The 56465-nt window shown below is 72.6% G+C and carries 51 protein-coding genes, 3 tRNA genes and 1 pseudogene; 34 read left to right on the top strand and 21 right to left on the bottom strand.

Annotated elements, in window-relative coordinates; genetic code table 11:
- A complete protein-coding gene (locus ACIRFH_RS07100) occupies positions 1 to 726 on the bottom strand; it encodes an ANTAR domain-containing protein (RefSeq protein ID WP_403517684.1) in 726 nt (241 codons plus the stop codon).
- Between the two features lie 217 nt (positions 727 to 943).
- Between ACIRFH_RS07100 and ACIRFH_RS07095 the strand changes: the two genes are divergently transcribed.
- Together ACIRFH_RS07095 and ACIRFH_RS07090 are read left to right on the top strand one after the other, a co-directional pair.
- Positions 944 to 1315, top strand: coding sequence for an STAS domain-containing protein (locus tag ACIRFH_RS07095; protein ID WP_403517682.1), 372 nt, complete (start codon positions 944 to 946; stop codon positions 1313 to 1315).
- A gap of 9 nt (positions 1316 to 1324) precedes the next feature.
- Entirely contained in the window at positions 1325 to 1795 is a 471-nt protein-coding gene (locus ACIRFH_RS07090) for a PPOX class F420-dependent oxidoreductase (protein WP_403517680.1), read from the top strand.
- 14 nt (positions 1796 to 1809) lie between these two features.
- Here ACIRFH_RS07090 and ACIRFH_RS07085 read toward each other — a convergent pair whose 3' ends face one another.
- The 10 genes from ACIRFH_RS07085 to ACIRFH_RS07040 all read right to left on the bottom strand — a co-directional run bounded on the left by ACIRFH_RS07085 (position 1810) and on the right by ACIRFH_RS07040 (position 13581).
- Entirely contained in the window at positions 1810 to 2568 is a 759-nt protein-coding gene (locus ACIRFH_RS07085) for a TetR/AcrR family transcriptional regulator (RefSeq protein WP_403517678.1), read from the bottom strand.
- Positions 2569 to 2712: 144 nt separating this feature from the next.
- On the bottom strand, positions 2713 to 4224 hold the full coding sequence (locus tag ACIRFH_RS07080; protein WP_403517676.1) for an MFS transporter: 1512 nt from the start codon (positions 4222 to 4224) through the stop codon (positions 2713 to 2715).
- Between the two features lie 56 nt (positions 4225 to 4280).
- Complete coding sequence (locus tag ACIRFH_RS07075) at positions 4281 to 6473, bottom strand: ArnT family glycosyltransferase (RefSeq protein ID WP_403517674.1); 2193 nt, start codon at positions 6471 to 6473, stop codon at positions 4281 to 4283.
- Complete coding sequence (locus ACIRFH_RS07070; RefSeq protein ID WP_403517672.1) at positions 6470 to 7909, bottom strand: glycosyltransferase; 1440 nt, start codon at positions 7907 to 7909, stop codon at positions 6470 to 6472. Before ACIRFH_RS07070 ends, ACIRFH_RS07075 begins: the two co-directional genes overlap by 4 nt.
- A gap of 14 nt (positions 7910 to 7923) precedes the next feature.
- Positions 7924 to 9471, bottom strand: a complete 1548-nt coding sequence (locus ACIRFH_RS07065; protein WP_403517670.1) for an ATP-binding protein — start codon at positions 9469 to 9471, stop codon at positions 7924 to 7926.
- A complete protein-coding gene (locus tag ACIRFH_RS07060) occupies positions 9468 to 10208 on the bottom strand; it encodes a response regulator transcription factor (RefSeq protein WP_030188895.1) in 741 nt (246 codons plus the stop codon). The genes ACIRFH_RS07065 and ACIRFH_RS07060 overlap by 4 nt, the downstream gene beginning before the upstream one ends.
- A gap of 153 nt (positions 10209 to 10361) precedes the next feature.
- The gene (locus ACIRFH_RS07055; protein ID WP_403517668.1) at positions 10362 to 11252 is read right to left on the bottom strand and encodes a DUF2797 domain-containing protein; all 891 of its coding nucleotides are present in this window, start codon (positions 11250 to 11252) and stop codon (positions 10362 to 10364) included.
- A gap of 295 nt (positions 11253 to 11547) precedes the next feature.
- Positions 11548 to 12183, bottom strand: a complete 636-nt coding sequence (locus ACIRFH_RS07050; protein ID WP_403517666.1) for a hypothetical protein — start codon at positions 12181 to 12183, stop codon at positions 11548 to 11550.
- Positions 12184 to 12250: 67 nt separating this feature from the next.
- Positions 12251 to 12811, bottom strand: a complete 561-nt coding sequence (locus ACIRFH_RS07045) for a GNAT family N-acetyltransferase (RefSeq protein WP_403517664.1) — start codon at positions 12809 to 12811, stop codon at positions 12251 to 12253.
- Positions 12808 to 13581: a GntR family transcriptional regulator gene (locus ACIRFH_RS07040; protein ID WP_403517662.1), complete on the bottom strand. Its 774-nt coding sequence runs from the start codon at positions 13579 to 13581 to the stop codon at positions 12808 to 12810. The genes ACIRFH_RS07045 and ACIRFH_RS07040 overlap by 4 nt, the downstream gene beginning before the upstream one ends.
- A 581-nt stretch (positions 13582 to 14162) precedes the next feature.
- On the opposite strand from ACIRFH_RS07040, the gene ACIRFH_RS07035 reads away from it, so the two are divergent.
- The 15 genes from ACIRFH_RS07035 (at position 14163) to ACIRFH_RS06965 (ending at position 25346) form a co-directional block, all read left to right on the top strand.
- Complete coding sequence (locus tag ACIRFH_RS07035) at positions 14163 to 14435, top strand: DUF6284 family protein (protein WP_403517660.1); 273 nt, start codon at positions 14163 to 14165, stop codon at positions 14433 to 14435.
- Positions 14432 to 14875, top strand: a complete 444-nt coding sequence (locus ACIRFH_RS07030; RefSeq protein ID WP_403517658.1) for a Pycsar system effector family protein — start codon at positions 14432 to 14434, stop codon at positions 14873 to 14875. The genes ACIRFH_RS07035 and ACIRFH_RS07030 overlap by 4 nt, the downstream gene beginning before the upstream one ends.
- Entirely contained in the window at positions 14872 to 15066 is a 195-nt protein-coding gene (locus tag ACIRFH_RS07025; protein ID WP_403517656.1) for a hypothetical protein, read from the top strand. Before ACIRFH_RS07030 ends, ACIRFH_RS07025 begins: the two co-directional genes overlap by 4 nt.
- A complete protein-coding gene (locus tag ACIRFH_RS07020; protein WP_403517654.1) occupies positions 15063 to 15971 on the top strand; it encodes a DUF2637 domain-containing protein in 909 nt (302 codons plus the stop codon). The genes ACIRFH_RS07025 and ACIRFH_RS07020 overlap by 4 nt, the downstream gene beginning before the upstream one ends.
- Positions 15971 to 16318 carry an RRQRL motif-containing zinc-binding protein gene (locus ACIRFH_RS07015; RefSeq protein ID WP_403517652.1) on the top strand — a complete coding sequence of 116 codons (348 nt, stop codon included), beginning with the start codon at positions 15971 to 15973 and terminating at the stop codon, positions 16316 to 16318. The genes ACIRFH_RS07020 and ACIRFH_RS07015 overlap by 1 nt, the downstream gene beginning before the upstream one ends.
- A gap of 1 nt (position 16319) precedes the next feature.
- Entirely contained in the window at positions 16320 to 16637 is a 318-nt protein-coding gene (locus tag ACIRFH_RS07010) for a hypothetical protein (RefSeq protein ID WP_403517650.1), read from the top strand.
- On the top strand, positions 16634 to 16816 hold the full coding sequence (locus tag ACIRFH_RS07005) for a pRL2-8 (protein ID WP_403517786.1): 183 nt from the start codon (positions 16634 to 16636) through the stop codon (positions 16814 to 16816). The genes ACIRFH_RS07010 and ACIRFH_RS07005 overlap by 4 nt, the downstream gene beginning before the upstream one ends.
- 126 nt (positions 16817 to 16942) lie before the next feature.
- Positions 16943 to 19072, top strand: a complete 2130-nt coding sequence (locus ACIRFH_RS07000; protein ID WP_403517648.1) for an FtsK/SpoIIIE domain-containing protein — start codon at positions 16943 to 16945, stop codon at positions 19070 to 19072.
- Positions 19073 to 19275: 203 nt separating this feature from the next.
- On the top strand, positions 19276 to 19743 hold the full coding sequence (locus tag ACIRFH_RS06995) for a hypothetical protein (RefSeq protein ID WP_403517646.1): 468 nt from the start codon (positions 19276 to 19278) through the stop codon (positions 19741 to 19743).
- 24 nt (positions 19744 to 19767) lie between these two features.
- A complete protein-coding gene (locus tag ACIRFH_RS06990; protein WP_403517645.1) occupies positions 19768 to 20091 on the top strand; it encodes a hypothetical protein in 324 nt (107 codons plus the stop codon).
- An 87-nt stretch (positions 20092 to 20178) separates the two neighbouring features.
- Positions 20179 to 21339, top strand: a complete 1161-nt coding sequence (locus tag ACIRFH_RS06985; RefSeq protein ID WP_403517643.1) for a DNA cytosine methyltransferase — start codon at positions 20179 to 20181, stop codon at positions 21337 to 21339.
- Positions 21336 to 22232, top strand: a complete 897-nt coding sequence (locus ACIRFH_RS06980; RefSeq protein ID WP_403517641.1) for a bifunctional DNA primase/polymerase — start codon at positions 21336 to 21338, stop codon at positions 22230 to 22232. Before ACIRFH_RS06985 ends, ACIRFH_RS06980 begins: the two co-directional genes overlap by 4 nt.
- A 334-nt stretch (positions 22233 to 22566) precedes the next feature.
- Positions 22567 to 23712 (top strand): DUF3631 domain-containing protein, encoded by a 1146-nt coding sequence (locus tag ACIRFH_RS06975; protein ID WP_403517639.1) that lies wholly within the window; start codon positions 22567 to 22569, stop codon positions 23710 to 23712.
- 183 nt (positions 23713 to 23895) lie between these two features.
- Positions 23896 to 24093, top strand: coding sequence for a helix-turn-helix domain-containing protein (locus tag ACIRFH_RS06970; protein ID WP_040251532.1), 198 nt, complete (start codon positions 23896 to 23898; stop codon positions 24091 to 24093).
- The gene (locus tag ACIRFH_RS06965; RefSeq protein WP_403517637.1) at positions 24093 to 25346 is read left to right on the top strand and encodes a tyrosine-type recombinase/integrase; all 1254 of its coding nucleotides are present in this window, start codon (positions 24093 to 24095) and stop codon (positions 25344 to 25346) included. Before ACIRFH_RS06970 ends, ACIRFH_RS06965 begins: the two co-directional genes overlap by 1 nt.
- Before the next feature lie 104 nt (positions 25347 to 25450).
- Here ACIRFH_RS06965 and ACIRFH_RS06960 read toward each other — a convergent pair.
- Together ACIRFH_RS06960 and ACIRFH_RS06955 are read right to left on the bottom strand one after the other, a co-directional pair.
- Positions 25451 to 25523, bottom strand: a tRNA-Arg gene (locus tag ACIRFH_RS06960).
- Between the two features lie 211 nt (positions 25524 to 25734).
- Positions 25735 to 25825: transfer RNA gene (locus tag ACIRFH_RS06955), tRNA-Ser, on the bottom strand.
- Positions 25826 to 25994: 169 nt separating this feature from the next.
- Between ACIRFH_RS06955 and ACIRFH_RS06950 the strand changes: the two genes are divergently transcribed.
- Positions 25995 to 26507 (top strand): SSI family serine proteinase inhibitor, encoded by a 513-nt coding sequence (locus ACIRFH_RS06950; protein WP_403517635.1) that lies wholly within the window; start codon positions 25995 to 25997, stop codon positions 26505 to 26507.
- A gap of 261 nt (positions 26508 to 26768) precedes the next feature.
- A complete protein-coding gene (locus tag ACIRFH_RS06945) occupies positions 26769 to 31262 on the top strand; it encodes a PAS domain-containing protein (protein ID WP_403517633.1) in 4494 nt (1497 codons plus the stop codon).
- 80 nt (positions 31263 to 31342) lie between these two features.
- On the opposite strand, the gene ACIRFH_RS06940 is transcribed toward ACIRFH_RS06945, so the two are convergent.
- From ACIRFH_RS06940 to ACIRFH_RS06930, 3 genes are all read right to left on the bottom strand, one after another.
- Positions 31343 to 33019, bottom strand: a complete 1677-nt coding sequence (locus tag ACIRFH_RS06940) for a long-chain fatty acid--CoA ligase (RefSeq protein WP_403517631.1) — start codon at positions 33017 to 33019, stop codon at positions 31343 to 31345.
- A gap of 128 nt (positions 33020 to 33147) precedes the next feature.
- On the bottom strand, positions 33148 to 33708 hold the full coding sequence (locus ACIRFH_RS06935; RefSeq protein ID WP_403517629.1) for a SigE family RNA polymerase sigma factor: 561 nt from the start codon (positions 33706 to 33708) through the stop codon (positions 33148 to 33150).
- A 288-nt stretch (positions 33709 to 33996) separates the two neighbouring features.
- Positions 33997 to 34320, bottom strand: coding sequence for a hypothetical protein (locus ACIRFH_RS06930; RefSeq protein ID WP_403517627.1), 324 nt, complete (start codon positions 34318 to 34320; stop codon positions 33997 to 33999).
- A 373-nt stretch (positions 34321 to 34693) separates the two neighbouring features.
- On the opposite strand from ACIRFH_RS06930, the gene ACIRFH_RS06925 reads away from it, so the two are divergent.
- A complete protein-coding gene (locus ACIRFH_RS06925) occupies positions 34694 to 35560 on the top strand; it encodes a bifunctional DNA primase/polymerase (RefSeq protein ID WP_403517625.1) in 867 nt (288 codons plus the stop codon).
- A gap of 150 nt (positions 35561 to 35710) precedes the next feature.
- Positions 35711 to 35875, top strand: a complete 165-nt coding sequence (locus tag ACIRFH_RS06920; RefSeq protein ID WP_403517623.1) for a hypothetical protein — start codon at positions 35711 to 35713, stop codon at positions 35873 to 35875.
- A gap of 243 nt (positions 35876 to 36118) precedes the next feature.
- On the opposite strand, the gene ACIRFH_RS06915 is transcribed toward ACIRFH_RS06920, so the two are convergent.
- A tRNA-Ser gene (locus ACIRFH_RS06915) sits at positions 36119 to 36206 on the bottom strand.
- 457 nt (positions 36207 to 36663) lie between these two features.
- Between ACIRFH_RS06915 and ACIRFH_RS06910 the strand changes: the two genes are divergently transcribed.
- Positions 36664 to 37953 (top strand): hypothetical protein, encoded by a 1290-nt coding sequence (locus tag ACIRFH_RS06910; protein ID WP_403517621.1) that lies wholly within the window; start codon positions 36664 to 36666, stop codon positions 37951 to 37953.
- A gap of 117 nt (positions 37954 to 38070) precedes the next feature.
- Here ACIRFH_RS06910 and ACIRFH_RS06905 read toward each other — a convergent pair whose 3' ends face one another.
- On the bottom strand, positions 38071 to 39516 hold the full coding sequence (locus ACIRFH_RS06905) for a S1C family serine protease (protein ID WP_403517619.1): 1446 nt from the start codon (positions 39514 to 39516) through the stop codon (positions 38071 to 38073).
- Between the two features lie 276 nt (positions 39517 to 39792).
- Between ACIRFH_RS06905 and ACIRFH_RS06900 the strand changes: the two genes are divergently transcribed.
- The 3 genes and pseudogenes from ACIRFH_RS06900 to ACIRFH_RS06890 all read left to right on the top strand — a co-directional run bounded on the left by ACIRFH_RS06900 (position 39793) and on the right by ACIRFH_RS06890 (position 42576).
- Complete coding sequence (locus ACIRFH_RS06900) at positions 39793 to 40620, top strand: glycerophosphodiester phosphodiesterase (RefSeq protein WP_403517617.1); 828 nt, start codon at positions 39793 to 39795, stop codon at positions 40618 to 40620.
- A 125-nt stretch (positions 40621 to 40745) separates the two neighbouring features.
- Positions 40746 to 41385: pseudogene (locus tag ACIRFH_RS06895) on the top strand (ATP-binding protein).
- A 201-nt stretch (positions 41386 to 41586) separates the two neighbouring features.
- On the top strand, positions 41587 to 42576 hold the full coding sequence (locus ACIRFH_RS06890; RefSeq protein WP_403517615.1) for a DUF5926 family protein: 990 nt from the start codon (positions 41587 to 41589) through the stop codon (positions 42574 to 42576).
- 255 nt (positions 42577 to 42831) lie between these two features.
- Here ACIRFH_RS06890 and ACIRFH_RS06885 read toward each other — a convergent pair whose 3' ends face one another.
- Both ACIRFH_RS06885 and ACIRFH_RS06880 read right to left on the bottom strand, forming a co-directional pair.
- On the bottom strand, positions 42832 to 43470 hold the full coding sequence (locus tag ACIRFH_RS06885; RefSeq protein WP_403517613.1) for a hypothetical protein: 639 nt from the start codon (positions 43468 to 43470) through the stop codon (positions 42832 to 42834).
- Positions 43471 to 43525: 55 nt separating this feature from the next.
- Positions 43526 to 44191 (bottom strand): bifunctional DNA primase/polymerase, encoded by a 666-nt coding sequence (locus tag ACIRFH_RS06880; RefSeq protein WP_403517611.1) that lies wholly within the window; start codon positions 44189 to 44191, stop codon positions 43526 to 43528.
- A 620-nt stretch (positions 44192 to 44811) separates the two neighbouring features.
- Here ACIRFH_RS06880 and ACIRFH_RS06875 point away from each other — a divergent pair.
- Positions 44812 to 46212 (top strand): PP2C family protein-serine/threonine phosphatase, encoded by a 1401-nt coding sequence (locus ACIRFH_RS06875; protein WP_403517610.1) that lies wholly within the window; start codon positions 44812 to 44814, stop codon positions 46210 to 46212.
- A 99-nt stretch (positions 46213 to 46311) separates the two neighbouring features.
- Complete coding sequence (locus tag ACIRFH_RS06870) at positions 46312 to 47796, top strand: aminopeptidase P family protein (RefSeq protein WP_403517608.1); 1485 nt, start codon at positions 46312 to 46314, stop codon at positions 47794 to 47796.
- 115 nt (positions 47797 to 47911) lie between these two features.
- Here the strand turns inward: ACIRFH_RS06870 and ACIRFH_RS06865 are convergent, their stop codons facing one another.
- On the bottom strand, positions 47912 to 48376 hold the full coding sequence (locus ACIRFH_RS06865; protein WP_403517606.1) for an ATP-binding protein: 465 nt from the start codon (positions 48374 to 48376) through the stop codon (positions 47912 to 47914).
- A gap of 221 nt (positions 48377 to 48597) precedes the next feature.
- Here ACIRFH_RS06865 and ACIRFH_RS06860 point away from each other — a divergent pair, with 221 nt between their 5' ends.
- From ACIRFH_RS06860 to pheA, 7 genes are all read left to right on the top strand, one after another.
- The gene (locus tag ACIRFH_RS06860; protein ID WP_403517604.1) at positions 48598 to 49440 is read left to right on the top strand and encodes a hypothetical protein; all 843 of its coding nucleotides are present in this window, start codon (positions 48598 to 48600) and stop codon (positions 49438 to 49440) included.
- Positions 49441 to 49598: 158 nt separating this feature from the next.
- Positions 49599 to 50345, top strand: a complete 747-nt coding sequence (locus tag ACIRFH_RS06855; RefSeq protein WP_403517602.1) for a YcnI family protein — start codon at positions 49599 to 49601, stop codon at positions 50343 to 50345.
- 83 nt (positions 50346 to 50428) lie between these two features.
- Positions 50429 to 51079, top strand: a complete 651-nt coding sequence (locus ACIRFH_RS06850) for an SCO family protein (protein ID WP_403517600.1) — start codon at positions 50429 to 50431, stop codon at positions 51077 to 51079.
- Positions 51079 to 51540 (top strand): copper chaperone PCu(A)C, encoded by a 462-nt coding sequence (locus ACIRFH_RS06845; RefSeq protein WP_403517784.1) that lies wholly within the window; start codon positions 51079 to 51081, stop codon positions 51538 to 51540. Before ACIRFH_RS06850 ends, ACIRFH_RS06845 begins: the two co-directional genes overlap by 1 nt.
- 13 nt (positions 51541 to 51553) lie before the next feature.
- The gene (locus tag ACIRFH_RS06840; RefSeq protein ID WP_403517598.1) at positions 51554 to 53566 is read left to right on the top strand and encodes a copper resistance CopC/CopD family protein; all 2013 of its coding nucleotides are present in this window, start codon (positions 51554 to 51556) and stop codon (positions 53564 to 53566) included.
- Between the two features lie 8 nt (positions 53567 to 53574).
- A complete protein-coding gene (efeB, locus tag ACIRFH_RS06835; protein WP_403517596.1) occupies positions 53575 to 54900 on the top strand; it encodes an iron uptake transporter deferrochelatase/peroxidase subunit in 1326 nt (441 codons plus the stop codon).
- A gap of 97 nt (positions 54901 to 54997) precedes the next feature.
- Positions 54998 to 55930 (top strand): prephenate dehydratase, encoded by a 933-nt coding sequence (gene pheA / locus ACIRFH_RS06830; RefSeq protein ID WP_403517594.1) that lies wholly within the window; start codon positions 54998 to 55000, stop codon positions 55928 to 55930.
- Positions 55931 to 56465 lie beyond the last annotated feature (535 nt).

The raw sequence follows: 56465 nt of genomic DNA, 5'->3' as shown, positions 1-56465 counted from the left end.
TCACCCGGGGGTGTCGTTCGCGTCGACGATGCGGCGGGCCAGGTCGCGCAGCTTGACGTTCTCCCGCTGCGAGGCCTTGACCAGGGAGTCGAAGGCGCCGGCCGCGTCGATGGTCATGCGCTCCATGAGGATGCCGGTGGCCTGGCCGATCAGGTCCCGGGTGCGCATCGCCTCGGTGAGCTGCTCGCGCACGGTCGCCGAGTCCAGGGCGAGACTGACGTGCGCGGTGAACAGGCGGCCGATGCGGGTGGCGTCCTCGTCGAAGGCGCGCGGTTCGCGCGCGTACGCCGTCAGCACGGTCAGGCGGCGTCGGTCGGCGCGCAGCCGCAGGGAGAGCGCCGAGCGGAGACCGAGGTCGGACAGGGCGTTGCCGCCGCCGTCGGCCCCGGTGTCCTCTATCCGCACCACGGGCGTGGTCCACAGCCGCTCCCGGTCCGGGTGCGGCTCGCGGCCGGGGTGCCGCAGCTCGGCCGAGCGCACGACCTCGTCGGTCCAGGCGAGCGCCCGGCTCCCGCTGCCGCGCTCGATCTCCGAGATGCCGGCGTGCTCGGCGCCGGGCAGGAGGTGCACGGCCAGCTCGACGGCGGTGCGCAGGGTGGTGTCGGCGGTGCGTGTCTGGTGCAGCTGCCGGGCCGCCGCGGCCAGGACCTCGGCCAGCTCGAAGCCCACCGGAAAACGCGACACATCAGTAAATTCGGACGCAGCCACCACGAACCTCTTCGGCATGCACGGCCATGTGGCCGTGCGCAGGAGAGCTCCGCAGCACATTCCCGACTGCGAGCACAGGACGCACAGAACTTTAGCCGCTCGGCTGCGTGACGGTGACGCCCGGCCGACGGAGCGGGCGGGCACCTTTCACGGTCCGCCCCGGCGTGGTGAAATGGAGCCCGGGTCAGGAAGCGGCCTTGCCGGAAACCGGACGGACGTCTGTCAGGTGAGTGACGTGACCTTCCTCCCCCAGCCCTGCGAGCCGTGCGACCCGCCCGGCTGCGCCGTACTGCCCCTGCCCCCGGAGATCGACTTCTGCAACGCCGCGGGGCTGCTGCCGATGATCTTGACCGCGGTGGGCCATCACTCCGGCGGGCTGCGCCTCCTCGTCCTGGACCTGACCGGAACCCACTTCATGGACTCCCAGGGCATCCGCCTCGTCGAGGAGGTACGGCACCGGCTGCGCGGCCGGGTCCAGCTGCGGGTGGTGGCGACCCCGGGGACCGCGCCGAGCCGGGTCCTGGAACTGTCCGGCCTGCGCCGCGACGTGCCGGTCCACGACCACCTCGCGGAGGCGCTGCGGTCCGTGAGCGGGCTGTCGGCCTAGGCTGGCCGCATGGCACCGAACATCGCGACCAACACCCGCGTGTCCCTGGACGAGTTGCTGGACTTCGTACGCCCCCGGCACCGCGCGATCCTGATGACCCGCAGGGCCGACGGCAGCCCGCAGGCGTCGCCGCTGACCTGCGGGGTCGACGACTCGGGCCGGATCGTGGTCTCCACCTATCCGGAGCGGGCCAAGACGCGCAACGCGCGGAGGGACGAACGGGTCGGCCTGGTCGTCCTCAGCGACGAGTGGAACGGCCCCTGGGTCCAGATCGACGGCACGGCGGAGGTCGTCGACGCGCCCGACTCCGTGGAGCCGCTCGTGGAGTACTACCGCAACATCGCCGGCGAGCACCCCGACTGGGACGAGTACCGGCGGGCCATGGTCGAGCAGGGCAAGTCGATCATCCGGGTGACGCCCGTGAGGTGGGGTCCGGTGGCGACGGGCGGCTTCCCGGCCCGCCTGGTGAAGGACGACTGAGCGGCCGCCACGGCCTAACCCCGCGCCACCATCGTCTCGATGCCCGCGATGAGCAGCTCCAGGGCGAAGTCGAAGTCCCGCTCCAGCATCTCCGCCACGGTGTCGCCGCCGCGGGCCGCCATGATGTCCCGGGACTCCTCGAGGACGCCCGCGGTGTCCGGCGACCCGGTCACCGCGCTCATGGAGTGCTGGAAGTACTCGTCCGGGCTCAGGCCGGTGTCCGCCGCGCGGCCGAGGAAGTGGCCCTCGATCGTGCCGTAGCCGTAGACGAACTGGAAGACGGCCGAGATGGCGCCGGTCACCCGGTGCGCGGGCAGGCCGGTGCGGCGGATGACGCGCTGCACCGCCCGGGAGAAGGCCAGCGAGTCGGGGCCGATGTTGAGGTAGGTGCCGATCAGCTGGGACAGCCAGGGGTGGCGCACCAGCAGCGCACGGTACTCCCCGGCCAGCGTGCGCAGCTGGTCGCGCCAGTCCTCGTCGGCCTCCGGATCGGGCAGCCGCAGCTCGCCGAAGACGGCGTCCAGGGCGAGTTCGAGCAGTTCGTCCTTGGTGTCGACGTACCAGTAGACGGACATCGCCGTCACGTCCAGCTCCGCGGCCAGGCGGCGCATGGAGAACTTCGGCAGGCCCTCGGCGTCCAGCAGCCGGACGGTGGCCTCGGTGATCCGCTCCCGGTCGAGCCCGGTCGGCTGCCCGCCGCCCCGCCGGCCGCGACGGCCCTTGTCACCGAGCCAGACACTGGCCTTCGGGCCCTGCCGGCCTGCCTTCGCCATGCGCACCTGCCTCGCTCTCGGTTGCCGGTCATGCTAAACGCCCCTGAAAGGGGCGCGGGGCTGCATCGATGTGCGGCTCCGCCGCGTGGGCGCGACCGCCACGATCCGCCCGCACTCGTCCGTCGACGCGATCCGCCCGGGTCCTCAGGCCGATCCCTTCTCCGCCCGCCGCAGCAACACCGCCGCCACCGCCCCGCCGAGCAGCACGGCCACCGCCCCCACCAGCTGACTGCTCTCCAGCCCGGAGGAGAACGCGTCGACGACCCGTTCCCGCTCCGCCGCCCCCTCCGCCGAGGCCAGCGCGGCCGGCAACGAGGCCGCGGCGACCGGGACCAGTGCCGCGAACCGCGAGTTCAGCACCGCGCCCAGCACGGCCACGCCCAGGCCGTTGCCGAACTCCGCCAGCGTCCCGTTGATGCCCGCGCCGACCCCGGCCCTGGCCGGCGGGATCGAGCCCATGATGGCGTGCGCCATGGCCGGGTTGCCGAGCGCGCACCCCACGCCGATCAGCAACAGTCCCAGCAGTGTGCCCGGGTAGCCCACGCCGGTCAGGGTGGCGATGGCCACCAGGCCCGCCGACATCAGCACCATGCTCAGCATGACCGCCACCGGTGCACCGAGCTTGACCAGCCACTTCGCCGCCACCCCGGAGAAGTTCAGCACCACCACCGTCACGGCCAGCGGCGCGGTCGCCAGCCCCGCCCGCAGCGGGTCGTACCCGAGCACGAACTGCAGGTGCTGGGTGAGCAGGAACAGCGCGCCGCCCATGCCGAAGGTGATCAGCATGAGCCCGGCGACCGCACCCGTGAACCGCTGGTCGCGGAAGAAGGCCGGATCGAGCATGGGGTACGGGATACGGCTCTCCCAGTACGCGAAGAGCGCGAGCACACCCACCGCGACGGCCGCCGTGGCCAGTACCCGGCCCGATGCCCAGCCGTACTCGGGTCCGGAGATGATCGCGTAGACCAGCGCCGCCATGCCGATCGTGGAGAGGACGGCGCCCGGCAGGTCGGGGCGGTCGCCCTGCCGGTTCTTCGACTCGGGGACCAGGACCACGACCGCGACCAGGCCCAGCGCCACGACCGGCAGATTGATCAGGAAGATCGCGCCCCACCAGAAGTGGTCCAGCACGAAGCCGCCGATCAGCGGCCCACAGGCGAAACCGAGCGCGCTCACCGCACTCCAGACGCCGATCGCCTTCGGATGCTCCTCGGGCGCGAAGATCTGCATGACCACGGCGAGCGTGGTGGTCAGCAGCAGCGCGCCGCCGACGCCCATGCCGGCCCGTGCCGCGATCAGCTGGCCGGAGCCGTCCGCGAGGCCCGCGGCCAGTGAACCGAGGCCGAACAGCGCCAGACCCGCGGCCAGCATCTTCTTGCGGCCGTAACGGTCGGCGGCGCTGCCCGCGGTGAGCAGCAGGCCGGACTGCACCAGGGAATAGGCGTTGATCATCCACTGGATGTCGGAGGTGGCCGCCCCCAGCTCGTCGGTGAGCGAGGGGATGGCCACGTTCAGCACGGTGTTGTCCAGGACCACGGTCAGCTGGGCGAGGCTGATCACACCGAGGATCAGCCAACGCCGGGGGTGTCCCTGGACGGGGGACGGGGTCTGCGTCCGGCCTGGTCCGCGTTCCTGTTCCGGTGAGGACGTCGCCATGCTGTACAGCGTAGAAGAACTCTCATACGCTGTACAGCAGACGTCGTTCCGCCCGGTCAGGCGACCGGCCGCGTCAGGTCGTAGAACGTGGCCGAGCCCGCCGTGACCTTCGTGAAGGTGGCCTCGACCCACGAGGTGATCTGCGACGAGCTGCCGGAGCCGCCGCCCGTGCCGCCGCCCGTGCCGCCGCCGGAGACGAAGTAGTGGATCCGGCCGTCCGCCACGTACTTCTTGAACTGGGCCAGTGTGGGGGACGGGTCCGTGCCGTTGAAGCCGCCGATCGCCATCACCGGGTCGCCGGTGCCGAGCTGGTAGCTCGCGGCGTTCTGCGAGCCGATCGCCGCCGCGACCCAGGTGTACCGGTCGGCGTCGGTCTCCAGCAGCTTCTTGGCCTCGGAGTCGACCTGGGCGCCGTTGAGCAGGCCGCCCATGCCGCCTCCCATGCCGCCCGCGCGGCCACCCTCGCCGGTGGCACCGTTCTGGCCGCCGGGTGCCGCCTGGCCGTTCCGGCCGCCGCCGGGGAGGCCGTCGCCCTGCTGGTTCCGGCCCGGCACGCCGCCCGGGAAGCCACCGGTGCCGTTGCCCGGACCGCCCTGGCCCTGCTGCCCCTGGCCCGGCGCGTTTCCGCCGCCCGGGAAGCCGCCGCCTCCGGGGCCGCCGCCCCGGCCGCCGCCACCCGGACCGCCCATCCTGCTCGCGCCGGCCGGACCGGCCGTGACGATGGAGCCGCTGTGCCCCTCCCGCACGGTGCTGAGCGTGTACGCGGCCGGCCCGGCCAGCGTCGTCACGACGCCCAGCCCCGCCACCGCGAGCACGGTCCGCCGCCCCAGCCGTCCGGCGAGGACGAGCCCGAGCGCGGCGACCAGGCCGCCGACGAGGACCAGCCACCGCAGCCACGGCAGGTAGTCGGGCGTCCGGTTCAGCAGGACGTACCCCCAGGCGGCGGTCGCCGTGACGGCGGCGGCGAGCGCGAGGGACGTCCAGGTCCGCCCGCGCCGCTCCCACAGGGCCGCCGCGCCCATGCCGACCACGGCCGCCAGGTACGGGGCGAGGGCCACCGTGTAGTACTGGTGGAAGATGCCCGCCATGTAGCTGAAGACGACCGCGGTCATCAGCAGCGAGCCGCCCCAGACCAGGAAGGACGCCCGGGTCGCGTCGGCGCGGCCCCGCCCGCGCGTGGCGACCAGACCCGCGACGAGCAGGATCAGCGCGGCCGGCAGCAGCCAGGAGATCTGGCCGCCGGTCTCCGCGTCGAACATCCGGTCCCAGCCGGTCTCGCCCCACTGTCCGCCCGCCCCGCCGCCGGGGCCGCCCCCGCCGCCGACGCTGCCGGTCTCCTCGCCGTTGAGCCGGCCGAGGCCGTTGTAGCCGAAGGTCAGCTCCAGGAAGCTGTTGTTCTGCGAGCCGCCGATGTACGGCCGCGACGACGCCGGCCACAGCTCCACGACCGCGACCCACCAGCCGCCGGAGACGACGAGCGCGACGGTCGCCAGCGCCAGCTGCCCCAGCCGCTTTCTCAGCCCGACCGGGGCGCAGACGCCGTAGACCAGGGCGAGCGCGGGCAGGATCAGGAAGGCCTGGAGGGTCTTCGCCAGGAACGCGAAGCCGATCGCGACACCGGCCCACACCAGCCACTTGGTCCGGCCGTCCTCCAGCGCGCGCACGACGAGGTGGCAGGCGACGGACATCAGCAGCGCCAGCAGCGCGTCCGGGTTGTTGAACCGGAACATCAGCGCGGCGACGGGCGTGAGCGCCAGCACCGTGCCGGCGAGCAGTCCGGCGGCGGGGCCGAAGCGGCGGCGCACGGCCGCGTACACGACGGCGACCGTCGCGACGCCCATCAGCACCTCGGGAACGAGGACCGACCAGGAGCTCAGCCCGAAGACCCGCACCGACAGCGCCATCGGCCACAGCGCGGCCGGGGGCTTGTCGACGGTGATGGCGTTGCCGGCGTCGAGCGAGCCGAAGAAGAACGCCTTCCAGGACCGGCTGCCCGCCTGCACGGCCGCCGAGTAGAAGGAGTTGGCGTAGCCGGAGGCGCTGAGATTGTAGAGGTAGAGCAGCGCGGTGGCCAGCAGCAGGCCGAGGAGGGCCGGGCGTACCCAGCTCGGGTCCTCGGGGCGGCCCCGCCACAGTACGCGCGGCAGGGCCCGCGCGGGCGGCCGGGGAGGAGCGGCCGGGGGCGGGGCACCGCTGCCGGGAGGACGCGTCTCCCCTTCGTACGTCGTCCGGTCGTGGTGCGTCGTCATCGTCCGTCCCTCGGGTCGGTGTCGGCGGGGCGTACCGGCTGGAGTCGCACGGTGGCGTCCCCCCGGGTGTGGTCCGCGACGTCACCGGCGCGGAAGGAGGTCGTCGGGTAGGGGGGCGTGGCGTACGGGGCCGTCCCGTGCGGGGGTGCTCCGTACGGGCGCGGGTCCGGGGCGGGCGGCGTCCGCGGGGCGGCGGGCGGCGCGTCCGGGAACACCCAGGCCCGGAAGAGCAGGAAACGCAGCACGGTCGCGGCGAGGTTGGCGGCGATCAGCACCGCCAGCTCGGTGGAGTGGGCCGGGTCGTCCGTCGCCGCGCCCAGGGCGGCGAGGGAGCCGCTGGTGAGGGCGAGGCCGATGCCGAAGACGACCAGCCCCTGCGCCTGGTGGCGCACCGCGCCGCCCCTGCCCCGCACCCCGAAGGTCAGCCGCCGGTTGGCGGCGGTGTTGGCGACCGCGGAGACCAGCAGGGCGAGCGCGTTGGCGGACTGGGAGCCGGCGAAGAGGCGGAACCCGCTGTAGAGCAGCAGGTAGAACAGGGTGGACAGGGCCCCGACGACGCAGAAGCCGACGAGCTGCCGGGCCAGGCCCTGCGGTACGTCCTCGATGTCCCGGTCGCGCGGGTCGTCGCCGAACGGCCGGGCCAGCCGGTCCAGCGGCAGCGAACCGGTGGCCAGGGCCTTGCCGACCCGCCACACGCCCTTGAGGTCGTCGGTCGCCGTCCGCACGATGTGCACGGTGGAGTCCGGGTCGTCGATCCAGTCGACCGGTACCTCGTGGATCCGCAGCCCGGCCCGCTCGGCGAGCACCAGCAGCTCGGTGTCGAAGAACCAGCCGGTGTCCTCCACCAGCGGCAGCAGCACCTGGGCGACGTCCCGGCGGATCGCCTTGAAGCCGCACTGGGCGTCGGAGAAGCGGGCCTGGAGGGAGCCGCGCAGGATGAGGTTGTAGGTGCGGGAGACGAACTCCCGCTTGGCGCCGCGCACGACCCGGGAGCTGCGGGCGAGCCGGGAGCCGATCGCCAGGTCCGAATGCCCGGAGATCAGCGGGGCGACCAGCGGCAGCAGCGCGTTCAGGTCGGTGGACAGGTCGGCGTCCATGTAGGCGAGGACCGGGGCGTCGGAGGCCGACCAGACGGTGCGCAGGGCCCGGCCCCGGCCCTTCTGCTCCAGCCGGGAGGACCTGACCTCGGCGATCTCCGCCGCCAGCCGCGCCGCCACGTGCGGGGTGGCGTCCGTGGAGGCGTTGTCGGCGACCGTGATGCGGAACGCGTACGGGAAGGTGCGGGTGAGGTGCTCGTGCAGTCTCAGGACGCACGGCCTCAGGTCCTTCTCCTCGTTGTGGACGGGGATCACCACGTCCAGGACAGGCGTACCGGCTCCTGCGGCCGGGAGGTGCTCCCGCGCCGGCAGGGAACCGGGAGAAGAGTCGGTTCGCATGGGACCGACTCTTCTCAACTACCCTGTCGCGCCGGTGTGGTGAGGCTGTGCCACACCTGTGAGTGCGGGTGCGCGCCGTCCTGTGCGGGCAGGGCGGGCAGGCGCACGGTGAAGACCGTCCGCCCGGGCACGCTGTCGACGCTCACGCCGCCGCCGTGCGCGGCCGTCACGGCCTGCACGATGGCGAGCCCGAGGCCCGTCGAGCCGGTCGCCCGGGACCGCGCGGAGTCGCCGCGCGCGAAGCGCTCGAAGACGTGCGGCAGCAGCGCGGACGGGATGCCCGGCCCGTCGTCCTCGACGTCCACGCACAGCCAGGACCCGCTGTGCCGCACCCGCGCGGTGACGGTCGTACCGGGCGGGGTGTGGGTGCGGGCGTTGGCCAGCAGGTTGACCAGCACCTGCTGGAGCCGGGCGGCGTCCGCCGACACCGGCGCCGGTTCGTCGGGCAGGTCGAGCCGCCAGACGTGGTCGAGGCCGGCCGCGCGGGCGTCGCTGACGGTGTCCACGACGAGCGGGACGAGGTCGGCCCGCCCGAACTCCAGCGGCCGTCCGGCGTCCAGGCGGGCGAGCAGCAGCAGGTCCTCGACCAGCAGGGTCATGCGCCCCGCCTCGGACTCGATGCGGCCCAGCGCGTGCCGGGTGTCGGGGCCGACCTGTTCCCGTCCCCGGCGGGTGAGTTCGGCGTACCCGCGGATGGAGGCGAGCGGCGTGCGCAGCTCGTGGCTGGCGTCCGCGACGAACTGCCGTACCCGCGTCTCGCTCTCCTGCCGGGCGTGCAGGGCTCCGTGCACGTGGTCCAGCATCCGGTTGAGCGCGGCACCGACCCGGCCGACCTCGGTGTGCGGGTCGCACTCGGACTCCGGGACGCGCTCGTCGAGGTTCACCTCGCCCGTGTGCAGGGGCAGTTCGGAGACGCGGGTGGCGGTGGCGGCGACCTTGCGCAGGGGGCGGGTGGCGACGCCGACGATGACGGTCCCCGCGAGGCACGCGGCGACGAGGCCGGCGGCGGTGACGCTGGCCTCCACGAGGACCAGGGTGTTGATGGTGCCGGTGACGTCGGAGGTCGGGAGGGCGGCGTAGTAGCCGTCGCGGTACTCCACCCGGTAGTCGCCGAGGCCGGGGATCTGGACGGTGTGCGCGTCGTCGTCCCGGGGGACGGATGCCAGCGCGGCGCGCTGCGCCCGGCTCAGGGAGACCGCCGTCGTCCGGCTGAGGTCGGTGCTCCCGTCGTCCTTCCTGCCGTACTTGGCGTCGACGACGGCACCGCCCCGCACCTCGGCGACGATCGTGCCGCGCGGCTGCGGCCCGTGCCTGACGAACTCGTCGAGGTCCATCCGCTGCGGGGACCCGCCGCCGGACTCGGGCTCGCCCGGCGGCCCGAAGCCGGACACGCGCATCGCGACCTCGCGCACCTGCCCGTCCAGCTGCTCGTACAGGTGCGAGCGCAGCGCCAGCGTCGTCACCGTGCCGATCACCGCGCACACCACCGCGATCAACGCCACCGACGCGACGACGAGCCGCGTCCGCAGGGTCCGCGGCCGCGGCCGGCGCCGTCGGCTCACGAGACCGCGGGCTTGATCAGGTAACCGGCGCCGCGCCGGGTGTGGATCATCGGCTCGCGCCCGGCGTCGATCTTCCGGCGCAGGTAGGAGATGTACAGCTCGACGACGTTGGCCTGCCCGCCGAAGTCGTAGGACCACACGCGGTCCAGGATCTGCGCCTTGCTCAGCACGCGCCGCGGATTGCGCATCAGGAAGCGCAGCAGCTCGAACTCGGTGGCGGTGAGGTGGATGCCGTCACCGCCGCGGGTGACCTCGTGGCTGTCCTCGTCGAGGGTGAGGTCGCCGACGACGAGGACGGAGTCGGAGCGCCGGTCGGCGGCGCCCGAGCGGCGGATCAGGCCGCGCAGCCGGGCGACGACCTCCTCCAGGCTGAACGGCTTGGTGACGTAGTCGTCCCCGCCCGCGGTCAGCCCGGCGATGCGGTCCTCGACCGCGTCCTTGGCGGTCAGGAACAGCACCGGAACGTCCGGCAGGTCGCGGCGCAGCCGCCCCAGCACGCTCAGCCCGTCCATGTCGGGCAGCATCATGTCCAGCACGACGGCGTCGGGCCGGAACTCGCGCGCGGCCTGGACGGCACCGTGCCCGTCACCGGCGCTGCGGATCTGCCAGCCCTCGTAGCGCAGGGCCATGGACAGCAGTTCGGTGATGGACAGCTCGTCGTCCACCACAAGCACCCGGACGGGGCTCCCGTCCGGCCTCAGCAGTTCGGTGCGCCCCTGGGGCGAGGTCGTGGTCATACCGCACACGGTGTCGGGGCGCTCTGAGAGCACCCTTTCCCCGAGCTGTGATTTCTCTGAGAAACCCACAGGGTCCTCTCAGGGGCCTCACGGGCCCGCCACCGGCCGGTCGGCCTTCCGTCAGCCGCCGACCGGTCCGCACGGGACGCCGGCTCAGAACAGCCCGTCCTGGACCCCGGCGGCCCCCCTGAACTCCCGTACGGGAACCGCGCATCGGTCCCCCTCTGCGGCCACCAGCTCCCACCCCGTCATCAGCCGCGTGTCGAGCACGACGACCCCCCGCTCCGTCGCGAGATGCAGGTCCGGCCCGGCGACCGCCACCAGCTCACCCCCGACCGCGCCCCCCGCCACCAGCTCGACCACCTCCCCCACGGCTCCCGGCCCCCGCTCCCCCTGCGCCCCTTCCGCGAGCCCGAACGCCCGCACGTGATCCACGCACCGGAACGGCTCCGGCGTCAGCGACTCCGGCCAGCCCCCGAGCGCCACCGCCCGCCCGTGCAGCTCGGCGATCTCGGCCGCCCGCTCCCCCTCCGTCCCGGGCAGCGCGGCCCGCACCGCCCGCTTCCGGTCGTACGGAATCCGGTCGGGCACCCCCAGGGCGGCCCGCAGCAGCTCCTCGGTCCGCCGCGCGGCCATCAACGGCCCGGTCCCCAGCCAGCCGAAACACACGGCCCCCTGCTCCAGCAGCCGCGCCGTCCCCCGCTCCACCCCGGTGATCCCCACCTTGACGAGTCCCGGTCCGAACCACGCCAGGTACACCCGGTACGGCCGCGGGTCGTCGGCGATCGTGTCGGCGGCCACGGAGTGCGCCCGGTCCAGCCGCGCGCACTCCTCGCACCGCGCCCCCGTACTCCGCCCCGGCACGACCACCCCGCCCGGACACGCGTGCCCCCGCGCCCCGGTACAGGTCCGCACGCTCCCGGCCGGGACCCCGAAGGCCACCCGCTTCCCCCTGGTCAGCGCACTGCGCCGCCCACCGACCCACGTCAGCACAGGACCGCCGTCCACCCACCGCAGCCCCGCGCACTTCCATGCCTGTGCCATCACCCCGAGCGTACGAGCCGCCACCGACAACGCCGACAACACCCGATCGGCTTCACCACCGGGCAGCCCGAAAACGCGAGAGGCCCCGGATCTCTCCGGGGCCTCTCGTCTGTGTGCACTCGGCAGGATTCGAACCTGCAACCTTCTGATCCGTAGGCGGGTGCGCTAGCCCGCTGCAGTAGACAACCACGACGATCACAGCAGGGAGAGCCACCCGCAAGGTGCCTACGAGGTAGCTCATAGTGCGCCTCTGTGCGCCTCTGTTGATGTCAGTCGCTGATGTCAGGTGGTGGGGTCATACACCTGACTGTTGCGGCCCTGGCCGCGGCGTCATGGCTGGCGAGTCGGCGATCGTCGGAGGTTGCAGGGGATTCTGCTGCCCCTGGCCAAACCAGTAGCCGATGATGGCACCAGCGATGCCGGTGACCGGGGTGACGTAGAGAGCGAAGTCTTTAGCGGCAACCCCCGCGATCATCGCAACCCAAGGCGAAGCGATGATCGCGAAGACCACGGCCACCAGCGCCCAACCACGAACGCCCTCCGCGCGGCGGACGAGCCCAGCCTGTTCGAAGGCGAGGTCCGCCCGGTGCTTGCGGTCTGCAAGTTCCACTTCCCAGCGCCGCTCAAGCTCGCGTAGGCGGGCTTCGGCCTCAACTTCTTCCGGTGTCTCTGGGCGCTTGCCCAGGTGGAACGTGCTCCCTGCCCCCTCAGCCGCAAGTTGTTGGTTCCGCTCTGACAGAGCAGTCACCGTCTGTGAGAGCTGTTCGATCTCATCCACTTGCTGGCCGTACAGGCGAAGGCTGCTCTCCTTGTCTTGAAGCAGAAGCCGATGCTCCGTGATCCACTCCTGGAGGGTGTCCGGCATTCTGCCGATGCGCCACTCATGGGTGAACCCGTCGATCTCGTCCTCTCCTGAATTCTCTGCAGACACGAGCCTCCCCCTTCTCCGGCATGCATCGCCGGTACCGTACAGGCAGGAGGTAGGGCTCGATGGTCTGTTAGGCCACATCCTCCGGAGCTGCGGTTTCGTCCGTAAACCCGTGAGCTGCGGGGGCAGTCGCCCGCTGCGCGAGCCACCCTGACACCCTGGGGCCACCGTTTACGGCACTCCCCTCGTGAACCGTCCGGACGTGCCGGAAGCCGTGACTCAGGTAGTACGCCTGCAAGCCGACGTTCGTCGTCCAGGCGTCCAGGCGGAGCCACTCGGCACCCGCACGATGTCCACGGTCCCCGGCCCAATCGAGCAGCCGACCGCCAAGGTCCCTGCCGGCGTGCGTCCGGGCTACGGTCAGCTTGTTGATGAACAGGGAGGGTTCCTGTAGCTCGTCTGCGGTCCACAGTCCCTCTTCTGCTTCCGGGGTCAACGTGATCGTGGCCGCCGTGGCGTCACCGTCGCGCACCATGAAGACTTCCCCCGCCTCAATTGTGGCGAGCAACTTGTCAGCCGGATAGGGACGCTGCCACTGGTCGGTGCCGAGACGCGACAGCCAAGCCGCCGCCTCCTGCCGGAAGGCGAGCAGCTTGGCCAGGTCGTGCGGTTCCGCTGGGCAGATTCTCACTGAGGCTCGTTCTCTTCCCGGCCGGACAGGGAGCCGATCTCGTAGTTCATCTGGTTCAGGTCACCCCGGAAGGTGGTGACCGTGCAGCGGATCGGCCGATCCTCCGAGTAGCCGGTACGCGTCCAAAGCAGCACGGGCACCCCGGCGCCGATCTCCAAGAGGCGTGCCTCTTCAGGAGTCGGCATGCGTGCCGCGATCTCGTCGAAGTAGCCCACCTGCTCGATCCCGTGCGAGGCGAGATACCGGGTGGTCCCCTCTTCGATGTCGCCCGGCTCAGCGAGCCGCGGGGACCGCTCCACGAGCCACCCCGGATACCAGGTGGCTTGTGTCGACCACGGCACGTCATCGACGTACCGGTGGCAGAACCGCAAAACCGTGGTGGACCCCACGTCGACCTTCAGCCGCTCCGCCACATCCGCAGACGCCGGGGTCATCTCGACTCGGAACGTCTGGTGCGGACGGCGGCCGGCGTTCGTCACGTCCGTGCGATACGCGTCACCGTTCTGGGGGAAGCTCAGGTTCTCAAAGCGAGACGCGTTGAGCTTGAACACTTCGTGGGAGCGAACCTCGTAGCCGAGACCCTGGCTGGACGAGACGAGACCCTGGCTGACCAGGAGACTCAGCCCATTTCGCACAGTGTTCCTGGAAGCGTCAAAGCGCTTCATCAGCTCGCTCTCCGACGGCAACCGCGCGCCCGGCGCGTACGTGCCGCTGTCGATCTCTCGGCGCAGGGCATCGGCTACCTGCCGGTACTTCGGTTGCTTGCTCATGCCCCCATCATGACTCACTCGCTCAACTTGTTGGTACATGTGGGCCCCAATCCCTTGACGACTCACTGTCCGTGGGTGCAGCATCACTGCATCAGCTTGTACCAACAAGTTGAGCAAGCGGAGCAATTCCCTTGAGTTGCTTTCGCCTGCGCTGCTGCACAGGGCGGGGACGCTGCAATCCCGCTAAAGGCCAGGTGGAACAGGGTTTCGGCCCGTACTGGCGAGGTGGCCCGGTGACCGCGAGCAACGGCCGGAGAGTGGGGACACGGTCCCCCTTGCAGTGCTTCATCCCTGTTCGCTCGCCCTGAAAGGAACGCAGATGCATCAACGAAGACTTTGGGCGTCTGCCGTGATGGACCGGCCGGCGGCGCCTGGACAGGACCACGGTCCCCCTTCGGCGACGCAGCGCTGATGCTGCGGCCGGCTGCCTCTCCCGCCCGTCCGTTCCGCGCGCTGCGTGGGGACGTACGGGCGGGAGCGCGGGGAGCCGGATGTTCCGACTTCAACGGCGCGCGCCCCCGGAGTTGCCGCTCCGGGGGCGCTGTTCGGGCCGTTCCCGTCTGTGAGAGGAACACGACCCAATGAACGTCATCGTCACTGTTCAGGACGCTGTTACGGCGTTCGCGGACTTCATGGAGCCGACGGACGCGGAGCTGGACGCGATCGAGCGGGAGATGCCCGTCATCCTGGCGGACGTCGACCTGCTGGACGCGCACATCGTCACCCTCGACCGCACGCCGACCGAGCTGGACGCCCGCCGCATCCGCCGGGCCCGCCGCCGCGCCCTCGCCGCCCGCGTCGCGCTGCTCAACTCCACCGCGGCCGGTGCGAGCCTTCCCGGGGGTGCCGCGTGAACACCGACCGGAACCTGACCGCCGCGCACGCCGAGGTGAAGGCGGAGATCGCGCGGACGGACACGAAGACGGCGCTGCTGCTGGCGTTCGTCGGCGCGGTGCTCGCCGGCACGTGGTCGGTCGCCCGCGACCTGCCGCTGACCGCCCCCGCCTACGTCGCGGGCGGTACCGGGCTGGCGCTGTTGGTCGGTGCGGCCGGTCTGTTGCTGCGGTCGGTGCGGCCGAACCTGGGCGGGCGGCACGGCTTCCCCCTGTGGGCCACCCTCACCGCCGACGAGATCGGCGCCGCCGTCACCTCGGATCTGGCTGCCGACATCGCCGGGCTGTCCCGGCTCGCGGTCAAGAAATTCGCCTGCCTGCGCCGCGCGGTCGACCTCACCATGACCGGCGGCGCGCTGCTCATCCTCGCCGCCCTGCTCAGCCTCGGGGGTGCGGCATGAGGGACTACCTGAGTGAGGCTGCCGAGATCTTGCGCAGGGCGGACCGGGCGAACGAGTCCGAGCGGTACCCGAACGATGACCTGCGACTTCGCATCGCGCGTCAGTTCGCGGAACTCGCTGCGGTGGAGCGCGGGCAGCTTCCCGCCTCGGTGGTGGAAATGATCCTCGACCGGGTCAGGGGTGCGGCATGAGCCTTCACCGCAAGGGCCGCGCGGCCCTCGTGCTCGCGCTGGTCGCCGTGGTCGCCATGGCGTTCCGGGTGTCGTGGAACGCGCTGCGGGACATCGCCGGCGCGGTCGGCGCGGACGCCACGGCGGCGACGCTGTACCCGTTCGTGGTCGACGGCCTGATGGCACTCGCCCTGGTCGCCACCCTCGTGCTCACCGACGACGCCCGCCGCTTCGCGCTGCGGGTGCTCGGGGCGTACACGGTCGCCTCGCTCGTGCTGAACTACGTGCACGGGCTCGTGCCCGAGCTGCACGGCCGCACGGTCGACTGGTCACGGCTCGCGGAGTGGGACCCGGCGAACTGGGCGCTCGTGCTGCTGGCCACCTCGCTGCCGGTCGGGTCGATCTACTTCGGTTCCGATCTGGTCGCCAAGGTGCTCCACCACCGACCCACCCCGATCCCGGCACCGGTCGCGAATGTGGAGGAATCGACCGAGACCGACATGAAACGGTCTACGGCTGACCTCGCGGTATCGACCCCGTCGCCGATCACGCCGAACGTCACGGTGCTGCCGCGGCCGGTGGCCGTCGGCTTCCTGAAGTCGACCCTCCCGGCCAAGCCGCTCCCCTCGATCGCCCCACCCCCGGTCGCGCCGGTCAAGCCGATCGGACGGCGCGCGGTGGCAGCCGAATCGAGTAGGCCGCGCCGCGCCACCGGGCGTGTTCCGGAGGTGGCGAAGTCGACCCGGCCCAAGCGCACCCCTGAACAGTTGCTGGCCGAGGCGCGGGCGGTGACGGCCGACTGGCCGGACGCGAAGGTGACCGCCGAGGGCATCCGCCGCGAGGTCCGCACCTCGCCCGCGAACGCGCGGACGCTGCGGGACACGATCCTCGCCGAACGCGCCGCCGCCATGGCTGAGGCGGCGTGATGGGGGCGCTGCCGGTGTTCCGGTGGCGCCTGGCCCCGGACGGCTACGCCACCCGCCGACAGTTGCGTGCCCGCGGGCTGCGGCCCGGCGGGCAGGACGTGGCCGCACAGCTCGAACGGCCACGCCGCCGGCGCCCGCCCCTGGTCGCCTACCTCTACCGCGTCGACCTGGCCAAGCCGGTCCGGCCGATGACCCCGGCCCGGTGGGCGGCGCTCGCCGCCGCGAACCGGGCCCGCCGCACCTGCCCCGAGTGCCAGCGGGATGCGGGTTACGTCATCCCCGCCGCGCTCGGCATGTGCGTGACCTGCGCCTATCCCGAATCTTCCGACTCCCCGAGGAGTGCCTGACATGGGCAAGCCCGACACCCGCCGCCTGGACCGCGCCATCCAGCTCGCGAACCGCAAGCTGGCGGCCGTGCAGAACCGCGAGCTGTGGCCGCTGGACGGCCGCGAGCGCCGCGCGGTGATCGCCGGTCTGGCCGGCGGCGGCTACAAGGTCGTGCGCGGCAAGAGCCCCGCCCGCGCGGAACGCAAGCTGGAGACCGCCTGGAACGCGGCCGAGACCCGGCTCATCGCGGAGATCACGGCTCTGCAGGCCGAGCGGCAGCGGATCGTGTCCGAGGCCGCGAAGGCGAAGGCCGCCAAGAAGTCGTCCGGGTGGTGGTGACCGTGGCCAAGCCGCTGGAGACGCCCCCGGGTGAGTGCCCGCAGTGCTGGTGGCACGCCTACGACTCCCGCAACGCCCACCGCCATTTGGGGCCGCGCGAGGACTGCCCGGAGTGCGTTGACCACATGATCAACGGCTGCCCCTACCTCGTGCCCAAGAAGCCGTCCCGTTGGTGGTGACCACGCCCGCCGCGTGACCGGCGCCTGCACATCTCCTGCCCGGGGTGGCCGTCCCCTGCGACGGACCCGGCCACCCCGGCTCTCCCTTACTTCCGCCCCACAGGGGCAGTCAGGAGAACTCCCAGCATGTCTGAGAACGTCGTTCACCTGCACAAGAACCCCGACCCGCCGGCCGAATCGGCGAGCGTGACCACGCTGACCGTGGTCCCCAACCCGCCAGCGCCCGCGCCGGTGCCGCTGTGGGTACGCTCCGGCCGCGCCGTGAAGAGCGCTGCCACGCACGAGCGGACGAAGACGGTCGTCCGGGCGACAGCCCGGCACGGCCTCTACACCCTCAACGGCGGTCGGATCGTGGCCCGCCGCGCGTGGGACGGCCGGACCGGCGCCCGCTACGAGCGGATGATCCGCGCCGCCGAGGCCGCGGGGAACCTGGAAGCCGCGGAGGAGTGGGAGGAGCGGTTGCAGCGCTTCCGTACCGCCCGCCACCACCGCCGCATGGACCTGCTCCACTCCCCGGTCGACGCCGCCAAGGGCGTCGCCGTCGGCACGGGCATGAGCATCGGCGTCCTAGTCGCCCTCGGCATCGTCATGGCCATCAACACAGGTCAGGCCGGGGACGTGATCACGCCACTGTCGGCGACGATCGACTTCATCGCCCTGCTCATCCGCATCGTGCAGATCGTCTGGGGGCCGGCGCTGACGATCGGCCCGTTCCTCGCGCTGCTCGCCTTGTGGTCGGTCGGCCGCAAGCAGCACGCCGCCCCCGCCTGGGCGCTTCCCGCCAACGTCCGGGGTGGTGAGGGTGAGCCGATCACGCCGTCCATCGTGGTCAAGGCCCTGCGCGACCTCGGCGTCCCGACGCTGCGCAACGCCATCAAGGAGATGGGCGACGCCGGCGCGTCCATGCTGTCGCCGATCACCATCGCCGGATGCGGCGTGGAGGTCGACGTGACCCTCCCGTCCGGGGTGTCGACCGATGAGGTGCAGAAGCGGCGCAAGAAGCTCGCGGAGAACCTGACCCGGCACGAGCACGAAGTGTTCATCACCATCCCGCAGGCCGCGCGGACGGTGCGGCTGTGGATCGCCGACTCGGGGGCGCTGGACGAGCCGATCGGCCCGTCCCCGCTCGTCACCGACGAGACGATCACCGCCGACTACAAGAAGGGCAAGGCCCCGTGGGGCCGGAACCTGCGCGGGGACGTCGCGGAGCTGAGCGTGTATCAGCGGCATCTGCTCATCACCGGCCGCTCGAACCAGGGCAAGACCGCCGCCCTGCGCTCGCTCGCCCTGTGGCTGGCCCTGGACCGCTCCGTGCAGTTCTGGATCGCCGACCTCAAGGGCGTGGGCGACTGGAGCATGTACGACGGGATCGCGGAAGTGCTGATCGAGGGCCCGTCCGACGATCACGTCGTCCAGGCCACCGAGATGGTCGAGGACGCGGTGGAGGAGATGAACCGGCGGATCGAGGTACGCCGCACCGACCCGAGCGCGACGTTCCCGCCGCTCATCGTCCTGGTGGACGAAGCGCAGGTGGCGTTCATGTGCCCGGTCAAGGGCGACGACGGCCGCCCCTACGGCGGCGCCAAGGCCACCTCCCGCTACTTCATGGCCGTCCGCAAGATCCACAACCAGGGGCGTGCGGTCGACGTGCTGATGTGGCAGGGCACGCAGGACCCCACCGACCAGAACCTTCCCAAGCTGGTCCGCGAGGGCGCCCACACCCGCGCCTCCCTCGTCCTGGGCACCGAGACCCAGTCCCGCATGGCCCTGGGCGACAAGGCCGTGGACGACGGCGCCGCCCCGCACCTGCTGCGCCAGGGCCTGGACAAGGGCACCCTCGTCGTCGCCTCCGACGGCATCGAGATGCCGGCGGGCCAGTCCTCCATCACGGTCCGCACCCACTTCATCGACGACGAGCCGGCCGCCGAGATCGCGGAGCGGGCCAAGGCCCTGCGCGACGGCGTCACCACCCTGCGCGTGGTCGACCAGACCGAGGAGCGCGACGCGCTCGCCGACGTCGCGACCGTCATCGGCGACGCGCCCCGGCTGCGAACCAACGAGGTGCTGAAGCGGCTGCACTCGCTGGCCCCGAAGGTCTACGGCGACCAGTGGACCAACGACCGGCTCAAGAGCCTGCTGGAGGAACACGGCGAGGAGCCGAAGAAGTCGCACGGCGTCATGGTCGTCCACCGCGATCACGTCCTGCGGGCACTCGCCAACCGCGACACGGACGGTTCCGCTTCCGCCGCCGAGTAGCGGGGAGGCACGACCGTCCGGCCCGGGGAGGCGGGGAGAACTCCCCAACCCCCTCCCCGGGCCACCTCCCCCACGTTGATCAGCGAAAACACCGTTTCGGGGAGGCGGGGAGCCTACCTGCGCAGACCCCCGAAACCCCCTCCACACGGCACCCCGAAGGGTGTGCCACTGACTCCCCAGCCGAGCACCGGAAGGGATTCCGCATGTACCCCGACCACACCCCGCACCGCGTGCCCGCACAGCGGGCCGTAGAGGTCCACCAGCCGACCCCGCTTCCGCCCGCCGCCGTCGCCCCGGCGCCGGTCGTCGCGGTGCAGCCGGGCACGGTTCCGGCGGTGGCAACCATCGTCCTGCCGGACGGCCGTGTCGTCACCGGCTACGCCATCGACCCCGTCCGCCCGGAGCCGGTCACCGCCAAGTCGGCCGTCTCGCGGACGGCGGTGAACGTCGCCCTCGGGGGCGTCGGGTTCCTCGCGGTGTGCGGCGGGCTGCTGCTGCTCACCTCGTTCATCGCCGCCCTGACCGCGTTCATCGGCCAGCTCATCATCCTCGCCGCCGTCATCTTCGGCGGATGGATCGCCGTCCAGGTGCTCAGCGCGAGCGGCCACAAGGGCGCCACCACGGTGAACATCCGCCGGGCCGTCTTCAAGCGCAACCACTTCCACGGCTGACCAGCCAGAACGGAGACAACGCCTGTGTTCGAGGTCCGCATCATCTGCGACAACGCCGACGTGCCCCGCATCGCCCGAGCGGTGCTCGGCAGCGTCGACGCCGTGTCCGTGCGCCGCTACCCCACCCGCGACCGGGCCCGGACCCGGCTGTACATCACCGCCGACCACCGCGGCACGCACCAGGACTGCCCCGGCTGCGACGGCGACGGCATGACCCTGTGGTTCCTGCCCGACGGCACCCAGGAACAGCGCCCCTGCACCGGGCTGAGCGCCGACGCCCTCCACACCGCCGGACTCACCCAGGGTTCGACTCAGCGCGAGCCCTGGCAGCGCACCACCGACCACTAGCTACGCCAAGGGCGGCCCCCGTCTCGCCAAAGTCCGGAGCCGCCCTTGTCCACCTGCCAACCACTTGACCTGTGGAGGTCTCCCAGCATGACGCAACCGACCGACATCCGGCGAGCCCCGGGCTCGCCGTTCCGCCTGCTGGCGTTGTGCGCCGGCTACGGCGGGCTCGAAGAGGCGATCCGCGCCGGGATCGGCGGCCGGGTCGCCGCCTACGCCGAGTCCGACCCGTTCGCCGCCGCGGTGTTCGCCGCGCACCACCCGGGGGTGCCGAACCTCGGGGACATCACCGCCGTCGACTGGCACGAGGTGCGGGACCTGTACGCGCCGGACGTGATCGGCGCCGGTTTCCCCTGCCGCAACATCTCCAACGCTGGACGAAGGGACGGAATCCATGGGCAGTGGTCGCGGGTCTGGAAAAACGTCGCTGAGGCTGTGGGCGTCCTTCGACCGCGCGTCGTCTTCCTGGAAAACGTGGCGGCGCTCCGCTCGCGGGGGCTGGACGTCGTCGCCGCGGACCTGGCCGCGCTCGGGTATGACGCGCGGTGGACATGTCTACGAGCTGGTGACGCCGAAGTCGGCGCCCCGCACCCGCGGGACCGCTGGTTCGCAGTTGCCCATCCCGCTGATGCCGACCCCGACCACCTCGGACGGCACTGGCGGCCCCGGCACCTCCCCCAAGCGCAAGGGGGGAATGAACCTGCGCACCGCCGTGACCAAGCTGCCGGCACCCCCGTCCGAGGGGTGAGCCTGCTGCCCACCCCGGCCGCGCGGGACTGGAAGTCGGGCGCCTCGAACCTGATCGGACGCAACGCGCGACCGCTCAACGAGTTCGTGGTGAACCTGCTGCCCACCCCGAAAGCCTCGGACGGCCCGCACGGTGGGCCCAACCAGCGGGACGCCTCCGGTCGCTACTACCTGCCCGGCCAGGCCGTGCGGCTCGACGGCCGGTGGGTCGCGGTCGACGGCACCGACTACGGGCCCGCCATCCACCGCTGGGAGCGGATCACCGGCCGGGCCGCGCCGTGCCCGACCGAGCCGGGCACCCGCGGCAACCGCCGCCTGTCCCCGGCGTTCGTCGAGTGGATGATGGGCCTGCCCGCCGGCTGGGTCACCGCCGTCCCCGACATCCCCCGCCGGGAACAGCTCAAGATCCTCGGCAACGGCGTGGTGCCCCACCAGGCCCACCACGCCTACGGACTCCTGCTGGGTGCCGCCACCGCGGCACCGGCGTGGGAGGGGGCGGCATGAACGAGAACCTGATGCGCGCCGCCCTGGACGCCGCCGAACGCGGCTGGCACGTCTTCCCGCTCCGTCCCGGTACCAAGCGTCCCGCCCTGCACGGCGAAACGGCCTGCCCCGGCACCGGCCCGTGTGTGAGCGGGCACCGCAAGTGGGAGGACCGGGCCACCACCGACCCGGACCGCATCCGCGCCGCCTGGTCCCGGGCGCCGTACAACGTCGGCATCGCCACCGGCCCCTCCGGGCTGCTCGTGGTCGACCTGGACGTGCCCAAGGACATAAGCAGCACGGACGCGCCTTGCGGCGCGGCGACCTTCAAGGCGCTCTGCGAGCGCACCGGACAGGCCGTCCCCCGCACCCGCACGGTGCGGACCGCGAGCGGTGGAAGCCACCTGTACTTCACCGCCCCCGTCGCCGCACGGCTGCACAACACCGCCGGGACCCTCGCCCCGCTGGTCGACACCCGCGCGTGGGGCGGCTACGTCGTCGCCGCCGGCAGCACCGTCGACGGCACCCGGTACGAGACGGCGGGGCCCGCGCTGCTGCGGCCCCTGCCCGACTGGCTCAAGGCCCTGCTGGTGCCCCCGCACCCGGTCAACCGGCCGTCCATGAGCGGACCGGCCAGCGGGCGCCGCCGCCCGTACGTCGATGCCGCCCTGGCCCGGGAGACGGCCGCCGTGGCCACGGCGCGCGAGGGGCGGCGGAACGCGACGCTGCTGCGGGCCGGGCGGGCGCTGGGCCGGTTCGTCGCATCCGGCGACCTGCCCCGCACCGAGGTGGAAGAGGCTCTTCAAGGGGCGGGGGAGTCGGCCGGACTCACCGTCGCCGAGTGCCGCGCCACCCTCCGCAGCGCCCTGGACTGGTCCATCGCCCACAACACCCGCACGGCGGTGGCGGCATGAGCGCCCGTCCCCGCCCTTTGAAGAGCATCACGCCCGCCCCGGCGGGTCCGCTCGCCGCCCGATCGGCCGCACTCCGGGCCACCGTGGGCGTGCCGAAGGGCGTCGCCCGTCAGGGCGTCCGAACTGCTCTTGGTTCTGACCCGCGCCTGGTCACCGTGACCGGCGTCGAACCGGGTTTTCAGGTCCGCACGACGGGCGTGCCGGTAGCCGACTGGCTCTGTGCCTGTGGGCACCACGAACGGGCCCGGGGCGCCGGCGCCGTCATCGAGCTGCAAGCACGTGTGCGCGTGGGCGTCTGCCCGCACGCCACCATCACGGAAGGGAGGGCCGCCGCATGACCCCCAGCATCGACGGGGCCGCGCTGCTCGATGAGGTGGAAGCCTTCCACCGCCGGTTCAACGTCTTCCCGCACGAGGCCGCCTACGTCGCCGTCGCGCTGTGGGACGCACACGCCCACCTGCTCGACTGCTTCGACTCCACGCCGCGGCTGGCGTTCCTCTCCCCCGAGCCGGGGTCGGGGAAGTCGCGGGCGCTGGAGGTCGTGGAAACCCTCGTGCCGCAGCCCATGACCGCGGTCAACGCGTCCGCCGCCGCCCTGTTCCGGTCCGTGTCCAATCCCAACGGCCGGCCGACGATCCTGTTCGATGAGATCGATACGATCTTCGGCCCCAAGGCCGGGGACAACGAGGAGCTGCGCGGTTTCCTCAACGCCGGGCACCGCCGCACGGGCGTGACGTACCGGTGCATCGGGGACGGCGGCAACCAGACCGTGCAAGCCTTCCCGTCGTACTGCGCCGTCGCGGTCGCCGGACTCGGAGCACTCCCGGACACGATCATGACCCGCTCGGTCATCATCCGCATGCGCCGCCGGGCCCGCAACGAGACCGTGGAAGCCTTCCGCGCCCGCCTCCACGAGGCGGAGGGCCACAAGCTCCGTGACCGGCTCGCACAGTGGACGGAACAGGCACGCGACCAGGTCATGGGGGCCTGGCCCGAGATGCCCGAGGGCGTCACCGACCGGCCCGCCGACGTGTGGGAACCCCTGCTCGCCATCGCCGACGCCGCCGGCGGCGACTGGCCGAGCCGGGCCCGCGAAGCCTGCGTGACGCTGGTGACCGCGTCCAAGGCCAACGACAAAGGCAGCCTCGGGGTGCGGCTGCTCACCGACCTGCGCGACCACGTCATGGCCGGCATCGACCGCCTGCCCACCATCGCCATCCTCGACCGGCTCAACGCCCTGGACGACGCCCCGTGGGCCGACCTGCACGGCAAGCCGCTCGACAGCCGGCGCCTGTCCAAGATGCTCGCGGAGTACATGACGGCCGACAACGAGCCCATCGCCTCCCGCAACATCAAGGCCGCCGGGAGCGTCCTCAAGGGCTACTACAGCGCCGATCTGTGGGACGCGTGGGCCCGCTACTGCCCCCCACCCCCGGAAAGTCCGCTACCTCCGCTACCCGGCACCGAAAACGCGGCCTGACCAGCACCAACGCGGTAGCGGCAACCGGGGCCGGTTGCCGCTACCGTGCCGCTACCCATCCGCTACCGCTACCCCTTCCCGCTACCTCGATCAGGCCCCTGACCTGCACGGTAGCGGCGGTAGCGGAAGTAGCGGACTTTCCAGAAGGGGGCCGACGGCCCCGCCTGCCCACGGAGGTTCGACGTGCTCACCGCCGTACCCACGACGCCTGAAGCCTTGACCGTGCCCGAGGTCATGGAGGCACTGCGGATCAGCCGCTTCAAGGTCTACGACCTGATCCGCTCCAACGAACTCCCCAGCATCAAGATCGGACGGGCCCGCCGCGTCCCGGTCGACAGCGTTCGCGCGTACCTGCGCGACCGATTGGAGGAAGCTGCCTGATGGCCAAGCGACGCGCCAACGGCGAAGGAACGATCACCAAGCGCACCGACGGGCGGTACCACGCTGCCGCGTACGTCTACCGCCCGGACGGGACGCGGACACGGAAGTTCGTCTACGGCAAGACCCGCGAGGAAGTGGCCGACAAGCTCACCGAGTTGCAGGAGAAGACTCGACAGGGCATCCCGGCCGCGTCCTCAACGATGGCGTTCGGCGACTACCTGACCTACTGGCTCGCCAGCATCGCCCCGGAACGGCTCAAGCCCGCCACGCTCAACAGCTACGAGGGGTTGACCCGGCTCTACATCCGGCCAGCGCTCGGTAAGAAGCGGCTCAACCGGCTCGCGCCGGCGGATGTGCGCCGATTCCTGACCGAGTTCAAGGGCTCTTGCCTCTGCTGCCTGCGGGGCGCCGATCACGAGCGCCCCGAGGAGAGGCGCGGGTGCTGCGCGGTCGGCAAGTGCTGCAAGCGGCTTCCGTCCGCTCGAACTGTCCAGTACGTACACGCGGTGCTCCGGTCCGCCCTACAGCAAGCCATGCGCGAAGAGCTGATCGCTCGAAACGTCGCACGCATCGTCGAGACCCCGTCCGTCACGCCCAAGGAGGTGCGCCCCTTGGACGGTGCGGAAGTGCGCATCCTGCTCAAGATCGCCCGCACCCACCGGCTGTACGCCCTGTGGCTGCTGCTCGTATCGACCGGTCTACGGCGCGGCGAAGCGCTCGCCCTCACGTGGTCGGACGTCGACCTCACAAACCGACAGCTCCGGGTGCGCCGGAACGTGCAGCGCATCCGGCGGGAACTCCTCTTCGGGACGCCGAAGACCACGCGGTCCATCCGTACGGTTTCCGTGCCACAGCACCTCGTGCGAGCGCTCACCCAGCACCGCGAGCAGCAAGAGCGCGAACGCAAGGTCGCGGGCAAGAAGTGGCAGTCGGCGCCGGGGCAGCCGGACGGACTGATCTTCACCACCCAGACAGGGCGGGTCATCGACCCTCGCAGCCTCAACAGGATGCTGACGATCCTGTGCCGGGACGCGAACGTGCGGCGCGTCCGGGTCCACGACCTACGGCACACGTGCGCATCCCTCCTGCTCTCACGAGGGGTGGACGCTCGCACGATCATGGAGACACTCGGCCACAGCACCATCACGATGACGCTCGACACCTACGCGCACGTGATGGACACGACGCTGCGGGCGGCTGCTGATCGGATGGATGACGCACTCGGGCCTGACGACAACGAGGAGGTCTTGTAGTCGGACGCCTTGATGGCGTCGTCTGCCCGGCCGATCTAGGCGTTGATGTCACCCGCTGATGTCAAAGGCCCCGCCGGGCGAACCGGCAGGGCCTTTGACCTGTGTGCACTCGGCAGGATTCGAACCTGCAACCTTCTGATCCGTAGTCAGATGCTCTATCCGTTAAGCTACGAGTGCTTGTCTTTTCTGTTTTCTCCGCCGCTCCCGGCCCTTTCGGCCCGCTCGCGGCGACAGGAAGAACATTACATGACTGCCGCCGTCATGTGAAATCCGATTGCCTCACCCCTTGTGACCTGCGGAAACGCCGCCACAGGCGCGGCAGGTCGACGACGGGGCCCGGACAACGACGAAGCCCCGGCCGCAGGGCCGGGGCTTCGTCGATCATGTGCGGAGGCGGAGGGATTTGAACCCTCGATGGGCTTTAAGACCCAAACCGCATTAGCAGTGCGGCGCCATAGACCGGACTAGGCGACGCCTCCAGACAACATCACCTCTCGCGTGCGAGCGCGAGTGGTGCGGTGCCGATGATGACACAGTCGAGCGTGCTGTCACCAATCGACCCCCACGGTACTAGGCGGGCGGGTCGCAGAGCAAAGCCCTTACGGCGTGGCCGCGCAACATCCTGCGTGGTGGGGCGTTAGTCAGGTCATGTCGCTCACCCGTTTCGACGCCGCCCGCCTTCTCGGCGCGGCCGCCGTGTCCGTCGCCACCCTCGTCTCCCTGGCCGCCGTGCCCGCGGCCGCGTACACCGACACCGGACCCCGCGCCGGTACGGGCACCGGCACGCTGATGCCACCGCCGGCCCGCGACGAGGACCGGACCGGTGACCACCTGACGATCACCGTCCGGGACGCCGGCGCGGGCGCGGACGGCACGTACGAGCTGTACTGCCACCCCGGCGGCGGCGACCACCCCGACCCGGCCGGCGCCTGTGCCGTGCTGGACCAGGACACGCGCTGGGGGCAGGACACCTTCGCACCGGTTCCGGTGGGCAGCGTCTGCACCATGCAGTACGGCGGGCCGGCCACCGCGCACGTCACCGGCGTCTGGGCCGGTCGCCCCGTCGACGCGCGCTTCGACCGGAGCGACGGCTGCCAGGTCTCCCGCTGGGACCGCATGGTGCCGTTGCTGCCCGATCTGCGGGCACCCGAGAGGGCGTGACCGGGATCGGCCCGGCACCCGGACGGAGCCACCGGTTCCGGGCCGGGCCGGGCCACCGGTTCCCGGTCGGGGCGGCCCTCGGTCACCTGTCAGGGTGGCCCTCGGTCACACGTTCTGCGTCACTTCCACGTGCGACCTCCCTCCCATCCCGCGCCGTCGACCGGGCCCCAGCGCTTAGACTCCCTCGCGTGACACGCAACGGGCCCGTTGGCAAGATGGTCCGGGCGGTCGGCAAGTGCGGTAACAGGAGGGAAGCGTCTCGTGAGCAGCAGGCCATCCCGAGGCGCTGCTCGCCTCGCAGCCATACTGGACGCCCTGCCCGACGCGTTGGTCCTGGTCAACGCCAACGGCACCGTCGTCAACGCGAACTCCATCGCGCTGGATGCCTTCGAGGCGCCGGGCACCGCTCTGGTCGGACGCGGCCTGCTGGATCTGCTGCCGCAGTTCGACTCGCGGCTCATCCCCGGATCCATGCGGCGGCCGGACCACATCGACCCGCGGGTGCGCACCAAGCCGACGCGGATGGTCGCGCGGCGCACGGACGGCACCGAGTTCCCCGTCGAGGTCGCCAGCGCCAACCTGGAGAACGGGCAGCAGGCCTACGACGGCTACGGCTACACCGGCGACGAACTGCTGATGCTGGTCGTCCGCGACCTGTCCGGCACCATCGACACCGAGGCCGAGCTGGCGCGTTCGCAGCGGCAGACCGAGATGATCCTGCGGGCCGCCTCCGAGGGCGTCGTGGGCACGGACACCGACGGGCGCATCGTCCTCGTCAATCCGGCCGCCGCCCAGATCCTGGGCTACCGGGCCAGCGACCTCGGCGGCCGTGAGCTGCACACCCTCGTCCTGCACTCGCGCGCCGACGGCTCCCCCTTCCCGTACGACGAGTCCCCGCTCGCCGACACCCTGCGCTCCGGGCGCAAGCACCGGGTGCGGGGGCAGGTGCTGTACGCCAAGAACGGCGACAAGCTGCCGGTCGACCTGACGACCGCGCCCGTGCGCGACGGCGACCAGCTCGTCGGCGCCGTGATGACCTTCACCGACCGGCGGCCGTACGACGCCCTGGTCAAGGAGCACGAGGAGGCGGAGCGGCGGCACGCCGAGGAGCTGGAGCGGCTGTCCGAGGAGCACGGTTCCGAGCTGACCGCGCTGCGCCAGCAGCACGTGACCGAGCTGGAGGAGCTGCGCGAGAAGCACGCGGAGGAACTCGCCGCGAACGAGGACCGCTACGCCGCGCTCGGTGAGCGGGAGAAGGACCGGTACGAGGCGCTCGCCGCCCGGCACGAGCAGCTGCTCACCCTCCTCGGGACCTCCCTGCGGGGGCCGCTGGAGGAGCTGCGCCAGGAGCTGGCCGCGCTGGCCGCCGACGACGCCGGGCAGCTGTGGCCCGAGGCCAACCAGGTGCTGCACCACCTGTCCGCCGGATACACGCGGATCACCACCCTCATCGACAACGTCCTCGGCTACCAGCGCCTCGACGTCGGCAGCGAGAAGGTCTCCCGTACGAAGGTGATGCTGGATGCCGTCGTCGCCTCCGGTGTCGACGGGGCCGTCGAGCTGATCGGCCCGGGCCGGGTGCAGTTCGCCGTGCACGCGCCGCCCATCGAGGCCGAGGTCGACCCCCGGCTGCTGGCCACCGCGCTGGCGCACCTCGTCGCGGACGTCGCGGGCGTCGACGCGACCGGCAACACGCCGGTGTCGGCGGGCGGTTACCTGGACAACACCGTCGTCGTGGCGGCGGCGCAGCGCGGCGAGGTCGTACGGATCGAGGTGCGCGGGCCGTACGCCGGGGGAGACCCGGTGCACGAGCCGATCGTGCGCGGGATCGTCCGGGCGCACGGCGGCGTGCTGCAGACGCACGAGGTGCCGGGCATGAGCGGCAGCGCGTACGTCCTGGAGGTGCCGATCGGGGGCGGGGCGGGGGCCGTCGCGGCCGAGGCCCCGGCCGCCGCCGCGGAGGACACCCAGGAGGTTCCGGCCGCCCCGGACCCCGCCGGTGGCGGGCGACGACGGGCCCGGCGGCCGTCCGTCGACGCCTTTCTGGAGGGCGACACCGAGGACCCGTTCGCCGAGGGCACCGAGGGCGGTGCCGGTCCCGAGGCGGAGGGCGGTACGCCGTCCGGGCGGCGCAGGCGGCGTGCGGTCCAGGGGCCGGCGCCGGCCGCCCTTCCCCTCCCCCTTCCGGCGCAGGCGTCCTCGGCCGAGGGGTCCGGTGGCACCGGGCGCCGGCGGGGACGGCCCGCCGAGGACGCGGGTGACGCCCCGTCCGAACCGGCGACCGCCGGTGTCTCCGAGGGCGCCGTCGTCATGGCCGCCGAGCATGCCGGGGGATCCGCCGCCTCCAACACCGGCCTGGGCGGGACCGTACCGCCGCAGGGCGTACCCGCCTCTCCACCGGGCGCACCCGGCTCTCCGCAGGCTCTGCCCGCGCCCACCGGGCGGCGTGCCCGGCGGGCCGGGGAGGAGCAGCACGCGCTGCCCGCGGCGCTGCCCGCGCAGGCCGGCGAGTCGGACCCGGACGACGCGTCGAAGCCGACCGGGCGCCGGCGTCGCGCCCTGGCCTCCGCGAACGAGCGTGCCGCCGCGCAGGAGGCGGCGCCGCGACAGGTGTTCGCCCTGCCGCCCGCCGAGGCCGACCGGCCACCCGGCGGCGTGCCGGAGACGAGCGGTGCGGCGGAGGCGGCGGTCCCCGTGGGAGTCGCTGCCGCGGGGCCGGTCCAGGTACCCGGACCGGCCGCTTCCGGCGACGCCCTGATCGACGACGGCCGGCACGACGCCGTGCCGCACGACCAGGCCGGCGACCACACTCCGCCGCAGCCGCACCCGGCCGAGGCGCCGACCGGACGCCGTCGCCGCGCCGTCGCCGCCCCGTCGGCACAGGCGGCTCAGGCGGCTCAGACGGCGCAGGCCCACGGCATTCCCGCCCAGGGCGGCCCGGTGCAGGGGGCACCCGTACCCCGGCGGAGCGCCGTCGTGCCCCCGCAGGGTGGCACCGCCGGTCAGGGCGTACCGGTGCCGGAGGCCACGCAGCAGCCCACCGGGGCCACGGGGCCGACGCAGTCCGCCGTTCCCGGCCGACCCCTCGGGCCCGCCCGGCCTGCAGGCCCCGCCCGGTCCCGAGGGGCTGCCCAGCCCGCCGGGCCCACGCGGCCCGCAGGACCTGACCAGTCCCCCGGGGCCGCCCAGTTCCCCGCGCCCACCCCGCCCGTAAGCCCCACCCCGCCCGGCGCACCCGTGGAGGGCCCCGAGCCTCCCGCGCCCGCCGCACCGGAAGCCGCCGAACCCCCTGTCGGCGCGCAGGCCCCGGCCGCTCCGGCCCCGGCCCCGCAGCCGTGGCCCGCCGCCGCCGAGACCCCGGGCGCGGGAACTCCCGTACCGCCCGACGGCGTGGGCGGCACGGCGCCCTCGACCACCCCGGGCGCATCCGGCGCCGGCGCCCCCGGCGCACCCGCCCCGGCGCCCCCGGCGCCCCCACGGGGCGTCCCCGCCTCCACGCCGAGCCGGGGCACCCCGCTGCCGCCGGAGAACACGCCGCGCGTGGCCCAGCCCCTGCCTGCGGAAGCCTCCGCCCCGGCCGATCCGAACTCCACCCAGGGCCGGTCGATCAGCGTGCGCACCCTCGGACAGGGTGTGCCGTTCAGCCGGCAGGCGTTCCAGGTGCAGCAGCCGTCGGCGACGCCACCGCCGCATCAGCCGGGTGGCTCCGGCCGGCGCCGCAAGCTGGGCACCCCGCCCGACCCGGCGGCCACGGCACGCCCGGAGCAGGCGGCCCGTCCGCATCCGGCGGCGGACCAGCCGGCCGCGCCCGTACGGCCGAAGGCCCCGTCCCCCCAGGGACAGGAGCAGCCGTCCCTGGCCGGCGGGCAGCCCCGGCTCGCGCCGACGACCGAGGGCGCGGGACGGTCGTACGCCATAGGAGCGCCGGACCGGAACGCCGCCGAGGGACCCGAACCGCTGGACGGCCCCGGCGGGGCCGTGGAGGTGGCGGACCCGCCGCGTCCGCAGCCCATGGACGACGAGCTGCCCCCGGAGCCGCTGGACAACCCGCGCCGGCTGCTGGTGTGGCCCGCGCCGGACGTCTCCACGCAGCAGGCGCTCAGCGACCGCGGCTACCGGCCGGTGATCGTGCACTCGCGCGAGGAGGTCGACGCGCAGATGGCGGCGTTCCCCGCCGCGCTGTTCGTGGACCCGCTGACCGGACCAATCACGCGTACGGCGCTCCAGTCGCTGCGGCAGGCGGCCGTCGCGGCCGAGGTGCCGGTGCTGGTCACGGCCGGGCTCGGGCAGGCCTCGCGCGACGCCGCCTACGGTGCCGACCCCGCCGTCCTGTTGAAGGCGCTCGCGCCCCGGGACAGCGAGCAGCATCCGCCGCGCGTCCTGCTGATCGAGGAGCACGCGGAGATCGCGCTGGCGCTGACCTCGACGCTGGAGCGGCGGGGGATGCAGGTGGCGCGGGCGGCGAGCGACGCCGACGCGGTGGCGCTGGCGGGCCGGTTCCGGCCGAACCTGGTCGTGATGGACCTGATGCGGGTGCACCGGCCTCAGGAGGGATTCGCCGGGATCGTCGACTGGCTGCGTGCGAACGGGCAGCTCAACCGCACCCCACTCGTCGTCTACACCGCCGCCGTCGACCAGGCCGACCTGCCGCGGCTGGCGTCCGGTGAGACCGTGCTGTTCCTGGCGGAGCGGTCCACCAGCGGTGAGGTGCAGTCCCGGATCGTCGAGCTGCTCGCGCGGATCGGGACGAACTGACGCAGCGGGAGCGGTGCACGGGGGAGGCCGGGCGGCGGGTGCCGCCCGGCCTCCGTGTCTCCGGCCTCCGTGCCCGGACGTCAGAGCCGGGTGACGTCCAGCCCGCCCTCGGCGTACCGCCTGCGCAGCACCTTCTTGTCGAACTTGCCGACGCTCGTCTTCGGCACCGCCTCGACGACCGTCCAGCGCTCCGGGAGCTGCCACTTGGCGATCTTGCCCTCCTCGGCGAGGAAGGCGCGCAGCTCCTCGAAGCCGACGCTCGCGCCCTCCTTGAGGACGACGGTGGCCAGCGGCCGCTCGCCCCACTTGTCGTCGGGGACGGCGACCACCGCGGCCTCGGCGACGTCCGGGTGGGACATCAGGGCGTTCTCCAGCCCGACGGAGGAGATCCACTCGCCGCCGGACTTGATGACGTCCTTGGCGCGGTCGGTGAGGGTGAGGAAGCCGTCGGGGGAGATGGTGCCGACGTCGCCCGTCTTCAGCCAGCCGTCCTCGCTGAACTTGTCGGCGGGGCGGAGCGGTTCGGCCCCGGGGCCGTTGTAGTAGGCGCCGGCGATCCAGTTGCCGCGGACCTCCAGCTCGCCGGCGGACTCGCCGTCCCAGGGCAGGCGTTCGCCGCCGGGTCCGGTGAGGCGGGCCTCGACACCGGCCGGGAAGCGTCCCTGGGTGAGGCGGTACGCGAACTCCTCCGGCGTGCCGGCCGCGTGGGCCGGCGGCCGGGCGACCGTGCCGAGCGGCGAGGTCTCCGTCATGCCCCAGGCGTGGCAGACCCGCATGCCGAGCTTGTCGAACGCCTCCATCAGGGACGGCGGGCACGCTGAGCCGCCGATGGTGACCTGGGTGAGCGAGGAGACGTCCCGGGGCCGCTCGGTCAGCTCGGCGAGCAGGCCCTGCCAGATGGTGGGGACGGCGGCGGCGTGCGACGGCCGTTCGCCCTCGATCATCGCGGCGAGCGGCGCGGGCTGCAGGAAGCGGTCCGGCATCAGCATGTTGACGCCGGTCATGAAGGTGGCGTGCGGCAGTCCCCAGGCGTTGACGTGGAACTGGGGGACCACGACCAGCGTGGTGTCCTGGTCGGTCAGGCCCATCGACTGCGCCATGTTGACCTGCATGGAGTGCAGGTAGATGGAGCGGTGGCTGTAGACCACGCCCTTGGGGTCGCCGGTGGTGCCGGAGGTGTAGCACATGGCGGCGGCGGTCCGCTCGTCCAGCTCGGGCCAGTCGTACGTGACCGGCTTCCCGGCGATCAGGTCCTCGTACTCGTGCACCTGGACGGACGCCCCGGCCAGCGCGGAGCGGTCGCCCGGACCGGTGACGACGACGTGCTCGACCGTCTTCAGGTGCGGCAGCAGCGGGCCGAGCAGCGGCAGCAGCGAACCGTTGGCGATCACGACCCGGTCGGCGGCGTGGTTCACGATCCAGGCCAGTTGCTCGGCCGGGAGGCGGAGATTGAGGGTGTGGAGGATCGCGCCCATGGAGGGGACCGCGAAGTAGGCCTCGACGTGCTCGGCGTTGTTCCAGGCGAGGGTCGCGACCCGCTCGTCGCCCCGGACCCCGAGGTCCTCGCGCAGGGCGTGCGCCAGCTGGGCGGCGCGGGCGCCGATCTCGGCGAAGGAGCGCCGGTGCGGCTCGTCCTCACCGGTCCAGGTGGTCACCTGGGAACTGCCGTGGATCGTCGACCCGTGGGTGAGGATCCTCGATATCAGCAGCGGTACGTCCTGCATCGTGCTCAGCACGGTGTCCTCCCGGGGCGACATTGCCTACGCGGCGGTAAGGGTTGCGCTGATTCTGCGCACATACCGCTCGGTATGTCACTACTCCCGGACGATCGATCAGTGCGCGGCGCCCCGCGGATCCGTCCGCCGCATCGCCACAGAACCGCCCGTCACCGGGCAATCCCCAGTTCAGGGTCCTCGCGGAGCTTGCCGAGCGCGCGGGACACCGCCGACTTCACGGTACCCACGGAAACTCCGAGGACTTCGGCCGTCCGGGCCTCGCTGAGGTCCTCGTAGTACCTGAGGACGACCATCGCCCGCTGCCGGGCCGGCAGCTTCATGACCGCCCGCCACATCGCGTCGCGCAGCGCCTGCCGCTCCGCCGGGTCGTCCCCGCCGGGCTCGCACTCCGGCTCGGGCATCTCGTCGCACGTGAACTCGTCGACCTTGCGCTTGCGCCACTGCGACGTCCGCGTGTTCACCAGCGCCCGGCGCACGTAGCCGTCCAGGGCACGGTGGTCCTCGATGCGCTCCCAGGCCACGTACGTCTTGGTGAGCGCGGTCTGCAGCAGGTCCTCCGCGTCGCTCGGGTTCGCGGTCAGCGACCGGGCGGTACGCAGCAGCACCGGCCGGCGGGCCTTCACGTACGACGAGAAAGACGGGTACGGGAAGGCGGTCTGCGCCACTGCTGTGGCGGCGTTCGAAGCGCTGGTGCAGACAGGTGCGGTCATGGCTCAACGCTATGAGTGGAGGGGGGCGCGGCGGATCGGCCGCAGGTCCCGAAGCGGAGTCCGCCTCAGGTTGTAGGGGTGGGGCCGGCCGCACCTCCTCTGGGTGGAGGAGGGGACGGGGGCCCTGCGGGTTCACCCTGAGGGTCCCCGGCTCCCGCGGAACCGGGCAGGGACGAACGCCTGGGCGGCGGCACCGGAGCACCGCCGCCCGGACGTCGTACGACCCCATGAAGCACACCCGTACGGAGACCGGGGCCGACGCCGGAGCGCCCGCACCGGTCCCTCAGCTCACCACAGTGGGGGGAAGGTGACGGCCACGTTCTCGTTGCCCTGGTTGACGGCCGTGAACGCGGAGCCGTCGACCTGCGCGGTGTTGCTCTGGTTCGAGGCGCCCGAGCCGACCGCCTGCTGCTGCGTGGTGGACGAGTTGCCGTTGTTGTCATCGCCGACTCCGCTGCCGACGATGCCCGCGAAGGCCTCCGCGGAGGATGCACTCGATCCGTCGTCCGCGACAGCACCGTTGTCCGCCGTCGCGACGCCGCCGAAGAGGGCGGCGGCCAGCGGGAGGGCGGCGACGGCGGCGATGACGCGGGCGGTACGGATGCTTGCCATGTTGTTCCTCCAGAACAAGGTGCGCACCGGCTTCCTGCCGACAACGCGAGAAGTATCTGCACTTACGAATCAGCTTGCTCACCAAGGCAGTTGGCCGACCGCCCCGGCGTTGTGCACGACGTCGCAAGATCAGAGTTGCCCACCGCCCCCCGGCGAACCACCCCGCGGCCCCCGATTCCCCCTCAAGCGTGAGGACAAGTCGATAAACCCTTTTGCTCTCCCTTGCACCGCACTCCGGGCAGTACAGACAGCCCCATCTCAAGTGCCACAAGAGATGAAGCGTTCCGCCACTTTCCCCATCCGCCGCGCCATCACCGGCGCGCCATACGCGGACACCCTTCCTTTTTTCGAACTTACGTACGAGCATGGAGTCATGGCCACCACCGACCGGCAGGCCACGACACTGGCCCTCGCCCACGCCCTGTCCGCCGCCGAACGCGGACTGGCGGTCATCCCCCTGTCCCGGACGAAACTCCCGGCCCTGCGCTCCCCCCACCGCGACGACCCGGCACCCTCCCGCTGCCACGGCGAATGCGGCCGCTTCGGCCACGGCGTCCACGACGCCACCACCGACCCGGCCCGCGTCCGCGCGCTCTTCGCCGCGGCGCCCCGGGCCATCGGCTACGGCATCGCCTGCGGGCTGCCGCCGCACCACCTCATCGGCGTCGACCTGGACACGAAAGGGGACACGGACTCCACGGCCGCCCTGCGCGAACTGGCCCTGCGCCACCTGTTCACGATCCCGCCCACGGTGGTCGTCCTGACCCCGAGCGGCGGCCGCCACCTCTGGCTGACCGGCCCGCCCGACGTCGTCGTCCCCAACTCTGCGGGCCGCCTCGCCCCCGGCATCGACATCCGCGGCGCCGGCGGCTACCTCGTCGGCCCCGGCTCCCGCACCCGGCACGGCGTGTACGCCGCCGCCCCCGGCACCGCCCACCTCGTCCCCGCCGCCTGCCCGCCCGCGCTGCTGCGCCTCCTGGTCCCGCCGCCCCGCGCACACCGGCACGTCCCCGCCACGACCGGCGCGCACGGCCGGGGACTCGTCCAGTTCGTCCTCGCCGCGCACGAGGGCCAGCGCAACACCCGCCTGTTCTGGGCGGCCTGCCGCGCCTACGAGGACGGCATCGGCGCCGCTCTCGTGGACTCCTTGGCCGCGGCGGCCCGGGAGACCGGCCTGACCGAACGCGAGGCCCGGGCGACCATCGCCTCGGCGGCGCGCATGACGGGCCACCACCCCTGACCACCGGACCACCCCGGAGCGAGGCGGACACCCACGGCGCCTCGGGCGCGTTCTTGGTGCCGAGGCCGCGGTCCGGCGCCATCACCACGGGGTCCGAGCCGGCCCGCGCCCGGACCCGCACGTACGGAACGGTCACTGCACAGCCACAACGTGCGTCACTGGAGCATCCGCGAGCACCCGAGCAAGGTCGCCTCCCTTCCACTTCGCCGGCAGGTCGACGGTGCCGGGCATCAGGAGAAGTTCGCGACCAAGACGCTCGCGGACGCCCGCCGTGCGGAGCAGCTGACGGCGACGCACAAGGGCGAACCCCGCTGAGACTGCCCGCCGAGCAGGGCGGAGCGTCGCCGTGCTCCAGCGTCATCACGACAAGGTGCCGGATGGAGAAGAGGCCAGGACGAACACTCTGACCGAGCAGGGGCCGGCGGAGCACGAGGGCTGGGAAACCTGGCCGCAGGTTGGCCGCACGCGCTGGTCACAGGTGGGAAAACGGCGGGCCGGGTGAGGCGAGGTGACGCGGAAGGGGTGCCGCTCCGGAGAGCCGCACCCCTTCTGACCTGCTGGCGGTGGGTGTGGGATTTGAACCCACGGTGACTTGCGCCACGACGGTTTTCAAGACCGTTCCCTTAGGCCGCTCGGGCAACCCACCTCGTGCCGCCCCTCGAGGGCGGAGCGGGTACAGACTACCGGCCCCGGGTCGTCCGGTGGAGGTGTGGTCCGCGCACGGATCCCGTCGGCACCGTTCCCGTCGTCGACCGAACGCGCGGGTGCGCGGCGGTCGGTGACGGGCGGGCGAGGGGATGCACACGTACGGGGTGACGGCAATCGGAGCATCACCACACGTACGGGTGAGCGTCGGGAGCGGACGACCGGGTATGAGCTCGCCGCCCCGGTGCTCGGCAGGGGCGGGCCCCGGGAAGGCCGTGGCGGCGAAAATGCCCGGTCGCGGGGGTGTTTCCGAAAGGAAGCGGCGGTGCGAAAGCGTTTCCGGTCGCCATCGGTCAACAGCGTGCGCGTGTCTACACCGAAGCGGACGCCCAAATTGTTCAGAATGTTACTCACTGCCCCAGTTGAAACTATGAAGTTTCTTTGCCGAGGAGCGTGACATGCAGGTTCGCAGGTGGCTCCCAGACCAGCCCACCCGTATCGGCCGGCACGACTGGCCGGACGAGGGTGATAACGGAACACATCTGCGACTGCGGGCCGGCTCCATCGTGGTACTCGACCGGCAGGCGTGGCGGATCCTGGAGATCAACGCCTACGCGGGTGACCGGTGGCCGGAATCCTACGAGAAGGCGTGGCGCGACCACGTGGAGCTGTGGTGGCACGCCAACGAACTGCGGCGGGCCAACAACCAGGCGGTCAAGCCGGCGCCGGAGCGCTCCGAGTTCTACAAGCGTCCGGTGATCCTGGTCCTGCGCAACGAGAACCTGCCCCGGTCCACGCCCAAGCACTGGTGCGCTCCCGCCAGCCACGACTGGCAGGTCCTCCCGGAGCACTACGCGGTCTGCCGCGCCTGCGGCGAGCTGCCGCCCTGCCACCACGGGGAGTACCGCTGGGAGGGCGGTCCCCGCTGGCCCGAGAACAGCGGCGGCATCCCGCTCATCGTGCCGGAGGGCTGCTGCATGGGGTGCGCCGAGCCGATCAGGCCCCGGGGGCGCACCGTGCGCTTCCCGGGCCCGAACCTCTGGTACCCGGACCTGGAGGAGAACACCGCGGTCTTCCACGCCCGCGCCGCCTGTGCCGATCAGGTCGACTGCTACCGCATGCAGTGGCAGGCCGAGTACAACCCGCGCTCTTCCGCCTCCCGCTCCGCCACCCCGGCCTTCCCGGGCTTCGAGCACTTCGTGGTGCCCCGGACCCGGCACGCGCCGGACCTGGCCCAGCACGCCCAGCAGGGCTCCCAGAGCCCGCACGCCCAGCAGTTCACCCAGACGCGGCCGACCGAGGAGGAACGCGCCCGCGCGGTGGGCGGCTCCGGCACGTTCCACCCCCCGTTCGACGGGTACCGCGGAGAACCGGAGACCGGTGCGGTGCCGGCCGGCCCGCCCGTACCGGCCTCCTCCGAGCCGGTGCGCCAGACGGCACCCGCGGCTTCCGCCGCGCCGACGGCGGACCCCGCCGGGCCGGGCCGGGCCACCGTGCCCGCGCCCCCCTCCCCGGCCGAGACGTCCGCGTCCGCCACCGCCGCCGAGGTGCCCGCGCCCGCCGCGGCCTCCCCGGTCGAGGACGCCGGGAAGGCGCTCCGGGCGGCGGAGGAGCTGGGCCTGTCCCTGACCGAGCGCCCGGCCTTCCACAACGCGGAACAGGCCGCCCGGGTGATCGAGGAACTCACCGCCGCGGTCCGGAACATCGCGCTCTGCCTGAACCCGTCGGCCGTCCGCGAGCGCTCCTGACCCGCGCGCGACCGCACGCGGACGGTCGCCCGCGCTTCGCGCCACGGCCGTCCGCGGGACAGCGCACCGGCCTCCGTCTCCGCGCCGGCCGTTGCCGGGCCGGCACACGCGCGCGGGTCAGTCGTCGCCGGTCTTGGAGCCGAGGGTGAGTTCGGCCGTGTGCTGCTTGCCGCCGCGCTCGTAGGTGACCGTGACCTTGTCGCCGGGCTTGTGGGTCCAGATCTCGCCGATCAGGGTCGGGCCGCTGTCGATCACCATGTCGTCGAGCTTGGTGATGACGTCGCCCGGCTTGAGGCCCGCGGCGGCGGCAGGACCGCCCGGCTCGACCGGCTCGGCGCCGCTGACGCCCTGCTCGGTGATCTTCGCGCCGTTCGTCGTCTCCTCCAGCGAGACGGAGGCGCCGATCTTCGCGTACACCGGCTTGCCGGTCCTGATCAGCTGCTTGGCGACGAACTCCGCCTGGTTGATGGGGATGGCGAAGCCCAGGCCGATCGAGCCCGCCTGGCCGGCGCCGCCGAAGCCGCCGCCGCTCGTGGACTGGATCGCGGAGTTGATCCCGATGACGTTGCCCTGCGCGTCCAGCAGCGGGCCACCGGAGTTGCCCGGGTTGATCGAGGCGTCGGTCTGCAGGGCGCTCATGTAGGACGCCTTGCTGCTCGCGCCGCCGTCGCTGGAGGCCACGGGGCGGTTCTTGGCACTGATGATGCCCGTGGTCACCGTGTTGGACAGCCCGAAGGGGGCGCCGATGGCGATCGTCGAGTCGCCCACGGCCACCTTGTCCGAGTCGCCGAGGGGCAGCGGCTTCAGGTCCGACGGGGCGTTCTCGAGCTTGATGACCGCCACGTCGTAGCCCTGGGCGTGGCCGACCACCTGGGCGTCGTACTTCTTGCCGTCGGGGAAGGTCGCGCTGAGCCGGCCGCCGTCGACCGCCTCCGCCACCACGTGGTTGTTGGTGACGATGTGGCCCTGCTTGTCGAAGACGAACCCGGTGCCGGTGCCGCCCTCGCCGTTGCTGCCCTCGGCCTGGATGGTGACCGTACTGGGGAGCGCCTTGGCGGCCACGCCCGCGACCGTGCCCGCGTCGCGCTTGACGGAACCGCCGGTGTCCGAGGCGGAGACCGTCGTGGAGCCGGACTCGTCGTTGTTCTTGGCCAGGGTGTAGCCGATCCCGCCGCCCAGACCGCCCGCGACCAGAGCGGCGACCAGGAGCGCGGCGACCAGACCGCCACGGCCGGACTTCGGTGCCGGCTGCTGGTACGAGGCGCCCCAGCCGCCACCGGAGCCGTCGCCGCCTCCGCCGTAGGACGGACCGGTCGGCGGCGGGGGCGGCGGCCAGGAGGCGTCGGGGGACGACGGGCCCTGGGGGCCGGACTGGTGGGAGGCGTGTGCGGAGGCCGGGGGTGACCGGAAACCGCCGTGCGGTTCCGCGCCCGTGGGCTGCTGGGACGGCGGCTGGTCCGGGTGGGGCGGCGGGGCCGACTCGGATGCTGCGGGAGATGCCACCGGCACGGGAGGTGCGGACGGGGCCGGGGGCACCGCGGTGCCCTCGTTCTCGGTGCTCACAGCTTCTCTCCTCGATCCACGACTGCCGCTCGGGCGCGCTGGTCGCGCTCGGTCACGCTCACGCGTGCCGCTCCACGGCCCGGCGCGACGCGGCTGCGCGTGTGGTGACGCATGCGTTTGTGTAGGCCATCAGCTTTTCCCACGAGCCGTCAGAGCACCATAAGCGGATGCTGTGGACCCGCGGGCGTCCCTTGTACAGGTCATCCAAGACTAAACGGGTACGGGGCCGACGGCTCCGAGGGCACGTCCACCCGCGCGCGGTGGCACCATGACGCGGTGACCCACGTACGACAGCACCCGATTCAGGTCGTCGCCCACCGCGGGGCCTCGGAGGAGGCCCCCGAGCACACCCTGGCCGCGTACCGGAAGGCGATCGAGGACGGGGCGGACGCCCTGGAGTGCGATGTGCGCCTGACCGCCGACGGTCACCTCGTCTGTGTCCACGACTGGCGCGTCGACCGTACGTCCAACGGTCGCGGCGCGGTCTCGGCGCTGGAGCTCGCCGACCTGGCGGCCCTGGACTTCGGCGCCCGCAGGACCCGGGAATTCTGGCGCACGCGCGACGAGCAGCCCGAATGGGAGCACCGGCCCGAGGACCGGGAGGAGACCTCCGTCCTCACCCTGGAGCGGCTGCTGGAGCTGGTGTCGGACGCGGGGCGGCGGGTGGAGCTGGCCATCGAGACCAAGCACCCCACGCGCTGGGCGGGTCAGGTGGAGGAGCGGCTGCTGCTGCTCCTGAAGCGGTTCGGTCTCGACGCGCCCGCCTCGGCCGCCGAGTCGCCGGTGCGCGTGATGAGCTTCTCGGCCCGCTCGCTGCACCGGGTACGGGCGGCGTCGCCGACGCTGCCGACGGTCTACCTGATGCAGTTCGTCTCGCCCCGGCTGCGCGACGGACGGCTGCCGGCCGGTGTCGGGATCGCGGGCCCGTCGCTCCGTATCGCGCGCAACCACCCCGCCTACGTCGAGCGGCTGAAGGCGGCCGGCCGCCAGGTGCACGTGTGGACCGTGAACGAGACCTCCGACGTGGATCTCTGCGTCGGCCTGGGTGTCGACGCGATCATCACCAACCGGCCACGCGCGGTCCTGGAGCACCTCGGCCGCTGATCGGTCCGGAGGCCCCGGCCCGGCGGCCCGCCCGCCCCGTTCTCCGCCCGGCCGCGCCGACGGGATCCAGCCACCTGGTTACGGGGAGTGCTCCGGCGCGTTCGGTGCGTGTCCGGCCGTGGCGAATGCGTCACCGGGCGGTGACGGGCCGGTTTCCGGTCCAGGCCAGAAGGGCATCCACTCCGTGGCGTGGGGGCGAAGGAGGTCTCGGGGGTGGCGTTGGTGGTGGCACAGGAGGTGCCCACGTCGTCGAGCATGGCCGTGCCCCATGGCCCTGCGGGCGTGGGGACAGCACGACACCGGATGCGGGAGCAGTTGCGCAGCGGTGGTGTGGCGGAATCGGTCATCGACGACGCCGTACTGGTCCTTTCCGAACTTCTCAGCAACGCGTGCAAGCACGGCCGTCCGCTGGGCGGCGCCCTGGCCGGGGACGGTGACGTCCGCGCCGCGTGGCAGGTGGACGCGGCGGGCCGGCTCATCGTGGAGGTCACGGACGGCGGCGGTCCGACCCGTCCGGCCCCGGCGACCCCGTCGGTCACCGCGCACGGCGGCCGGGGGCTGAACATCATCACCGCGCTCGCCGACGACTGGGGCGTGCGGGACGGGGCGTGCGGAGAGGTCACGGTCTGGGTCGTCGTCCACGACGACGTGCACGATCCGGACGCGGGTCACCGGCGCGACGACTTCGCCACGCGGGTCGCGGCCCCGGCGGTGTCGGAGATCCCCGGACTGGACTTCGCGGACGCGTTCGACGACCTGGGCTGACCACCGGCCCGGTCGTGCGCGGGCCGGGCGGCGCACGGCCCGCGCGGTGCGCGTGGCCCGCTCCCGCGGGGAACGCTCCCCGCGCGGCGCGCCCGGGGAGCCGTCCACACGCGGCTCGTTGTCCACAGGTCCCGTCGGCCGGGTCGCGAGCGGCTAGGCTCGCGCCCGTACGAGTAGAGCCGTAACCGGGAGACACCCACGATGGCCAAGAAGCGACCCCAGACGAAGGCCAAGCGGCCCCAGCCCACCGGCGGAGCCCGCGCCGCAGGCGCCGATGGAGACTTCCCGGTCGTCGGCGCCCGCGAGCCCTGCCCCTGCGGCAGCGGCCGTCGCTACAAGGCCTGCCACGGCCGGGCCGCCGCGCAGGCCACGACCGCGCTGGTGCAGCGCCCGTTCGAAGGGCTGCCCGGCGAGTGCGACTGGGTGGCGCTGCGCGAGCTGGTACCGGCGGCCACGGCCGAGCTGACGCTGAAGGACGGCCTGCCCGAGGGCGTTCCGTCGGTCACGCTGGCCACGGTGCTGCCGATGGCCTGGCCCGCCCTGCGCCGCGACGACGGCTCGGTGCTGCTCGGCCTGCAGAACGACACGGCGTCGGGCGACATCAGCCGCGACCTCGCGGACACCCTCCAGCGCGCCCTGACCGCCCCCCCGGGCACGCCCGTGCAGGGGCGTCGCGCGCCGGCCGACGGTCCTCGGCTGCAGGACCTGCTCGCACCCGACGGAGCCTTCGAGCCGGTGGTGCACGAGGGCTTCGAGTTCTGGGTCCCGGACGCGGAGAACGCCACCCCGGAGGTGGCCGCCTCCCTGGAGCGGGCCAACGCCGCGGCCATCCCGACCGTCCGGCTCCAGGGCGTGGACGCCGCCTACTGGTGCGAGACGCCGGAGAAGAACCACCTGCGGTGGGTCATGCCGCACGAGGAGGAGCGGCTTCTGGACGCTCTGGCCCGGCTGCACGCGGCGGGCCGGTCGAACCTCGGCGAGGGCACCCGGCTCGTGGGTTCCTTCCGTGCTCACGGGCTCACCGTCCCGGTCTGGGACCTGCCGAGCGGAGTCACCGCCGAGGACGTGGAGAAGCCGGCGGCCGAGTTCGCCGAGCGTCTCGCCGAGGCGCTGGCCACGGACGCGCCGCTCACGCACGACGAGCGCCGAGCGCGCGGCGGCCTGACCAACCGGCAGGTCACCCTCAGCTGAGCCGCGACGGCGAACGACCTCGGTGCCCGGCCCGGCTGACCGACCGGTCAGCCGGAACACCGGACACGGAATGGGTGACTCCAGTCACAACTCCCGGAAACGACACGCCAGTCGGTGACCGGAAAACAGGAGATCGAATTTGCTAACCGCCGATCTCTTGTTACCGTTCCCATAGCCCGGTTGCTGGTGCATCCCCCGTCGCCAGCAACCGGGCCTTTCCATGCCCCCGACGCGCACACGGCCACTGCCGTCCCGTCAACGGGCGGAACCCACAGGAGAGTTGCCGTCGGCGCGCAGCAACAGGGGCCCGTGTCCGGACCGGCCCGTGAACTCCGCGACCGCCGTGTACGCGGCCGGCTCGCCCCGCAGCCGCTCGCGGGGTGTCTCGCACAGGCCCGGCGCGTCGTCGGCGCCCACCGCGCAGCGCGTCCGCACGCTGCGGCCGCCGGGCCCCAGGAGGCTCAGCACGGCTTCCAGCGGCCCGCCGGTCGCGTTGCGGTAGGAGGTGCGCGCCCAGGTCCCGGTCCCCTGCGTCAGCACACAGGTCTGCGCCTCGACTCCCTCGGGGGAGGTGAGTTCGGGGCCGCAGCGCACGGCGGTGGCCAGGCCGAGCGGCAGTGCGGTGGGGGCCGCCCCGCTGGACGGCGCGGTGTCGCCGCCGGACCGCCCGGGCGCCTTGCCGTCGCCGCTCCGCGGCAGCGGGCGGACACCCGGGGGCAGGCCGTCCTTCCCCTCGTCGGGCACGGGCCCCGCGGACGCCACGGCGAAGGGCAGCACGACCGCGCACACCACGACGCCGGCGAGGCCGTACAGACGGAACCGGCCGGCCGGGCGGCGGCGCGTCCCCACGCCGTGCGGCCTCGCGGCACGGTGCTCCCCAGCATGAAGCGGCATGGAACGGACGATAACGACCCCGGCGGGCGCCGACTTCCGCGCGCGCCCGACACCCCTACGACTCGGGCGCGCTCACACCCGTACGGGTGAGGGCGTCGACCACCGCGTCCACCACGGCCTCCACGTCGGGCACCCAGGGCGAGGCGGAGCCGGGCAGCGGCGCCCGCTCCCAGCGGACATCGCCCCGGCCGGTCCCGGACGGCGGCAGGGCGAGGTAGCCGCCTTCACCGTGGAAGCGCAGGGAGCCGGGGACGAAGTCCTTGGCGTAGAGCAGTTCGCCCAGCTGCTCCATGGAGTACGGCCGGACCAGCAGCGACCAGCGGGTGGGCGAGGCGACGACCGGGCCGATCCGCAGACCGGCGCGGTCGAGCGCGGTCAGGGCGCGGGCGGCCGGCAGGGCGGGCAGGGAGACGGCGCACGGGGCGCTGCCCCCGGTGGCCAGGACGATCGGCGCCGTCGGCCGGTTGGTCCACCACCAGCGCACCATCCGCTCGTCCGTGGTGGCGGCGAGGAGGCCGGGGTCGAAGGGGTGCGCGCCGGGCACCGTGCACTCGGCGTCGGGACAGCCGCAGCGCGAGCGCGCCTGCGGGTCGGGCGCCGCGCCCGGGAGCACGGGCCACTGCCACTGCGTCGCGTAGGTCAGGGCCGCGCCGATCAGCTCAGGCCGCCCGCCGCCTCGCCGGGACAGGAGCCTGCGTCGCCTTCCGAGGATCTCGCGCATGAGCGCTCGTTCCTTTCCGTTGCACGCCTGGCAACACCGTGGTCGTCTCACATCATGTGTCGATCACTTCGCTGTGCGTAGCTGGTGGCGCATCACACCCCTGCCGCGGGCAAGGGAAACCCCTGTGGGCCGAGCTCTGACTGCGTCCGCGGCGGCTGCGTCCATACTGCGTCCATCACGAGCATGGGCCTGGCGCGAGGGTGGCGAATTCTGGCGTTTGCCGCCCCGCGTATTTCTCTGCGCCTCCGCCACGGGAGGATGGGGCACGGTCGTCGGTGGATAGGACGCCCGGGTCCGCAGCCAGGTTCCGGGTGACTCACGGCCACCCCTGGTCTTCACCGAGTACGTACCCATCACGACCGCTGTGACGCTCCGTGGAGCACCCCCAGAAGACCGCAACAAGACATCCTCTGGGGCAGTTTCAAGCCAACTTCGGCTTTCCGTAAGGGATATGGAGAGGAGACCACTCACGCCCCACGGACACCAGGAATCCCAGCAGGACAATGCTGGACATCTCCTTACGAGTGCGTGTACATGTGGAGACACTGCCGGCGGCGCAGAATGACATGGGGGTTTGCGATGCTTTTGAGCAGTAAGCACCGGTCGGAAAGCCGGACATCATGAACGCCCCGCACCCTGCGAAAGTGGCTGGAATCGATTCAACTGTGCCGTCCCCCGCACACACTGTCGCGTCCGCTGCCGCGGGTTCCTCCCCGGCCGCTCCGCCGAACGCCCCGGGTGCGCCGGGCGCCCTGCTCCAGGACCGGCTGGCCGGCTGGGTGTCGGACCTGACGACCCTGCACGAGCTGACCGAGCGCCTGGTCCGCACGGACTGCCTCGCCGAAGCACTGCAGGAACTGCTGCGCGCCGGTGCCGCCCTGGTGGGCGCCCGGCGCGGTCTCGTCGTCCTGGAACCGTCCGACGGGCTCGGCCCGGACAGCACCACCGGCCTGGGACTGGCCCGCGCCGACCTCGGCCACATCGAGACGGTGCCGCGCAGCTCGCTGTCGTACGGACGGATCCTGGAGGGGCTGCCCGTCGCCGAGGGCGGCATCGCCGAACCCGACCTGTTCGCCGAGGAGGGCCTCGACCCGCGCCACCGCGAGGTCGCCGCCCGCATCGGCTACGCCGCCAGCTACGCCCTCCCCCTGGCCACCGAGCGCGCCGGGCGCCTCGGGGCCGCCGTGTGGCTCTACGACGAACCCGCCGAACCGCGCGAGCGGCAGCGTCACCTCGCCGGGCTGTACGCCCGGTACGCCGCCGAACACCTCGCCCGGCTCCTGGAGACCGAGCGCACGCGCGCGTGCATGGCGACCATGGCGGAGGAACTGCTCCCCCCGCGTCTGCCCAGGGTCCCCGGTGTGCAGCTCGCCGCCCGCCGCCGCACCGGCCCGCGCGGCGGCGGCGACTGGTACGACGCCCTGCCGCTGCCGGACGCCGCGCTCGGCCTGGCCGTCGGCTCCGTCACCGGTTCCGGCCCCGGCGCCGTGGCCGCCACCGGGCGGCTGCGCGCGTCCCTGCGGGCGTACGCCGTGATGGAGGGCGAGGACCCGGTCGCGGTCCTGTCCGACCTGGAACTGCTGCTACGGCTCACCGAACCCGCCCGCTCGGCCACCGCCCTGTTCGGCTACTGCGAGCCGACGTTGCGCCGCATCACCCTGGCCGGTGCCGGGCACAGCCCGCCGCTGCTGATCGGCGAGCGGCGCACCGAGTTCGTGGAGACCTCCGTCTCCGCGCCGCTGGGCATGCTCGCCTGCTGGGAGGCGCCGAGCGTGGAGGTCCACGCCGAACCCGGAGAGACGGTTCTGCTGTACACCGACGGGCTGCTGCGCCGCACCGGCGACCCGATGGACCGCGCCTTCGCCCGGCTGCACGCAGCGGCGGCCGGCGTACCGCGGGCCAAGCGCCACGACCCGGACGCCGTCGCCGACCACGTGCTGCGCACGGTGCTGCCGGACGGCGCGGACGAGGCGGACTCCGAGGAGGACGTGGTGCTGCTGGCGGCCCGCTTCGAGCAGTGACGCGCCGCCGCGCGGTGCAACGGGCCCTTCGGCCCCGGGCCCCCTTCCGTACGACCGTACGATGGGGGGTGGTCCAGTGCCGTATCAAGGAGGATGACCGTGGCGGAGGAGCTCACCCCGGAGACCCCGGACGCTGTGCTTGAAGATGCCGCTGACGCGACGGGCGACGAGCCGATCAAGCAGCGCAAGAACGGCCTGTACCCGGGCGTGTCCGACGAGCTGGCCGAGAACATGAAGTCCGGCTGGGCCGACACGGAGCTGCGCGACCTGGAGCCGATCGCCCAGGCCGCCGAGACCGCCGCCCGCCGGGCCGCGCTGTCCGCGCGCTTCCCCGGTGAGCGCCTGGTGATCCCCGCGGGCAACCTGAAGACCCGCTCCAACGACACCGAGTACGCCTTCCGCGCCTCCGTCGAGTACGCCTACCTCACGGGCAACCAGACCGAGGACGGCGTTCTGGTCATGGAGCCCAGGGGCGAGGGCCACGAGGCCACGATCTACCTGCTGCCCCGCTCCGACCGCGAGAACGGCGAGTTCTGGCTGAGCGGCCAGGGCGAGCTGTGGGTCGGCCGCCGCCACTCCCTCACCGAGGCGGAGCAGCTGTACGGCATCCCCGCCTCCGACGTGCGCGAGCTGGCCGGCACGCTGCGCGAGGCCACCGGCCCGGTGCGCGTCGTGCGCGGGTACGACGCCGGCATCGAGGCGGCCCTGACCGACAAGGTCACCGCCGAGCGCGACGAGGAACTGCGCGTCTTCCTCTCCGAGGCCCGCCTCGTCAAGGACGACTTCGAGATCGGCGAGCTGCAGAAGGCCGTCGACTCCACCGTGCGCGGCTTCGAGGACGTCGTGAAGGTCCTCGACAAGGCCGAGGCGACCAGCGAGCGCTACATCGAGGGCACGTTCTTCCTCCGCGCGCGCGTCGAGGGCAACGACGTCGGCTACGGCACCATCGCCGCCGCCGGCCCGCACGCCTGCACCCTGCACTGGGTCCGCAACGACGGCCCGGTCCGCTCCGGCGACCTGCTGCTGCTCGACGCGGGTGTGGAGACGCACACGTACTACACGGCGGACGTCACGCGCACGCTGCCGGTCAGCGGCCGCTACAGCGAGCTGCAGAAGAAGATCTACGACGCCGTGTACGACGCCCAGGAGGCCGGCATCGCGGCCGTGCAGCCGGGCGCCAAGTACCGCGACTTCCACGACGCCGCCCAGCGCGTGCTGGCCGAGCGGCTCGTCGAGTGGGGCCTGGTCGAGGGCCCGGTCGAGCGGGTGCTGGAGCTGGGCCTGCAGCGCCGCTGGACGCTGCACGGCACCGGCCACATGCTCGGCATGGACGTCCACGACTGCGCCGCCGCGCGCGTGGAGTCCTACGTCGACGGCACCCTGGAGCCCGGCATGGTCCTCACCGTCGAGCCCGGCCTGTACTTCCAGGCCGACGACCTGACCGTGCCCGAGGAGTACCGGGGCATCGGCGTCCGCATCGAGGACGACATCCTCGTCACCGAGGACGGCAACCGGAACCTGTCCGCCGGCCTGCCGCGCCGGTCGGACGAGGTCGAGGCGTGGATGGCCGCTCTGAAGGGCTGATCTTCGAACTGATGGCCGGGCACCGCACCAGGTGCCCGGCCATCGGCGTTCCCCGGGGGCTCGCCGCCGTCGGCAGGCTCCGGCCGACCGCGGGCCCGAGCCCCGGCCACGCCCGTCACACCGCCACGAGGGGGGCGTCCTCCCGCCACTTGAGGATCTTGTCGAAGCTCACCACGGCCCCGGATCGGCCCGGCGTGCCGCCGATGTGGACGTGGTCGGCGAGTTCCCGGATGAGACACAGGCCGCGCCCGTGCTCGGCGTCGGCGGGCACCGGACGGGCCGGCGTGCCCGGCCGGCCGGAGGCACCCGCGTCGAAGCCGGGCCCCGTGTCGGCGACCTCGATGCGGCACCGCTCGCCGTCGAGGTAGGCCGTGACGCGATACGCGTCCGAGGGACTGCCGGGGCCGTCGTCCCCACCGTGCTCCACGGCGTTGGCACAGGCCTCGCTGAGGGCGACGGAGAGGTCGAAGGAGATGTCGGGGTCGACGCCCGCGGTCTCCATCGTGCCGAGCAGCAGGCGGCGGGCCAGCGGCACGCTCGCAGCCTCGCGCCGCAAATGGAGTGACCACCAGATGCTCATGCTCCAGCCTCCCGGCCGCGGCTCGACATACCGTTACGTATTGCCCCTCGTGTACGGGCGTAAGCGCAGTGTCCGCACCGAACCGCCCGGACGGCGGATGCGACCGCCCCGGTGACCGGTGTATGTGGGACGGCTCGTACCAAGAGCGACCATCCGGTCGTACGGCATCTTGCGGACCTGCCGTACGGCGCGGGGGCCGCCAGTGCGATGATGAGCCCGCCATGACTGCCCCCCACCCGCCTTCGGCGCGCTCCGGGAACGATCTCCGGATCCTGCGGGCCGCGGTGTTCGCCGCGGTCTGCGTCGTGCTGGCCGCTGCGGGGCACACCTTCGCCTCCTGCGCCACCGTCCCCCTGTGGACACTGGGCGCGGGATTCCTCGGGGCGGTCCTGGTCGCCGCACCCCTCGCCGGACGTGAGCGTTCGCTGCCCGGGATCGCGGTGCTGCTCGCGGTCGGCCAGACCGCCCTGCACACGGTGTTCGGGCTCGGCCAGCACGGGGCCGCGGCGGCCACGACGGCGGCGTCCCCCGGTGGTGCGGGTCCGCTGTCCGACGCCTCGCTGGTCCGGCAGGCCGCACGTCTGGTCTGCGGGACCACCGCCGCGGCGATCAGCCCGGTCCAGGCCCAGCGGATCCTCACCGACGCTCGGCTCGCGCCGGGTTCCGGCGCCCGCACCGGCGCGGCCCACCACCCGGCGGACACCCTGTCCACCGCCGCCGGTTCCTCCGCCTCACTGCTGCCGTCCCTGCCGATGCTGCTCGGTCACGTCCTCGCGGCACTCGCCGCCGGCTGGCTGCTGCGACGCGGGGACCTGGCCGTGGCACGGCTCGTCGCACTGTCGGCGCACTCCGCCCAGTCGATGGCCGAGGGAGCGCTCGTCCGCGCCCTGCGCGCCGCGCTCGCACTGGTATGCGCCCTGCACCGCGGGCTCGCGGGCGCGCCCCGCACGGGACCGCGCCCGCCGCGCACCGCTCTGCTCGCACCGGCGCGCCCGCGCACCACCGCCCTCCAGCACACGGTGATCAGACGCGGTCCGCCGAGCGCCTTCGTCCTCGCCGCCTGACACGACGCGACCACCGACCGCCGACCCGCTTCCGCCTTCGGGCCGGAGTGACGCAGGAGGGGCCGCCGTCGTGCGGCACGCGCGCGTGCGCGCATCCCCCTGATCACTCCTGACACCGGCTCCCCGCCGGTCATCACACGAAGCGGAGTACTCCGTTCATGAAGATTTCCCGTATCGCCGCCGTCGGCTCCGCGGCCGGCATCGCCGTCCTCGCCCTGTCCGTCCCCGCCTTCGCTCACGTCAGCGTGCAGCCGGAGGGCAAGGCCGCCAAGGGCGGCTACGCGGTCGTCGACTTCAAGGTCCCCAACGAGCGGGACAACGCCTCCACCACCGAGCTGGAGGTCACCATCCCCGCCGACCACCCGCTGGCGTCCGTGATGCCGCAGCCGGTCCCCGGCTGGAAGGCCGAGGTCACCAAGTCCAAGCCGGCCAAGCCGCTGGAGTCGCACGGCAAGCAGATCACCGAGGTCGTCACCAAGGTGACCTGGACCGCAGAGGACAAGGGCATCCAGCCCGGCTACTTCCAGAAGTTCCCGCTGTCCGTCGGCGCCCTGCCCGAGGACACCGACCAGCTGGTCTTCAAGGCGATCCAGACGTACTCCAACAAGGAGGTCGTGCGCTGGATCGAGGTGCCGCAGAAGGGCCAGGAGGAGCCCGACAACCCGGCGCCCGTGCTCGAACTGACCGCCGCCGAGGGCGACGCCCACGGCGCGACGGGCGCGAAGACCGGCACCGACGCCGAGTCCACCGCCCAGCACACCGCTGCCGACACCTCCGCCGACTCCGGCGACGGCAGCGACACCACCGCCCGCGTCCTCGGCATCGCCGGCATCGTCGTCGGCGCGGCGGGCGTCGCCTACGGCGTCCTCGCCGGCCGCCGCCGGGACACCGGCGCCTCGGCGTAACCGCACCCCCCGCCGGTGGGCGCCGGGGCCCGTTCGCGGACCCCGGCACCCACCGGTGCACACCACATCTGGGACATTTCTCTATGCGCAAGAAGACTTTCGCCGCGGCCGCGCTGCTCGCCGCCGCCACCCTGACCCTCTCCGCCTGCGGCAGCGGCGGTGACAGCGACAAGCCCGTCACCGTGGTCTCCGAGGACACCAGCCGGCAGGCGGCCACCGTCCTCGACAAGCCGTTCGAGAAGCCGGACCTGGTCCTCACCGACACCCGGGGCAAGCAGTACGACCTCCGCGAGCAGACCGCGGGCAAACCCACCCTGATCTACTTCGGCTACACCCACTGCCCCGACGTGTGCCCGCTGACCATGAACAACATCGCGGTGGCCAAGAAGCAGCTGCCGCGGGCCGAGCAGGACGAGCTGCGCATCGTGTTCGTCACCACCGACCCCGAGCGGGACACCCCCGCCGCACTCGGCACCTGGCTCAAGGGAATCGACCCCCAGATCACCGGCCTGACCGGCGACTTCGCCACCGTCCAGGCCGGCGCCCGCACCCTCGGCATCTCCATCGACCCGCCGACCAAGGACAAGGACGGCAACGTCGTCTCGACCCACGGCACCCAGGTCATCGCCTTCTCCCCGAAGACCGACGCCGGTTACGTCCTCTACAACAAGGACGCCACCGTCGACGACTACACCAAGGACCTCCCCAAGCTGATCAAGGGGGAGAACCCGTGATCCGCCGCCCCGCCGTGGCCGCCGCGGCGGTGATCGGCGCCCTGGTCCTCGCGGGCTGCGACGGCTCCGGCTCCGACGCGGCCGCCGAACTCTCCGTCGAGGCCGCCTACATGCCGCAGCCGGTCTCCGACACGATGGCCGCCGGTTTCCTCACCATCGCCAACAAGGGCGACGCCGAGGACGAGCTGACGTCCGTCACCAGCGCGGCCGGCGAGGTCACCGTCCACGAGACCGTCGGCGGCACGATGAAGCGGGTCGACCGCCTGCCCGTCCCCGCCCGCGGCGAACTCGTGCTGGAGAGCGGCGGCAACCACCTGATGTTCGAAAAGCTGACACACCGGCCCGAACAGGGTGAGACGGTCTCCGTCGAGCTCCACTTCGCCCACTCCGACCCCGTCACGGTCGAGATGCCGGTGAAGCCGGCCACGTACCGACCCACCGCCGGACACACCGGACACTGAGGGAGGGACCACCTTGACCCGGACCACCGCCCCGCGCGTGCGGACCCTGGCACTGTTGCTCCTGGCCACGGTCTGCGCGCTGCTCACCGCCGCCGGCCCGGCCTCCGCGCACGCCGCGCTGACCGGCAGCGACCCCCGGCAGGGGGCGGTGGTCGACAAGGCCCCGGCCCAGGTGTCGCTCACCTTCTCCGAGACGGTCTCCCTGGACGACGACTCGCTGCGCGTCCTCGACCCCGAGGGCCGGCGCGTCGACGACGGCCGACCCGCCGGCAAGGGCGGCACGACGTACGCCGTGGCCCTGCACGCGGGCCTGCCCGACGGCACCTACACCGTGGCCTACCAGGTCGTCTCCGCCGACAGCCACCCCGTCTCCGGCGCCTACACCTTCTCCATCGGCGCCCCCTCCAAGACCTCCGTCCCGGTCGACGGCCAGGAAGCGGGCGGCGGCGTCGTCGGCCTGCTGTACGGCCTCGGACGGTACGTCTCCTACGCCGGATTCGTCGTCCTGGCCGGCGGCGCCGCCTTCGTCCTCGCCTGCTGGCCACGCGGCTCCGGAGTACGGCCCCTGCAACGGCTCGTCGTCACCGGATGGCTCGCGCTCACCGCCGCCACCCTCCTGCTGCTCCTGCTGCGCGGCTCCTACACCGGCTCCGGGAAGCTCGGCGACGTCTTCGACCTGAACCTGCTCGGACAGGCCCTGCAGACCAAGAGCGGCGCCTTCCTGGTCTCCCGGCTGCTGCTGCTCGCCGCGGCGGCACTGTTCATCGCCGTGCTCTTCGGCGCCTACTCCCGCCCGTCCCCCACCCCCCTGCACGACGGCACTGCACGCCGGGGGCCCGATGCGAGCGAGGACGCGGAGAAACGGGACCTCACCTTCGGGCTCGCGGCCGGCGGGACCGTCGTGGCCGCCGGGATCGCGGCGACCTGGGCGCTGTCCGAGCACGCCTCCGTCGGCCTCCAGGCCGGCCTCGCCATGCCGGTCGACGTCCTCCACCTGCTGGCCGTCGCCGGCTGGCTCGGCGGTCTCACCGCCCTGATCGTCGCCCTGTACCGGGCCCCCGCCGACACCCCCGTCCCCGCCTCCGCCGTACGCCGGTTCTCCCGCGTCGCCTTCGGCAGCGTGGTCGTGCTCGTGGTGACCGGCGTCTACCAGTCCTGGCGCCAGCTCGGCTCCTGGTCCGCGTTCACCGACACCCGGTACGGGCAACTGCTCCTCGTCAAGATCGCTCTCGTCGCGGTGATGGTCGGCGTCGCGTACCTCTCGCGGCGGTGGACCGCACAGCTGGCCGGGACAGCGTCGGCCGTCGCCCCGGAGCGGGAGAAGCAGCGGGCCGGCGTGGCCGGCGGCCGGGGGAAGGAGACGGCGGGCGGCTCCGGAGCGTCGAAGAACTCGAAGGATTCCGGTGGCTCCGGTGGCTTCGGGGCGTCGAAGGGCTCCGGCGGTTCCCAGCGCGCCGCCCAGCTCGCCCGGCAGCGGGCCGCCATGGACACCGCCCGGAAGAAACGGCTGCGGGACGCCGACCCCCACCGCATCGGACTGCGCCGGTCCGTCCTCACCGAGGCGGGCATCGCCGTCGTCCTGCTCGCCGTCACCACCGTGCTGACCCAGACCGAACCCGGACGCACCGAACAGGAAGCCCGGGCCGCAGACCGCTCCCCCGCCTCCTCGTCCACCGCGGCGTCCGGAACCGTGACCCTGGACATGCCCTTCGACACCGGAAGCGCGAACGGCAAGGGTGTCGTACGGGTCGAGCTCGTCCCCGCCCGGACCGGCGACAACGACATGCACCTCTACGTCGAGGACCCGGACGGCCGCGCCGTCGACCTCCCCGAGATCAAGGTCGCCTTCACCCTGGAGGCCAAGGACCTCGGGCCCCTGCCCGTCGTCCCCGACCACATCACCACCGGACACTGGTCGGCGAGCGGAGTGCAGCTCCCGATGGCCGGCGACTGGAAGATCGCCGTCACCGTACGCACCTCCGACATCGACCAGGTGACCATCTCCAAGAACGCGCAGATCGGCTGAACCGCACCATGGCTGACCAGTCCCTCCCGGAGGCCCGCCCCCACGGAACGACGCCCGGGGCACCCGCCGGGCCCGGCCCGCACGACACCGGCGACACCGCCCCCCGCGAGGGCATCTCACGGCGCAGGCTCCTCGGCACCGCCGGTGCCACCGGGCTCGCGCTCGGCGCGGCGGGCGGCGCCGTGGGATACGCCGCCGCACCCTCCTCCTCGGCGACCTCCGCGGCCACGCCGCTCACCTCGCTGGGCAGCGAGCAGGTGATGTTTCACGGGAAACATCAGCCCGGCATCACCACCCCGATGCAGGCCCGCGGACACCTCGCCGCCTTCGACCTGAAGCCGGGCGCCGGACGCAAGGAGGCCACCGCACTGCTGCGCCGCTGGTCCGACACCGCCCGGCGGCTGATGGCGGGCGACCCGGCCGGAACCGGTGACACGGACGTCGCCCGGGACGCGGGGCCCTCCTCCCTGACCGTCACCTTCGGCTTCGGCCACAGCTTCTTCGGCCGAACCGGACTGGAACAGCAGCGCCCGGCGTCCCTCGATCCCCTGCCCGACTTCTCCTCCGACCACCTCGACAAGGCCCGCAGCAACGGCGACCTGTGGGTGCAGATCGGCGCCGACGACGCCCTGGTCGCCTTCCACGCACTGCGCGCGATCCAGCGGGACGCCGGGTCGGCCGCCCGCATCCGCTGGCAGATGAACGGCTTCAACCGCTCACCGGGCGCCACCGCCCACCCCATGACCACCCGCAACCTCATGGGCCAGATCGACGGCACCCGCAACCCCAAGCCGACCGACCCCGGCTTCGACCAGCGGATCTTCGTGCCCGAGAAGGGCGAGCCCGCGTGGATGGCGAACGGCTCCTACGTCGTCGTCCGCCGGATCCGCATGCTCCTCGACGACTGGGAGAAGCTCTCCCTCAAGGCACAGGAGGACGTCATCGGACGCCGCAAGTCCGACGGCGCGCCCCTGTCCGGGGGCACCGAGACGACCGAGATGGACCTGGAGAAGACGGACGGGTCCGGAAAGCCGGTCGTCCCGGCCAACGCACACGCCCGCATCACCCGCCCCGACCAGAACGGCGGCGCCACCCTGCTCCGCCGTCCGTTCTCCTACCACGACGGCTTCGACACCGACGGCGTCCCCGACGCGGGCCTCCTCTTCATCTGCTGGCAGGCCGACCCGCTGCGCGGCTTCGTACCGGTGCAGCGCAAGCTGGATCGCGGGGACGCGCTGTCACAGTTCATCCGGCACGAGGCCAGCGGCCTGTTCGCCGTACCGGGCGGGGCCGCGGAGGGCGAGTACGTGGGGCAGCGGTTGCTGGAGGGATGACCCGCCGCACGGGCGCGTCGCCCGGACCCGTCGCCCCATGGGGTGGCGGGCCGGGGAAGCGTGCTCAGCGTCCGACGAGGCCACTAGGGTGAGTCCCATGCCCGCCAGTTACGCGTATCTCGGTCCCGAAGGCACGTTCACCGAAGTCGCCCTGCGCACCCTTCCCGAGGCGGCGACCCGGGAACTGGTCCCCTACGTGTCCGTCCAGTCCGCGCTCGACGCCGTGCGCGTCGGCGAGGCGGAGGCCGCGTTCGTGCCGATCGAGAACTCCGTCGAGGGCGGCATCACCACCACCCTCGACGAGCTGGTCGCCGGCCAGCCCCTGATGATCTACCGCGAAGTGCTGCTGTCCATCACCTTCGCGCTGCTGGTCCGTCCCGGTACCAAGCTGTCGGACATCAAGACGGTCACCGCCCACCCCGCCGCCCAGCCCCAGGTGCGCAACTGGATCAAGGCGCACCTGCCCGACGTGGTCTGGGAATCGGCAGCCTCCAACGCCGACGGCGCCCGCCTCGTGCAGGAGGGCCGGTACGACGCCGCCTTCGCCGGTGAGTTCGCCGCCGAGCGGTACGGCCTGGAGGTCCTCGAGTCCGAGATCCACGACGCGGAGAACGCCCAGACGCGGTTCGTGCTCGTGGGCCGCCCCGCCCGGCCCGCGGCGCCCACCGGCGCGGACAAGACGTCCGTCGTGCTCTGGCAGCGCGACGACCACCCCGGCGGGCTGCGCGACCTGCTGGGCGAGTTCGCCACCCGGGGCATCAACCTGATGCTGCTCCAGTCCCGGCCGACCGGCGCCGGCATCGGCAACTACTGCTTCTGCATCGACGCCGAGGGCCACATCTCCGACCGGAGGGTGGCCGAGGCCCTGATGGGCCTGAAGCGGATCTGCCTCCAGGTGCGGTTCCTGGGGTCGTATCCACGCGCGGGGGTCGATCCGTCGGATGTGAGGTCCCTGCGGCGGGGGACCTCGGACGAGGAGTTCACCGCGGCGGCCGACTGGGTGGCGCGGTGCCAGGACGGCCGTTTCTGACCGGTCGTATCCACTGATCGTCGTTATCCACAGAAGTTATCCACAGGCCCACTTCTCGACGTGGGGACAAGTCGATAACGAAGCGCCTTTCGATCGACAAATCACCCACGGGTACCCACTTCGTCCACAGGTGCCCAGACCGCCCCTTGCTCCTCCATTCCTTGCCCTCCCTCCTCCGGAGTGGCCTGTTTTCACTCGAAAGTGAGCATGCAAGGGGTTTGGTGCGGGAATTCATCGCCCAACATGCCCCTGCTTGCCCGTTTAGGAATGACCGATTCCGGAGTCCACAGATCTTTCGCACAGCCTGTGGATAACTTTTCCCAAGCCATGCAGCCTGTGGACAGCCGAGCTGTCAGCCTCGGCCAAGTCCCGTTCCTCACAAGGAAGTCCAGTCAACCCGGCGCCCGCCGCCTGCATCCTTCCGGGGAAGAGGGCGCCCTTTATTGACAGACTCGCCGGGCCCGCCGGATCCGCCAAGCGTGGCCGGCTCGACAGCCCCGACAGGCGGGCGCACGAGGCGCCATTTCCCCCATGG

This window comes from Streptomyces sp. NPDC093586, assembly GCF_044764905.1.
GTDB lineage: Bacteria > Actinomycetota > Actinomycetes > Streptomycetales > Streptomycetaceae > Streptomyces.
This window is presented reverse-complemented; position numbering and strand designations above follow the sequence as displayed.

Coding starts and splice junctions, on each gene's coding strand:
- ACIRFH_RS06975 (WP_403517639.1), top strand. CDS start 22,567: ATGACCCCCAGCATCGACGGGGCCGCGCTGCTCGATGAGGTGGAAGCC.
- ACIRFH_RS06910 (WP_403517621.1), top strand. CDS start 36,664: ATGCAGGTTCGCAGGTGGCTCCCAGACCAGCCCACCCGTATCGGCCGG.
- ACIRFH_RS07010 (WP_403517650.1), top strand. CDS start 16,320: ATGGGCAAGCCCGACACCCGCCGCCTGGACCGCGCCATCCAGCTCGCG.
- ACIRFH_RS06875 (WP_403517610.1), top strand. CDS start 44,812: ATGAACGCCCCGCACCCTGCGAAAGTGGCTGGAATCGATTCAACTGTG.
- ACIRFH_RS07090 (WP_403517680.1), top strand. CDS start 1,325: ATGGCACCGAACATCGCGACCAACACCCGCGTGTCCCTGGACGAGTTG.
- ACIRFH_RS06935 (WP_403517629.1), bottom strand. CDS start 33,708: ATGACCGCACCTGTCTGCACCAGCGCTTCGAACGCCGCCACAGCAGTG.
- ACIRFH_RS06940 (WP_403517631.1), bottom strand. CDS start 33,019: ATGTCGCCCCGGGAGGACACCGTGCTGAGCACGATGCAGGACGTACCG.
- ACIRFH_RS06850 (WP_403517600.1), top strand. CDS start 50,429: ATGCGCAAGAAGACTTTCGCCGCGGCCGCGCTGCTCGCCGCCGCCACC.
- ACIRFH_RS07040 (WP_403517662.1), bottom strand. CDS start 13,581: ATGAGCAAGCAACCGAAGTACCGGCAGGTAGCCGATGCCCTGCGCCGA.
- ACIRFH_RS07025 (WP_403517656.1), top strand. CDS start 14,872: ATGAGGGACTACCTGAGTGAGGCTGCCGAGATCTTGCGCAGGGCGGAC.
- ACIRFH_RS06930 (WP_403517627.1), bottom strand. CDS start 34,320: ATGGCAAGCATCCGTACCGCCCGCGTCATCGCCGCCGTCGCCGCCCTC.
- ACIRFH_RS06995 (WP_403517646.1), top strand. CDS start 19,276: ATGTACCCCGACCACACCCCGCACCGCGTGCCCGCACAGCGGGCCGTA.
- efeB (WP_403517596.1), top strand. CDS start 53,575: ATGGCTGACCAGTCCCTCCCGGAGGCCCGCCCCCACGGAACGACGCCC.
- ACIRFH_RS06965 (WP_403517637.1), top strand. CDS start 24,093: ATGGCCAAGCGACGCGCCAACGGCGAAGGAACGATCACCAAGCGCACC.
- pheA (WP_403517594.1), top strand. CDS start 54,998: ATGCCCGCCAGTTACGCGTATCTCGGTCCCGAAGGCACGTTCACCGAA.
- ACIRFH_RS07070 (WP_403517672.1), bottom strand. CDS start 7,909: ATGCGAACCGACTCTTCTCCCGGTTCCCTGCCGGCGCGGGAGCACCTC.
- ACIRFH_RS07080 (WP_403517676.1), bottom strand. CDS start 4,224: ATGGCGACGTCCTCACCGGAACAGGAACGCGGACCAGGCCGGACGCAG.
- ACIRFH_RS06890 (WP_403517615.1), top strand. CDS start 41,587: ATGGCCAAGAAGCGACCCCAGACGAAGGCCAAGCGGCCCCAGCCCACC.
- ACIRFH_RS07020 (WP_403517654.1), top strand. CDS start 15,063: ATGAGCCTTCACCGCAAGGGCCGCGCGGCCCTCGTGCTCGCGCTGGTC.
- ACIRFH_RS07060 (WP_030188895.1), bottom strand. CDS start 10,208: ATGACCACGACCTCGCCCCAGGGGCGCACCGAACTGCTGAGGCCGGAC.
- ACIRFH_RS06925 (WP_403517625.1), top strand. CDS start 34,694: ATGGCCACCACCGACCGGCAGGCCACGACACTGGCCCTCGCCCACGCC.
- ACIRFH_RS07055 (WP_403517668.1), bottom strand. CDS start 11,252: ATGGCACAGGCATGGAAGTGCGCGGGGCTGCGGTGGGTGGACGGCGGT.
- ACIRFH_RS07000 (WP_403517648.1), top strand. CDS start 16,943: ATGTCTGAGAACGTCGTTCACCTGCACAAGAACCCCGACCCGCCGGCC.
- ACIRFH_RS06865 (WP_403517606.1), bottom strand. CDS start 48,376: ATGAGCATCTGGTGGTCACTCCATTTGCGGCGCGAGGCTGCGAGCGTG.
- ACIRFH_RS06855 (WP_403517602.1), top strand. CDS start 49,599: ATGAAGATTTCCCGTATCGCCGCCGTCGGCTCCGCGGCCGGCATCGCC.
- ACIRFH_RS07100 (WP_403517684.1), bottom strand. CDS start 726: ATGCCGAAGAGGTTCGTGGTGGCTGCGTCCGAATTTACTGATGTGTCG.
- ACIRFH_RS06980 (WP_403517641.1), top strand. CDS start 21,336: ATGAACGAGAACCTGATGCGCGCCGCCCTGGACGCCGCCGAACGCGGC.
- ACIRFH_RS06885 (WP_403517613.1), bottom strand. CDS start 43,470: ATGCCGCTTCATGCTGGGGAGCACCGTGCCGCGAGGCCGCACGGCGTG.
- ACIRFH_RS06950 (WP_403517635.1), top strand. CDS start 25,995: ATGTCGCTCACCCGTTTCGACGCCGCCCGCCTTCTCGGCGCGGCCGCC.
- ACIRFH_RS07035 (WP_403517660.1), top strand. CDS start 14,163: ATGAACGTCATCGTCACTGTTCAGGACGCTGTTACGGCGTTCGCGGAC.
- ACIRFH_RS07085 (WP_403517678.1), bottom strand. CDS start 2,568: ATGGCGAAGGCAGGCCGGCAGGGCCCGAAGGCCAGTGTCTGGCTCGGT.
- ACIRFH_RS06860 (WP_403517604.1), top strand. CDS start 48,598: ATGACTGCCCCCCACCCGCCTTCGGCGCGCTCCGGGAACGATCTCCGG.
- ACIRFH_RS06985 (WP_403517643.1), top strand. CDS start 20,179: ATGACGCAACCGACCGACATCCGGCGAGCCCCGGGCTCGCCGTTCCGC.
- ACIRFH_RS07015 (WP_403517652.1), top strand. CDS start 15,971: ATGGGGGCGCTGCCGGTGTTCCGGTGGCGCCTGGCCCCGGACGGCTAC.
- ACIRFH_RS06880 (WP_403517611.1), bottom strand. CDS start 44,191: ATGCGCGAGATCCTCGGAAGGCGACGCAGGCTCCTGTCCCGGCGAGGC.
- ACIRFH_RS07075 (WP_403517674.1), bottom strand. CDS start 6,473: ATGACGACGCACCACGACCGGACGACGTACGAAGGGGAGACGCGTCCT.